A 54,814-nucleotide genomic window follows, 5' to 3' on the forward strand; every position below is an offset into this window, starting at 1 on the left:
GATCTTCGAGTCGCGGTAGTGCCGGGCGACGGGGTACTCGTTCATGAAGCCGTAGCCGCCGTGGATCTGGGTGGCCATGCGCGCGTTGTCCATCGCCGCCTCGGAGGAGATCATCTTGGCGATGGCGGCCTCCTTCTTGAAGGGCTTGCCGGCCAGCATGAGCCGCGCGGCCTCGTAGTAGGCGACGCGCGAGGTGTGCGCCCGCGCCTCCATCCGCGCGATGGCGAAGGCGATCGACTGGAACTCGCCGATCGGCTTGCCGAAGGCGTTGCGCTCCTTGGCGTACTTCACCGACTCGTCGACGCAGCCCTGCGCGGCGCCGGTGGCGACGGCGGCGATGGCGATGCGGCCCTCGTCGAGGATGGAGAGGAAGTTCGCGTAGCCGCGCCCCTCCTCGCCCAGCAGGTTCTCCGCGGGCACGCGCACGTCGGAGAAGCTCAGCGGGTGCGTGTCGGAGGCGTTCCAGCCCACCTTGTTGTACGCGGGCTCCACGGTGAAGCCCGGCGTGCCGCTGGGCACGATGATCGTGGAGATCTGCTTGCGGCCGTCGGGCTTGGTGCCGGTCACCGCGGTCACCGTCACCAGGCTGGTGATGTCGGTGCCGGAGTTGGTGATGAACTGCTTGGAGCCGTTGATGACCCACTGATCGCCGTCGCGCTTGGCGGTGGTCTGGGTGCCGGAGGCGTCCGAGCCGCAGCCGGGCTCGGTGAGCCCGAAGCCGGCGAGGTTCTCGCCCGCGGCCAGGGAGGGCAGGTACTTCTGCTTCTGCTCCTCGGTGCCGAATTTGTAGATCGGCATGGCGCCGAGGCCGACGCCGGCCTCCACCGTCATGGCGACCGACTGGTCGACGCGGCCTAGCTCCTCCAGCGCGAGGGCGAGCGCGAAGTAGTCGCCGCCCATGCCGCCGTACTCCTCGGGGAACGGCAGGCCGAACAGGCCCATCCGACCCATCTGCTTCACGACCTCGTACGGGAAGGAGTGCTCCTCGTCGTGCTTGGCCGAGACGGGCGCGACCACCTGGTTCGCGAAGTCGCGCACCGTGTCCCGCAGGTCGGCGTAGTCCTGGGTCAGTTCCATGTCAGTTCTCTTCCGTTTCGGTAGCCGTGACGCTCGCGAGCACCTGGGCCGCGGTCACCTTGTCTCCTGCGCGCACCGCGATCGAGACCACGCCGTCGTGCGGCGCGATCAGCGGCTGCTCCATCTTCATCGCCTCGATGATCACCAGGGTCTCGCCCTTGGTCACCGTCTGGCCGTCCTCGACCGGGACCGCGACCACGGCGCCCGGCATGGGGCTCACGACGTCGCCGCCGTGGGCGCCGTCGCGGTCCTTCGACGTGGACTTCGCGAGCGGCAGCTCGTACGTGCCGTCCTCGCCACTGACCCAATAGGTTCCGCGGTCGAGCGCGACGGTGACCGGCGTCGAGAAGCCGTCCACCACGAGCCGCTCGCCGATGATCCGGGCCGTGCCCGAGCTGTCGAGCGTGGATCCCTCCGCGGTGCCGCGCACCGTGACCGCGTCGCCGAGCACCGAGACGTGGACCTCCCCGGTCTCCTCCGTGCCGGCGAACCGGACGACGGTGGGCCGCGGGCCCCCGATGCGCCACCCGGTCTCGGTGCCCCACGGCCCCTCCCCGCGGGAGGCGGCGACCGCCGAGACCGCGGCGGCGGCGTACGCGCGGACCGTGGGCTCGGGGCGGGTGTACGTGGGCGCCAGGCGGTCCAGCAGTTCGGTGTCGAGCGCGCCGGAGACCACGTCGGCGTCGGCCAGGACGAACCGGCAGAAGTCGACGTTGGTGCGCAGGCCGGTGAGCTGCGTGCCGGCGAGGGCCTCGTCGAGCCGGCGCAGGGCCTGCTCGCGGTCGTCGGCGTGCACGATCACCTTGGCGAGCATGGGGTCGTAGTCGCTGCCGACGACGCTGCCGGCCTCGATGCCGGTGTCCACCCGGACGGGGCCGCGGCGGTCGCTGCGCGGGTACCGCAGGGCCGTGACGGTGCCGCCGGTGGGCAGGAAGCCGGCCGCCGGGTCCTCCGCGTAGACGCGCGCCTCCACGGCGTGGCCGGTGAGCACGATGTCGTCCTGCGTGAGCGACAGCTCCTCGCCATTGGCGACGCGGATCTGCTGCTCCACCAGGTCGACTCCGGTCACCAGTTCGGTGACGGGGTGCTCGACCTGCAGGCGGGTGTTCATCTCCATGAAGAAGAAGGCGTCGGGCCGCTTGGCCGAGACGATGAACTCGACGGTGCCCACGCCCGTGTACCCGACGGAGCGGGCGGCGTCGCACGCGGCGCGGCCGATCTCGGCGCGCGTGGCCTCGTCGAGCAGGGCCGACGGGGCCTCCTCGATCACCTTCTGATGGCGGCGCTGCAGCGAGCACTCGCGCTCGCCGAGGTGGATCACGTTGCCGTGCTTGTCCGCCAGCACCTGCACCTCGATGTGGCGCGGGGTGTCCACGAAGTGCTCCATGAACAGTGTGTCGTCGCCGAAGGCGGCGGCCGCCTCGCGCCGGGCCGCGGCGACCGCGGCGGGCAGGTCCGCCGGGGTCTCGACCCGGTGCATGCCCTTGCCGCCGCCGCCCGCGCTGGGCTTGATGAGGACGGGGAAGCCGATGCCCTCGGCCGCGTCGATGAGGTCGGCGTCCGTGAGGCCCGGACGGCTGATGCCGGGGACCACGGGAACGTCGCGCTCGACCACCGCGGCGCGGGCGGTGATCTTGTCGCCCATCGTCTCGATGGATTCGACGGGCGGGCCGAGGAATTCGATGCCCGCCTCCGACAGCGCCCGGGCGAAGGCGGCGTTCTCGGAGAGGAAGCCGTAGCCGGGGTGCACCGCGTCGGCGCCGGTGGCACGGGCCGCCTCGACGACCTTGTCGATGCGCAGGTAGCTCTCGGTGGCGGCCGCCGGGCCGAGGCGCACGGCCTCGTCGGCGAGCTTCACGTGCCGGGCGTCGGCGTCCGCGTCGGAGTACACCGCGACGCTGGCGATGCCGAGCGTGCGCAGCGTATCGATGACGCGGCAGGCGATCTCGCCGCGGTTCGCGATCAGGACCTTCTCGATCTTGCTCATGTTCGTCCCTCTCACATCCGGAAGACGCCGTAGGAGACCTCGGCCAGCGGCGCCCGGGACGCCGCCTCCAGCGCCAGGCCGAGGACGGTGCGGGTGTCGGCGGGGTCGATCACGCCGTCGTCCCACAGCCGGGCCGTGGAGTAGTAGGCCTGCGACTGCCGCTCGAACTGATCGCGCACGCCCTGCTTGAACTCCTCCATGCCCTCCTGCTCGCGGCGGACGGAGCCGAGGGTGTCGGCGGCCTGCGGGCCGCCCATCACGGAAATCCTTGCGTTGGGCCACATCCACAGGAAGCGCGGCGAGTAGGCGCGGCCGCACATGGAGTAGTTGCCGGCGCCGAAGGAGCCGCCCACGATCACCGTGAACTTGGGGACACGGGCGCAGGCGACGGCGGTGACCATCTTGGCGCCGTGCTTGGCGATGCCGCCCTCCTCGTACTGGCGCCCGACCATGAAGCCGGTGATGTTCTGGAGGAAGACCAGCGGGATCCGTCGCTTGTCGCAGAGCTCGATGAAGTGCGCGCCCTTCTGGGCGGCCTCGGCGAAGATCACGCCGTTGTTGCCGATGATGCCCACCGGGTGGCCGTGGATCCGCGCGAAGGCGGTCACCATCGTGGTGCCGAAGAGCTCCTTGAACTCGTCGAACTCGCCGTCGTCGACGATGATCTCGATGAGCTTGCGCACGTCGTAGCCGATCTTCGGATCGGTCGGCACCACGTCGTACAGGTCGGTCTGCGGGCGACGGGCGGGCAGCGCGGGCCGGACCTCCCACTGCCGCTCGCCGACGGGACCGAGGCGCCCGACGATCTGCCGGACCTTCTCCAGCGCCTCGTCGTCGGAGTCGACGAGGTGGTCGGTGACGCCGGACTTGGTGGAGTGCATGAGGCCGCCGCCCAGGTCCTCGGCGGAGACGTCCTCGCCCGTGGCGGCCTTCACCAGCGGCGGGCCCGCGAGGAAGATGGTGCCCTGGTCGCGGACGATGATCGTCTCGTCGCTCATGGCCGGCACGTAGGCGCCGCCGGCGGTGGAGCTGCCGAGCACCGCGGCGATCTGCGGGATGCCCGCAGCGCTCATGGTGGCCTGGTTGTAGAAGATCCGGCCGAAGTGCTCGCGGTCGGGGAAGACCTCCTCCTGGTTGAGCAGCATGGCACCGCCCGAGTCCACGAGGTACACGCAGGGCAGCCGGTTCTGCATCGCGATCTCCTGCGCGCGCAGGTGCTTCTTCACGGTGACCGGGTAGTAGGTGCCGCCGGAGACCGTCGCGTCGTTGGCGACGATCATCACCTGCCGTCCGGAGACGGTGCCGATGCCGGCGACGGCGCCCGCGGAGGGGGCCTTGCCGTCGTACATGTCCTCGGCCGCCAGGGGCGCCACCTCGAGGAACGGGCTGCCCGTGTCCAGCAGCCGCCGGATCCGCTCGCGCACCAGCAGCTTGCCGCGGCCCTCGTGCCGGGCGCGTGCCCGCTCACCGCCGCCCTGCGCCACCCTGTCGAGCCGTTCACGCAGCTCGGCGACGTTCGCCTCGTGTTCCTCGCGGAATGTCACGCCCGCTCCTTTGGGTTATTCACCATTAACTGAAAATGAGAATATGTGAGCCCGGCCACCGTGTCCAGTCTTACCCGGGGGTAGCTTCCGCGCGGCGGATTGCGCGGGTTGGTCGGGCTAGACGCCCAGAGCGGCGAGCGCCTTGTCGCGCAGCAGCGCGCGCAGTCGGGGCTGCGGCAGGGCCGGCAGGCTCGGGGCGGCGTTGATCAGGCCGAAGACGGCGTGCACGACGGCGCGGTTGTCCACCGGATCGCCGCCGAGCGCAGTGAGCGCGTCGGCCCACAGCTCCACGTACTGCCGCTGCAGCCGGCGTACCCGGCGCGCCGACTCCGGCGCGAGCGACCACATGTCGCGGTACTGCACGCGGATGAGATCCGGCTCGGAGGCGGCGAAGTCGACGTGGAAGTCGACGAGGTCGCGCAGCGCCTGCCGCGGATCGTCGGCGCGCTCCTCCGCGACCCGGCGGCCACCGTCGTAGAGGTACTCGGAGATCTCCACCAGGAGGGCGGCGAGCACGTCCTGCTTGCCCGCGAAATGGCGGTACATGGCCGGGCCGGAGACGCCCGCGGCCGCGCCGATGTCCTCGAGGCGCACGCCGGCGAAGCCGCGCTCGGCCATGAGCGCCGCCGCCGCGGCGAGCAACTCGCGGCGGCGCGCCGCCTTCGCGCGCTCGCGCGCCGTCCCCGCCTCGAGCCCTGCCGCGCCGGACCGGCGGGTCGTCGGTACCTCCATGGCGGGCCACACTACTCGGCTTGCAGCGCTAACGGCCCCGTGTCATGCTTGTTCCGCAAGGCGCCAATCGTTCGCTGAGGCTCCTTCGCGGAAACAGGCCAGCGACCCCGAACGTCGAGAGACGCCCCGGGTCAGGACAGGCGCATCCGGCTTAAGGGTGCTCCCCGATTGGCTCCCGTTCACGGGTTCACGCCGCGAAGTGCTGAAGGTCTGACGTGGAGGGGCGCACTTTCTCCACCCTCCCTCCCGGCGCGCGGAAACGTCGACCCCTGGAGGTGATGCAATGCCCGACGACAGTCGTAGTCGATCGCTCGGCGCTTCCCGCATCACCGCGGGAAGCCGCTGAGCGCACCATGATCCGGGCCGGAGGCCCCTCCTTCCGACGGTACGCCGTCGGTCGCGTCGTGCCGCCTCCGTCCCACTGACAGATCCACACCCTGCTCCGCCGCGCCCCTCGGGCAGCGGCGCAGTAGCGCGTGCCCGGACGAGGGGAATCACCATGCACGCCACCACGAACATCGACCTGCTCGACATCCTGCTGCGCATCGCGGCGGGCGTCGGCTTCGGCACCCTGATCGGACTCGAGCGCCAGTACCGCGCCCGCATGGCCGGCCTGCGCACCAACGCGCTCGTCTCGGTCGGGTCGGCGCTCTTCGTCGTCCTGTCCGCGTACGGATTCGCGGGCGGCGACCCCACCCGCGTCGCGGCCCAGATCGTCTCGGGCATCGGCTTCCTCGGCGGTGGCGTGATCCTGCGCGACGGCCTCACCGTGCGCGGCCTGAACACCGCCGCCACCCTGTGGTGCTCCGCCGCCGTCGGCGCGCTGTCCGGCTCGGGGATGTACATCCCGGCCGCCATCGGCACCGTCGTGGTGATCGGGGTGAACACCGCCCTGCGCTCGGTCGGCCACGCCGTCGACCGCGCGCCCGACAACGGCAAGGAGGCGCCGAGCCGGTACGAGTTCGTCGCCGTCACACGCGACGAGAACGAGGCGCACGTCCGCGTCATGCTGGTTCAGGCCCTGAGCCGCACCGTCTTCCACCTGCAGTCGATCAGCAGCGTGGACACCGCCGACGGCAAGGTGGAGGTGCGCGCCACCCTCGCCGCCGACGGCCGTGACGACCGCGCGCTGGAGACCGCGATCAGCCAGCTCAGCATGGAGCCGTCGGTCACGGCGGTGCGCTGGGACGCGCTGCCCGAGCGCGAGGAGGCGGATCTGTGAGCACGCTGACCGCTCCCGCGCTCGGCGGCCGCCGGGCCGAGCGTGAGGGCCGCCGCTCCGTCGTCGCCGACGTGCTCGTGATCGCCGGCGCGGCCGCGCTGATCTGGCTGACGATCCGCGTCGGCCAGGGCATGGGCGCGCCGATCGACCTGGCGCACAGCACCGCCCGCGTCGACACCGACCCGTCGAACCTGCCCTACTACGCGCTGCGCTCCCTGCTGCGCATGTTCCTGGCCCTGGCGGCGTCGATCGTCTTCACCTTCGGCTACGCGCTGCTCGCGGCGCGGTCGCGGCGCGCCCGCACGGTGCTGCTGCCGCTGCTGGACGTCCTGCAGTCCGTGCCGATCCTCGGCTTCCTGTCGGTGACCGTCACCGTCTTCCTCGCGCTCTTCCCCGGCTCGACGCTGGGCCTCGAGTGCGCCGCGGTCTTCGCGTTCTTCACCTCGCAGGCCTGGAACATGACCTTCGCCTTCTACCAGAGCCTGATCGGCCAGCCGCGGGAGCTCGGCGAGGCCGCCCGCGACCTGGGACTGTCGCGCTGGCAACGGTTCTGGCGGCTCGATGTGCCCAGCGGCATGATCCCGCTGGTCTGGAACGCCATGATGAGCTTCGGCGGCGGCTGGTTCTTCCTCACCGCCTCGGAGGCCGTCTCCGTGGCGGGCGACGAGTACGCCCTCCCCGGCATCGGCGCCTACGTCGCCACCGCCTCGTCCGACGGTGACCTCGCCCGCGTCGGGTGGGCGATCGCGGCCATGATCGTGGTCATCGTCGCGGTCAACCTGCTGTTCTGGAGCCCCCTGACCGCCTGGGCCGAGCGGTTCCGCCTCGAGGACTCCGCCACCGGCCGCGTGCCGCGCTCGGCCGTGCTGACCCTGCTCCGCCGCTCGCACGTCGCCGACGCGCTGCGCCGCGCCGCGGCCCCGGTGGTGACGGCGCTGGACCGGGTCTTCGGCGTGTTCGGCCGGACCGGGACCGCGGCGCCCGCGGACCCGCGCCGCGCCCGCCTCGGCGACCTGGCGTTCGGCACCGTCGTCCTGGCGGTCCTGGCGTACGGCCTGTGGCGGGCGCTCGAGGTGATCCTGCGCGACGCCGGGCTCGCCGAGGTGGGCCACGTCCTCCTGCTGGGCCTCGCCACGATGGCGCGGGTCGCGGTCGTCATGGTGTTCGCGACCGTCGTCTGGGTGCCGATCGGCGTGATCATCGGCCGCAGCCCCCGGCTGACCCGGGCGCTGCAGCCCGTCGTCCAGGTGTGCGCGAGCTTCCCCGCGAACTTCCTGTTCCCCCTGGTCACCGCGGTCCTCGTGGCGTGGAACATCCCCCTCGACCTGGGCGGCGTCGTCCTCATGGCGCTCGGCACGCAGTGGTACATCCTGTTCAACGTGATCGCCGCGGCCAGCGCGATCCCCGGCGACCTGCTCGAAGCCGCCGACAACATGCGCCTGCCCCGGCTGCTGAGATGGCGGTACGTGCTGCTGCCCGGCGTCTTCGCCGGCTACGTCACGGGCGGGATCACCGCCGCCGGCGGCGCCTGGAACGCCTCGATCGTCGCGGAGGTCGTCTCCTACGACGGCGAGACCCACCACGCCTACGGCCTCGGCGACTACATCGCGCAGGCCACGGCCGCGACCGGACCCGAGCACGCCTCGCACCTCCTGCTCGGCATCGTCGTGATGTGCCTGTTCGTGGTGGGCACCAACGCCGCCCTGTGGCGCCGCCTCTACCGCACCGCCGAGCGCCGCTACTCCCTCTAGTCACCCCTTATTACTAGGAGTCGTTCCATGACCACCACGCTCGCCACCCCGCTGATCCGCCTACAGGGCCTCACCAAGAGCTTCGAGGGCGCCCACGGCGACGCCCTGACCGTGCTCGACGGCATCGATCTCACCGTCGAGCACGGCGAGATCGTCGCGCTGCTCGGCCGGTCCGGCTCGGGCAAGTCCACCCTGCTGCGCATCATGGCCGGGCTGATCCCCGCGACGTCCGGCACCGTCGAATCCGACGGTGCGCCGCTGTCCGGGCCCAACCCCGCCGCCGCGATGGTCTTCCAGTCCTTCGCGCTGATGCCGTGGCTGACCGTCCAGGATAACGTCGAGCTGGGCCTGACCGCCCGGAACGTGCCGCGCGCCGAGCGCCGCGCCCGGGCGCTGGCGGCGATCGACACGATCGGCCTCGACGGCTTCGAGTCCGCGTACCCGAGGGAGCTGTCGGGCGGCATGCGGCAGCGGGTCGGCTTCGCCCGGGCATTGGTGCTCGAACCCGACCTCCTGCTCATGGACGAGCCCTTCTCCGCCCTCGACGTGCTCACCGCCGAGAATCTGCGGGGTGAGCTCGTGGAGCTGTGGGGCCGCGACGACGTCCCCACCCGGGGCGTCTGCATCGTCACGCACAACATCGAGGAGGCCGTGCTGCTCGCCGATCGCGTCGTGGTGCTGGGTTCCAAGCCCGGCCGCATCGTCCACGAGGCGCGCATCGCCCTGCCGCGGCCGCGCACCCGCACCGCGCCGGAGTTCGAGGCGATCGTGGACGAGCTGTACGGGGCCCTGACGGGCCGCGACGCGGAGATCGAGCACGAACCCGACCCCATCGAGGCGACGCCCGTGAGCCGGCCGCTCCCGGACGCCACCGTCGACGGCATCGCCGGCCTCCTCGAACTGGTCGCGGCGCACGGCGCGCACGCGGACCTTCCCGACCTCGCGGCGGACCTCAGCTTCGAACTCGACGACATCATGCCGCTCGTCGATGCGGCGGCCCTGCTCGGCTTCGTCGAGGTCACCGGGAACGACATCGGCCTCACCGACCGCGGCGCGACGTTCGTCCGTGTGCCGCTCACGGAGGCCAAGGAGGTGTTCGCGCGGCAGGCCGCCGAGCGGGCCCCGCTGGTGCGGACCGTGCTGCGGGCGCTGCGGACGGCGCCCGACGGCGCGCTGCGGAGCGGCTTCTTCCTGGACCTGCTGCGGCGGGGGTTCGGCGCCGAGGACGCGGAACGCCAGCTGCGGCTGGCCGTCGACTGGGGCCGCTACGGCGAACTCTACGATTACGACGCCGACGGTGGCCGGATCCGCCTGGACCAGGGATGACGCATCGTCATCTGACAGTTTGTGATCGCATTGTGACCAAGCACACATTCACGCGAACCGCCCCCCTAGAGGTTGTCTCGCCGCAATCATTTCGTTATCGTCGACGGGACGCGGATCACGAAGCGGTCACGATGAGGACATCGTCGGATCACCACGTGGTCCGAAGTGCGGTTTTACGGTTGGAGTAGGCGAGATATGACACGGAGTCGCGAGAACCACGTGCGCTGGCAAGGCGGCACGCAGGTCCTCGATGATGAGTCGATCACCGCGATCATCCCGCTGGATGAGCTCGAGACACGCCTCGAGGAGGCCTACTCCGAGACCTGGACCGATGCGCCGGACGACACCGCGCTGGTCTACCGCCCCTCCAGCTCCGAGGTCACGCAGGACCTCATGATCCCCGAGGTGCTGTTCACCGGGGACACCGAGCTCGACGCGCCCGACCTGGACGAGCTCGAGGACACCGCACTCCTCGGCACGCCGGAGGCCGCCCCCGAGCTGCTCCCCGTGCCCGTCCGCAAGGGCGGCAAGCACCGCGTCCCCACCGCGCCGCACGCCCTCAAGGGCCGCGCCGCGCTGCTCGCTCTCGCCGCGGGCGCCAGCGTCGCCGGCGCCGCCGTGGTCAACGCCACCAGCGGAGACGCCCCGTCGACCTCGCAGCAGCCGATCGTCCCGCCCGCCGCGGGCCCCGAGGCCAACGCCGGCCGCCAGGCGCCCCTGCCCGCCGCGCAGGACACCGAGCAGTTCACCGCCGGTCTGGCCGGCGGCAAGGCCCGCAAGGACGCGGACGACAAGCGCATCATCGACTCGATGCGCCCGAAGGTGACCGCCCCCGTGAACGGCGCCACCCTCACCTCGAACTTCGGCACCCGCTGGGGCGCCATGCACGGCGGCCTCGACCTGGCCGCCCCGCTCGGCACCCCGCTCTTCGCGGCCGCCGACGGCGTGGTCACCGACGCGGGCCCCGCCTCGGGCTTCGGCATCTGGATCAAGATCCGCCTGACCGACGGCACCGTGCTGGTCTACGGCCACATGTACAACGTGAACGTCCAGGCCGGCCAGACCGTCAAGGCGGGCGACCTCATCAGCTGGGTCGGCAACAACGGCTACTCCACCGGCCCGCACCTGCACTTCGAGGTGCACGGCGCCGGCGGCGCGAAGCTGGACCCGCAGGCCTGGCTCGCCGAGCGCGGCGTCCGCGTCTAAGACTCCCCACACGCTGAAAGGCGCCCCGGATCACCGGGGCGCCTTTCGCGTCGTTCGGGGCGCTCCGCCCTAGAGCTTCTCCATCGGCAGGCCGCCGAAGGTCATCAGGGTGACGGTGCCCGACGAGCCGAAGTCGAACGTCGCGCGCTCCATCGGGCCCGCGCCCGTGACCGCGGTGACGGTGCCGAGCCCGAAGGAGTCGTGCGAGACCCGGTCGCCCACGGCGAGCGAGAGCTTGTTGGCGCGGCGCGTGGTCTTGGGAGCACGCTTGGGCGTCCAGCCACCGTCGGCCCCCGAGGACCGGCCCCGGCCGCCGTACTGCCCGCCCCCGTTCTGGCCGCCCCACGACGAGCGGTCCTGCCCGAAGACGCCGCGCGAGCCGCCGAACTGGCTGCGCTTGGGCTCGAGCCGGCGCCAATCGATGAGGTGCTGCGGGATCTCGGCGAGGAAGCGCGACTCCGGGTTCTGCATCGGATCGCCCCAGGTGGCGCGGACCATTGCACGCGAGAGGTAGAGGCGCTCGCGGGCGCGGGTGATGCCCACGTAGGCGAGCCGCCGCTCCTCGGCGAGCTCCGCCTCGTCGCCCAACGCGCGCATGTGCGGGAACTGCCCGTCCTCCCAGCCGGTCACGAAGACCACCGGGAACTCGAGGCCCTTCGCGGTGTGCAGGGTCATCATCGTGACGACGCCCGCCTCGCTGTCGGGCACCTGGTCGGCGTCCGCCACCAGCGAGACCCGCTCGAGGAAGGCTGCCAGGGAGCCGGGCTCGGGCGCCCCCTCGTCGACGACGACGTCGGTGAAGTCCTGCGCGGAGAACTCCCGCGCGACGCTGATGAGCTCCTCGATGTTCTCGAGGCGCGCGCCGTCCTGTGGGTCCGAGGAGCCCTCCAGCTCGGCCCGGTAGCCCGTCTTCTCGACGACGGCCTCGAGCAGATCGCCCAGATCCTGATCCTCGTCGGCTGCGGTGCGCCGCAGGTCGGCCATGAGGCCCGCGAACGTGGCGATCGCGTTGCGCGAGCGCGGGTTCAGCATGGCGACGGTGCCGTCGACCGCGTCCTCGATGGCGGCGGCGAACGTGGAGTTCCGGTTCTCGGCGTGCACGGTGAGGCAGGCCTGCGCCCGATCGCCGATGCCGCGGCGCGGGGTGTTGACGATGCGCTGCAGGCTGACGGTGTCGTTCGGGTTGTCGATCGCGCGCAGGTACGCGACCAGGTCCCGCACCTCCTTGCGCTCGTAGAAGCGGACCCCGCCGACCACCTTGTAGGGCACGCCGTGGCGGATGAAGACCTCCTCCAGCACGCGCGCGGCGGTGTTGGTCCGGTAGAAGACGGCCACGTCGCTGTACTTGACGCCCTTGTCGGCCAGCGCGTCGATCTCGGAGACCACGAAGCTGGCCTCGTCGTGCTCGTTGTCGGCGACGTAGCCGGTGATGAGGTCACCGTCGCCCTGGTCGGTCCAGAGTTTCTTCTCGCGCCGGCCCGCGTTGCGGGAGATGACCGCGTTGGCCGCGGACAGGATGGTCTGGGTGGAGCGGTAATTCTGCTCCAGCAGGATGGTCTCCGCGTTCGGGAAGTCCCGCTCGAACTCCTCGATGTTGCGGATCGTGGCGCCGCGGAAGGCGTAGATCGACTGGTCCGCGTCACCCACGACGCACAGCTCGCTGGGCTCCACGCCGTCGGCGTCGGTCTCCAGGCCCACCAGCTCGCGGACCAGCACGTACTGCGCGTGGTTGGTGTCCTGGTACTCGTCGACCATCACGTGCCGGAAGCGGCGGCGGTAGTACTGGGCGACGTTGGGGTGCGACTGCAGCAGCGCCACCGTCTCCCCGATGAGATCGTCGAAATCGAAGGCGTTCGCGCCGCGCAGGCGGGTCTGGTAGGTGCCGTAGACCTCGGCGACGGTGACCGCGAAGGGCTCCCCCGTCTTCGCCGCGTCCGCGGCGGCCTGCTCCGGATCGATCAGCTCGTTCTTGAGGTTGCTGATGTGGGTGGCGAGCGCCCGCGGCGCGAACTTCTTCGCGTCCAGCCCCATGTCCTTGACGATCATGGTGAGCAGGCGGCGGGAATCGTCCGCGTCGTAGATGGAGAAGTTGGAGTTCATGCCCGGCAGCAGGCCGGCCTGGGCGCGGAGGATACGCACGCACGTGGAGTGGAACGTGGAGACCCACATGATCTTGGCGCGATTGCCGATGATGCCGGCGACGCGCTCCCGCATCTCCGCCGCGGCCTTGTTGGTGAAGGTGATCGCGAGGATCTGGCCGGGGTGCATGTTGCGGGCGGCCAGCAGGTAGGCGATGCGGCGCGTGAGCACCGCCGTCTTACCCGAGCCCGCGCCCGCGACGATGAGCAGCGGAGATCCCTCGTGCAGCACCGCGGCGCGCTGCTGCGGATTCAGCCCCTCGAGCAGTTCCTGGCCGCGTTCCTGCCGCTCCACCTGCGCTTTCGAGCGGGAAAACGGCTGACGCTGGCGGAGTCCGGACTGCTGCGGTGCTGGGCTACTCATCTCCCGTCCAGAGTAGCCGGGGCGACCGACAGGTTTCGCAGCCGCGCCCGAGGGCGGGCAGAGCCGGGGGCCGGGTGCGAACAATCGAAGCGTTCTGCGCGGTTCCGTTGCGGGAACCTCGCAGAACGCTTCGAAAGATGTGCCCTGACTCAGGCTGCGGCGGGAGCAGCCTCCGCGGTGTCGGCGCCGGCCGACTCGTCGGTGCCCGACGCGCCTGCACCAGCGGTGTCGTCGGACGCGGCACCGTCGGACGCGGCGCCGTCGGACGCGGCGGTCTCGTCGGTCGCCCCCTCAGCGGGCGCCTGCTCCGCCGGAGCCTCCGTCGCCGGGGTCCCCGTCGCGGGCGACTCGGCGGCCGGGGTCCCGGTCGCCGGAGTCTCAGCCGGGGTCTCGGTCGGCGTACCGGTGGTCGGCGTACCGGTCGACGGGGCGCCGTCCGCGGGCACCGTCGGAGTCGAGGGCTGCGTGACGCCGCCCGTCGCCGGCCCGGACGCCGCATCGTCGGCGGCGTCCACCACCGAGGTCTCGACCGCGGCCTTCGCCGGCGCATCGGCCAGGACCTTGGCGTCGCCCGCGCCGGCGGTCTTGCTGGTCAGCCCGCCGAGGAAGCCGGTCCCCACGCCCAGCAGGCCCGGGAGGAGGCCGATGGTGAACGGGTTGTCCGAGAACAGGGCGTCGCTGCCGGCGGTCAGCGTGCTCCCCAGCCCGGCCACCGCGGCGTTGATCGCCGCGATCGGGTCGCCCGTGCCGAGCGCCTTCACGACGTTCTCGAGGCCGGCGAAGGCCGTCGACGGAACCATGCGGGTGGCGTTGTACAGGCCCAGCGTCAGGTACAGCAGGGGCTCCGCGGCGCCGTCGAGGCCCTTGCCCAGGGGACCCAGGAACGGGTTGAGCTCGTCGCCGGTCTGGAGCACGGCGCCGCCGAGCTCGAGCAGCGGCGCGGCCAGGATGCCGTGGATGACCTCGTACGAGTCGGCCCACTTGCCGGCCGGGACGCCGGTGAGCAGGGTGCTGAGGATCCGCTGCACGCCGTCGGGCCCGGCGAGGTTGGTGGCGATCCGGGTCAGCGCGTCCGTCCAGATCCCGCCGATCGCGCCGAAGTCGGGCAGCGCGGTCGGCGACGCCGCGAGCGTCGACGCGGACGCGGAGGTGAAGGTGACCTTGTTGCCCGTCGGCAGCGTGAACGGCCCCGCGCTCGCCCAGTCGGATCCGGCGATCCCGCCGATGATCGTCGGGATCAGGTTGATCAGGCTGGGGATCGCGCCGTACTCGCCGAACAGCGCGCCGATCGCCTTCTCGCTGACGGCGGAGGCCGTGCCGAACAGGGAGGTCAGCGCCGCGGCGGGGCCGCCGGTGCTGAGCGCCTTGAGCGCGGCGGTGACGCCGTCGGCGAGGAGCGCCGGCACCTCGACGCCCGCCTGGAGTGGACCGAGCGCGAGCCCCAGGAGCGGCCCCAGTGCGGCCGTCAGACCGTCGCCGATCGGCCCGAGCTGGCCGCCGATCGCGTCCATCACGGGAAGCAGGCTGATCGCTGGCGTGAGGATCGCGCCGGTGATCGTCGTGGCGAAGGTCGTCCACGCGTCGCCGAGTTTCCCCGCGGCCAGGTCCTTCTGGATGCTCTCGAGGTTGGCGAACAGGTTGTTCCCGAGGTAGTCGAAGAAGGCCTTGCCGGCGTCCCCCGCCGCGCCGGCGACGATGCCCGCGGTGGCGAGCTGGTCCTCCACCAGCTTCGTCAGGCCGGTCACCGGGTCCGTGACGAACTTCAGGCCCATCGCCGTGGCCCAGTTCGCGACGGCACTGGCGGCGCCGCCGAGGTCCTGGACGATCGGCGGGAGCGACGGTGCCGTCACGGCGCCCATCGACGTGGCGACGGGGGCGACCGCGATCGCCGCCGCTGCGGCCATGGCGACGGCGGGTGCGGCGTAACGACGGTGGGAGGACCGAGGATCTGCTGCGAGCATGGAGAAACACCCTTCAACTGGAGTGAGCCGGATCACACGCGAACCGGACGAACGGAACATACGCCCACGTCGTGGATTTTCGGACGGCTTTCGAAGAAGCTTTGCGACACCACACGTCCATCTGTCTCAATGCAGTCTGCACGTTTCTGAACGCTGCACGTCACGCGGTGTTTTAGCCGTCGAATGCGGAACCGCTCCCCAGCGGTCGCGGCGCGGCCGGTAGTTCCGCGGCGCTCAGCACTGGAGAGCGGTTCCTTCGCACCGTCAGGCGTCGGCGGAGACCTCCGCGCCCGCCGTGGAGTCGGACGCGCCCTGCTCGACCTCGGCGCCTCCCGCCGTGGCCTGCTCCCCAGCCTCCGCCGGGGCCTCTGTGGTGGGCTCGGAGGGCACCGTCGGCTCCGCCGGAACGGTCGGCTCCGCGGGTGCCGTCGGCTCCGCGGGCTCGNCGGGGGCGGCGGGCTCCGCCGGGGTGGCCGGCTGGGCCGGGGTGGCCGGCTGGGCCGGGGTGACCGCCGCATCGTCGTCGACGACGGTGCCGCCGGCCGCCGGCGTGACGACCGCCGGGACCGACGCATCGACGGCGGCGGACGTCGCGGGCGCGGCGACCGTCTCAGCGGTCGCGACGGCGGGCGCGGTGGCGAGCACCCCTTCCGGCTGTGTCTTGCCGGTCACCCCGTCGACGAAGCCCTTGCCGACGTTGACCAGGGCGGGGATCAGCCCCGGCAGGTACTCGTCCTGCTTGAAGAAGACGTCGAGACCGGCGTTGAAGGTAGCGGCCGCACCGGTCGCCAGCGCCTTGGCCGCAGCAACGGGATCGCCCGAGCCGAGCGCCTTGACCACGTTCTCCATCGTCGCGAAGAACTCGGTACCGAACGTGATGGTCGTCCCGTAGGCCGCGGCGAACATCGAGATCAGCGGGCCCTGGGTTCCGTCGAGCCCCTTACCGAGCGGACCGAGGAACGGCGTGAACTTGGCGACGGTGTCCGTGAAAGTCGCACCCACACCGAGCAAGGGCGAGATCAGCGTCGCGTGCGCGAGCTGGAACGGGGCGACGAACTGCCCCTTGGGAATCGCGTCCGCATACGCCTGCAGCACGCGCGGAATGCCGTTCGCCCCGAAGTACGACTCCCCGAGCCCCTTGAGCACCGTCACCCATGTCTGTGCGAGTTCACCGAGGTCCGGGAACGTAGGCGGAGCCGCCGGCGACGCCGCGAGCGCGGAGGACGTCGCCACGGCGGCGCGGGCGGCCATGGCGTCGGCCTGCGCGGAGGCGGGGAGCTTGGGGATCAGTTCACCGAGCACCGCGGAACCGGCCTTGACCAGGTTGGGAATCAGCCCCGTCGCCGCGTTGGTGACGTTGGCCTCGAGGAACTTCCCGATGCCCGCGACGCCGGACGAGACGGCGGCACCGATCGTGGTGACGTCGCCGGAGAGCATCGCCTTGACGATGGTCTCGCCCGCGGCGAGCACCTCGTACGGCAGGCGCGTGGTGAGCGCGAGCGCGGACTGGCCGAGCGGGATCAGGTACGGGAAGGCCGCGTCCAGCCCCTTGCCGAGCGCCCCCAGCTTCGGGTTGAACTCGCCCGAGATCGGGAACAGGACGGCCATCATGCCGATCATCGCGGTGGTCTCGACCAGGCTGCCGATCGGCCGGTACGCGCCGGCGACGCTGCCGGCCTTGAGTGCCTCGAGCGCCTGCTCGAAGGACTTCTGCACGCCGCCGCCGTACTCGCCGGCGAGGCTGGCCTGGACCTGCTTGAAGGCCTCCTGCAGCGTGTTCGCCAGGAAGGTCACGTCGCCCCAGCCCCACGTGGGAGCCGCCGCCGCAGCGGCGACGGGGCCGGCGGCGCGGGGCAGGAACTCGGCGACGGAGCCGGCGACCTGCGTCTGCAGGTTCACCAGCTTCGCGGGGTTCACCAGGACGGTGGAGGCGGGCGCGGTGACGGCGCCGACGGAGGCGGTGATCGGCGCGACGGCGATCGCGGCGGCGGTCACCATGGCGAGGGAGGCGCCGGCGTAGCGGCGCGGGACGGATCGACGGACGACGGCTTGCATTTCAGGCAGCACCCTTCGGCTGGAGTGAGTCCGGTCACAGGAGATGCGGACCAGCGCACCCTACAACCCACGCCGTGGATTTACGTCCGAATTTCGGAAACTCTGCGACATCAGGCGTTGATGTGTCGCATCGATGAATCGACGCTGTGGGTAAACCGCAGGTCACGTCTCGTCAGACGGGGCGGCGAGGGATCAGCGGGCGGCCGACGCCGGGACCAGCAGGCCGACGGGCCCGCTGCCGACGCACGCGACCAGCCCCGGCGTCTCCGCGCGCGCGACGAGGCCGTCGCCGGTGCCGGTCACCCGGGCGTAGACGGTGTGCGCGCCCCTGCGAACGGGCACCCGGACCGGCGTGGCGCCGCGCTGCTGCTGCAGCACGACCACCCCGTCGGACGAGGCGAGGTAGTTGAATTCCACGACCCAGTCCCAGAACGCGAGCGGCCCCTCGTAGGCCAGGGTCGCGGGGGCGGTGTCGTCGACGCGGGTGCCGCACGGGAACGGTCCGAGCGGCAGGCTCCGGACGCGGGTGACCCGGCCGGGCCGGAAGCGTCCCTGCTGATCGACGACTGTCGTCTCCCCCGCGTGCTCGGCGAACCGCGGGTGCGCGGGCTGCGTGGCGAGGATCCGCGAGAGCCTGTTGTTCGGGGCGGCGAGCCGCGCCAGGATGTCGCCGTGGACCTCCTGGTCGAGCACCTCGCGATCCGCGTACGCGGCCGCCCCCTCGCGCAGGTTCTGCAGGTAGGGGCCGGTCGGATTGTCGTGCCACAGGGGCGCGAACCGGACGGCGGAGGCGGTGCCGCTGAGCGCGAAGGCGATCACCACCAGCATCCGGAGCCGCCGGTCGCTCGTGAATCCGGCGACTTTCGACCTCAGGAGGCCGAATCTGGCCTCGTGACCCCGGATTCGGCCGGTTTCACAACGCAGCACGATCGCGGCGGCCAGGGTGAGCACCCACGCGAAGTCGGCGAAGTAGCGCAGCGACAGCGGCAGCAACGCCGACGTGTACTCGGAGCTGCGCAGGAAGAAGACCGTCGACGAGGCGCCCAGGAAGTAGGCGCCGGCCGCGCCCCAGGCGGCGAGCCCGCGCGGCGCCCGCCACCAGGTCACGGCGAGGATCGCGGCGATCGCGACCAGCCCCACGACGGTGATCGTCACGTCGGTGACCACCAGCGGCGGCCCGGGGTTCTCGCGCCGCCACGTCCACGGCCCGCCCACCGCGGCCGGCGCGAGCACCGCGTTCACCGACCGCCACAGCACGCGCGCCGTGAACCCGACGGTGTGCGTGCCCGGCCGCGACGCCGTGACCGAGAGCCACAGCACTACCCATGCCACGACGACCAGCGCGAACGCCGCCCACAGCCGGCGGCCGCGGCGCAGCACCGTCCGGACCGGTCGACGGTGCCCGCGCACGTACGGCAGCAGGCAGGCCGCCGCGAGCGCGACGAACGGGATGACCAGCGCCTTCTCGAAGAAGAGCAGCGAGACCAGCAGCGCCGCCACCGCGTACGCGCCGGAACGCCGGCGGCCGCGCAGGTACCGCACCGTCTCCGCGACGACCACCGCGAGCCCGATCTGCAGCGGCAGCGCGTTGAGCGCCGACGCCCACCACGCCGTCGCCGTCAGCGTGAGCGGGCTGAACAGCAGGAAGACGAACGGCACCAGCACCACCGGGCGACGCCCGGCGACGATCACCAGCGTGCGCAGCGTGAGCACCGACGCGACCACCTGCAGCACCAGGATCGATGCTGCGGCCGCGGGCCAGCTCAGCGGCGCGACCCTGGTGGTCACCGCGGCCGCGAACAGCGTGCCGGGCATGAAGTGGCCGTCGTAGTCGACGAACCAGGCGCCGAGGTCGGTCAGCGGGCGCGACGCCCGGCCGATGAAGGCCACGTCGTCCCAGTAGAAGTTCCCGCGCGCGAGCACGTACCCGCGGACCGCGAGCTGCCCGACGATGAGCAACGCCGCGCCGATCCACAGCACGCGCCGCGAGGCGGGCAGGGCGGATGGGCTGGCGACGGACACGGTGCTCGATGGTAGATCCCGCGGCTGTGGAAAACTTGAACCCATGAGCACACCGGACGACACCGGCGCCGAGACGCCGCTCGCCGACGAGGAGATCCAGGCCCTGCGCGAGGAGATCGACCGCCTCGACGCCGAGATCCTGGCCGCGATCAAGCGCCGCAGCGAGGTCTCGCAGATCATCGGCCGCACGCGCATGGCGTCCGGCGGCACGCGTCTGGTGCACTCGCGCGAGATGAAGGTGCTCGAGCGGTTCTCCGAGCTCGGCCGCGAGGGCCACACCCTCGCGATGCTCCTGCTGCGCCTCGGCCGGGGCCCGCTCGGCCGGTAGCCGTCAGGCCCGGCCGACCCCTGCGAAGAAGTCCAGCAGGCTGTCGGGCGCGTCGCCGCCGAGCATCATCGTCGCCATCTCGTCCGCGTCCGCCGCGGACTGCTCGGCACGGACGAACATCTCGCTCTCGTAGGCGGTGAGGGCGGCGTCGAGGTCGCCGGGGTTCTCGACGATGTGCCGGGCCAGCTCGGCACCGTCGAACAGCGCGATGTTGGCGCCCTCCCCGGCCGGCGGGCTGACGTGCGCGGCGTCGCCGACCAGCGTGACGCCGGGGACGCGGTCCCACCGCAGCCCGACGGGCAGCGTGTAGAGCCGCCGCGGGACGAGCGGGGTGTCCGATTCGCCGATGAGGCGGGTCAGCTCCTCCGACCAGCCCGGGTACTCGACGAGCACGCGCTCGGCGGCCGACGAGTCCGTCCAGTCGATCGCGTCGACCCACTCCTCGGGCACGTGCAGCTGCGCATAGGTGTGGACGATGTCGCCCGCCTCCGCGTGCGTGCTGATCCCGCGGCCCGGCGCGAGCGCGAACATCGCGCCCTCCCCCACGAGCTCGGCGACGCCGGGGTGGCGGCGCCGGACGTCGTGCAGGTAGGTCTCGACGTACGTGGTGCCGTAGTACGACGGTGCCGCGTCCGTCACCAGGGCGCGCACCTTGGACCAGGCACCGTCGGCCCCGACCAGCAGGGCGGTCTCGACGACGGTGCCGTCGGCGAAGGTCAGCTCGTGCCGACCGCCGTCGAGCGCGCGCACCGCGACGACCTTGGCGCCCCAGCGGATGGCGTCGGCCGGCAGGGAGTCGATGAGCAGCTGTCGCAGCTCTCCGCGGAGGACCTCGGGCCGGCCGCCGTCGCCGTCGTCCGGGAGGTCGAGGAGGAGGGTGCCGTCGCGGCCGACGGCGCGGGTCGCCTCGCCGCCCTCGTGGATCAGCGCGCGGAACGGCGCGGTGAGGCCGGCCGCCGCGATCGCGGCCTGGCCGTCGGCCTCGTGGATGTCGAGCTGGCCGCCCTGCGTGCGCGACATGGGCGTCGGTTCGGCCTCGTAGACCACGGCGGTGATGCCGTGGACGTGCAGGACGCGGGCCAGGGCGAGGCCGCCGAGCCCGGCGCCGATGATCGTGATGGGTGTCTGCATGGTGCTCCCCTTCCGTTGGAACAATGTTCCATACGAGTTTGGAACATCGTTCCAGTCGTGTCAAGATGGAGTCGTGCCACCCCGCAGCCGCCGCACCGACGCCCTCTCCCGCGACCGCATCGTCGACGCCGCGATCGGCCTGCTCGACGAGAGCGGCGCCGACGCGCTGACCTTCCGCGCCCTCGCGACCACCCTGAACACGGGCAGCGGGGCGATCTACCACCACGTCGCGGGCAAGGGCGAGCTCCTCGCCGCCGCGACCGACGCCGTCCTGCGGCCGATCCTCGCCGCGCCCACGGACGGCCGCGACCCCCGGGAGACGATCCGCGCCCTTGCGCTCACCCTGTTCGACACGATCGACGCGCACCCGTGGCTCGCCGCCCAGGTGATGGCCGATCCGGGCCGGCCGGCGAACCTGCTGCTCAGCGAGCGGATCGGCGGCGCCGTGCTGGCGATGGGCACGCCGGACGAATCGCTGTTCGACGCCGCCACGGCGATCGTCGGCTACGTCCTCGGCGCGGCGGCGCAGAACGCCGCCAACGCCCGGTCGGATCTCGCGCGCAGCGGGCCCAGTCGCGAGGCGCTGCTGGGCGACGTCGCCTCCCGCATCGGGCAGCTGGACCCGGACGAGTTCCCGTACCTGCACCGCATCGCCGCCACCATGGCCGACCACGACGACCGCGCCCAGTTCCTCGCCGGGCTGGACCTGCTCCTCGCGGGCGTCGACGCCCTGTAGCGGCCGCACCACACCGGTCGCGATCCGTCAAGGATCACGTTCACGGTGCCATCGAACCCCAGGTCGGAAGGCCTTTCTCCGTCAGACTGGCGGGCATGCCCAGCCCCGACCACTATCTCGTGTGCGCCAGCCAGCGCAGCGGGAGCACCCTCCTCGTGGAGTCGCTCGCGGCCACCGGCGTCGCCGGGCGGCCACAGGAGTTCTTCCAGTACTACCCGTCCTCGTCGCTGTCGCCGCAGCCGCGCGAGTGGTTCGCCGGCGTCGACGATCCGTCGCTGCTCGACCTGCTCGACCCCATCGACCCCGGCACCGTCGACCCGCGCGGCCCCGCGCAGTGGCGCGCCGACGTGCTGCGCGAGGGCCGCACGCCCAACGGCGTCTGGGGCGGCAAGCTGATGTGGAACCAGACGCCCGTCCTCGTGACCCGCACCCGCACCGCGTCGGGCTCGGTCCGGACCGCCATCCGATCCCTGTTCGACGGTGCCGACCCCCTCTACGTGCACGTGCACCGGCCCGACGTGGTCGCCCAGGCCGTGTCCATGTGGCGCGCCGTGCAGACCCGGGTGTGGCGCGACGACCCCGATCACGACCGCGAGCGCGACGAGCGCGCGGTGTACCGCGCCGACGGGATCGCGCACCTGGCCTGGATCCTGCGCGAGCAGGAGCGGTCGTGGCGGGCGTGGTTCGCGTTCGAGGGCATCACGCCGCTCGAGATCGACTTCCACGAGCTGATCGCCGACCCGCAGAAGACGACGGCGCGCGTGTTGGACGCGCTCGGGCAGGACCCGCACCTCGCTCCCCCGCCGCCGCTCAAGCCCCAGTCGAACGACCGCTCCAAGGAGTGGGCGGAGCGCTACCGCGCCGACGCCGCCGAGAACGGATACCCCCAATGAGCACCGTGACGCCCGAACCGATCGCCGCCGTCGACGAGCTGCGCGTCCTCGAGGCCGAGGCGGTGCACATCATCCGCGAGGTGGCCGCCGAGCTGGAGCGGCCGGTCCTGCTGTTCTCGGGCGGCAAGGACTCCATCGTGCTGCTCCGCCTGGCGGAGAAGGCCTTCCGGCCCTCGCCGCTGCCCTTCCCGATCCTGCACGTGGACACGGGACACAACTTCCCGGAGGTGATCGACTTCCGCGACCGCCGCGTGGCCCCGACCGCGGAGAACCCCGACGGGATCGAGCTCATCGTCGCCTCGGTGCAGGAGTCGATCGACAGTGGCCGGGTCGCCGAGTCGACGGAGTCCTCCGGCTCGCGGAACCGGCTGCAGACCCGCACGCTGCTGGACGCGCTGGAGGCCGGGAACTTCGACGCCGCGTTCGGCGGCGCCCGGCGCGACGAGGAGCGCGCCCGCGCGAAGGAGCGGGTGTTCAGCTTCCGCAACGAGTTCGGCCAGTGGGACCCGCGGGCGCAGCGCCCCGAGCCCTGGTCGCTGTACAACGGGCGGATCCGCCGCGGCGAGTCCGTCCGGGTGTTCCCCCTGTCCAACTGGACCGAGCTCGACATCTGGCGCTACATCGAGCTCGAGGGCCTCGAGCTGCCGCCGATCTACTACGCGAGCGAGCGGGAGGTCTTCGAGCGCGACGGGATCCTGCTGGCCGTCTCGGAGTTCACGCAGCCGCGCTCCGGCGAGGCGGTGAACCGGGAGTGGGTGCGCTACCGCACCGTCGGCGACCTGACCATCACCGGCGCGGTCCGCAGCCGCGCCACCGAGATCCACGACGTGATCGCGGAGATCTCCGCCGCCACCGTCTCCGAGCGCGGCGAGACCCGCGCCGACGACCGCACGTCCGCCGCCGCCATGGAGGACCGGAAGAAAGAGGGCTACTTCTGATGACGGACGTCCTGGCACCATCGACCACGCGCCAGCTGCTGCGCCTCGCCACGGCGGGCTCGGTCGACGACGGCAAGTCGACGCTCATCGGCCGCCTGCTGCACGACACCGGCAGCCTGCCCACCGACCATCTGGACGCCGTCACCGACGGCGACGAGGTGGACCTCGCGGCGCTCTCCGACGGACTCCGGGCCGAGCGCGAGCAGGGCATCACCATCGACGTGGCCTACCGCTTCTTCTCCACCGAATCGCGCAGCTACGTGCTCGCCGACACCCCCGGCCACGAGCGCTACACCCGCAACATGTTCACCGGCGCCTCCAACGCGCACGTCGCGATCCTGCTGGTGGACGCCCGCAAGGGGGTGCTGCGCCAGACCCGCCGGCACGCGCGCATCGCGACGCTCCTCGGCGTCCCGCACGTCATCGCCGCGGTGAACAAGATCGACCTCGTCGACTTCTCCGCGGAGCGGTTCGCGGAGGTCGACGCGGAGCTCGCCGAACTCGCGGTGCGGCTCGGCCTGGACGCGATCCCCGCGATCCCGCTGGCCGCCAAGCTCGGCGACAACGTCGTCCACCGCTCGGCGCACACCCCCTGGTACGACGGCCCCACGCTGCTCGAACACCTCGAGGCCGTGCCCCTGCGCGCACCGTCGGCGGTCGCGACGGAGCTGCGCCTGCCGGTCCAGTGGGTCTCCCGGCCCACCGCCGAGCGGCGCCGACGGTACGCCGGACGCGTCGCCGCCGGCACGCTGACCGTGGGCGACGAGGTGCTGGTGCTGCCGTCCGGGAGCAGGTCGACGGTGACCGCGCTCGACACCCTGGACGACGACCGCGCGACGGCCGTCGCGCCGCTGTCGGTCTCCGTCGAGCTGGCCGACGACATCGACGTGGGCCGCGGCGACGTCCTCGTCTCCGGTGCCGAGGGCGCGCACCTGCCGGTGAACGCGCGCGAGCTGGAGGTCACCGTCTGCTGGCTCGCGGAGAAGCCGCTGCGCGCGGGCGACCGCGTCGCGCTCAAGCACGCCACGGCGACGGTCCGCGCGACCGTCCAGTCGCTAGAGCGGCGCCTGGACCCGGAGACGCTCATCGAGCAGGTGGGGCCGAGCGAGCTCGCGCTCAACGACATCGGGACCGTGACGCTGCGGACCTCGTCGGTGGTGGTGGCCGACCCGTACGCGCAGAACCGGGACACCGGCGCGCTGATCCTCATCGACGAGGCGAGCAACGACACCGTCGGCGCGGGCACGATCACCGAGGCCCGCGAGGTGGTCCCCGGGCAGGCCACGCGCAACGACATCCGCTGGCACCCCAGCTCGCTGGGCCGCGCGGAACGCTGGGCGAAGACCGGCCAGCGCGGCGCCACGGTGTGGTTCACGGGCCTGCCCGCGTCGGGTAAGTCGACGGTGGCCGTCGCCCTGGAGCGGGCGCTGGTCTCGCGGGGCCGCGTCGCCTACCTCATCGACGGCGACAACATCCGCCACGGCATCTCCGACGACCTGGGCTTCTCCCCCGGCGACCGCGCGGAGAACATCCGCCGCGTGGGGCACCTGACGCGCCTGTTCGCGGACGCCGGCGTGATCTCGATCGCGTCGCTGGTCTCGCCGCTGCGGTCGGACCGGGAGATCGCCCGGGAGCTGAACGTGGCGGCGGAGATCGACTTCCTCGAGGTGCACGTCTCCACGCCCGTGAGCGAGTGCCGCAAGCGCGACCCGAAGGGCCTCTACGCCCGTGCGGACCGCGGCGAACTGCGCGGCCTCACCGGCGTCGACGGGCCGTACGAGAAGCCCGAGGACCCGGACCTACGGTTCGACACCACCGGCGCCGACACCGACGAGCTCGCGCAGCGGGTGATCGCGCTGCTCGTGGAGCGGGGAATACTCGAGGCGTGAGCTGCTGCACGCCCGAGGGCCCGGACCTGCCGCCGCACGCCGGCGCGGTGCCGGGCGGCGGCGCGAAGGGCGGCGGCGCGCACCCGATCGCGCAGGCCCGGATCCCCGCCGGCGCGTTCGCCATGGGCGACGCGCACGGCGACGGCTACCGCGCTGACGGCGAGCTCCCCGTGCACCGGGTCGTGCTGCCGGGCTTCGCGATCGACGCGACGACGGTGACGGTCGCCGCGTTCGCGGCCTTCGCCGACGCGACCGGGTACGTGACCGATGCCGAGCGGTTCGGCGCGTCCGCGGTCTTCGACGCGAGCGCAGCGGACCCGTCGGCCGGGGTGCCGGTCCCGGGCACGCCGTGGTGGCTGACGGTGCCGGGCGCGACCTTCCGCGCGCCGGGCGGGCCGGGCACCGTCGCCCTGGACGACCATCCCGTCGTGCACGTCTCGCACGCGGACGCGCTGGCCTACTGCGCGTGGGCGGGGCGGGCCCTGCCGACGGAGGCGCAGTGGGAGTACGCGGCACGCGGCGGCCTGGACGGCGCGCGGTACCCGTGGGGCGACGAGCACCCGGTGCCGGGGCGGGACTGCAACGTCTTCGTCGGCGCCTTCCCCGAGCCCGACGGTCCCGTCGGGACGGTGCCGGCCGCGGCGTACGCGCCGAACGGCTACGGCCTGCACCAGGCGGTGGGGAACGTGTGGGAGTGGTGCGCCGACCGGTTCTCGGCGCGCTACTACCGTGCGTCACCGGAGGTTTCGCCGACGGGGCCCGACCGCGGCACCGCCCGCGTGCTGCGCGGCGGCAGCCACCTGTGCCACGACTCCTACTGCTACCGCTACCGCACGTCGGCCCGCAGCCACAACACCCCGAGCTCGACAGCGAGCAACATCGGATTCCGCACCGTGTCCGATTCTGATATCGTGATCCCCTAGATCCGATATACACCGGAGGTGCGACATGTCCGTATCGCTACCTGAGTTCCGCGACGCTCCACTCAAGCTGACGTCCCTGCGCGCGCCCGAAGGGCTCTTCGACCGGGCGCGGGAGGAGTTGGGCTACGCCTCAAATCAAGACATGGTGGTCAGCCTCGTCGAGCTGGCGCTCAAGCAGAAGCTCCAGCGGGACATGATCAAGCGGATCGCTTCGAACCCGGACGGTCCCTACGCCGCACTGGCGGATCCTGAGTTCCTCAAGGAGGTGAGGCGGTGACACTCCCCTTCGACGAGCGACCGGTTCCCCACATCGTCGACAACTCCGTATGGTCGAGGATCCAGATCGGCCAGATCCGCGGGACCGCCCTGGAATCATTCACGGTCGGCGGGAACTTCCTCGCGGCATGCGCGCCGCAGCTCCTCGAAGCGCTCTACTCCACACGTTCTCCTCGCGAGTGGGAGTCCGAATACGCCACGAACTGGGAGTTCCTCGACGTGCTGCATCCTGGCGCCGAAACTCACGCCGTCTCCGTCGAGCTGCAGCGCCGACTCTGGCACTCCGGCAAGGTACGCGCGGCCGGCCCCGTCGACACGATGATCGCGGCGATCGCGATCCGTCACGACGCCGTGGTGGTGCATCGCGACAGCGACTACGAGCGGATCGCGGAGGTCGCGCCGGAGTTCCGGCAGGTGCGGGTGTAGGTCAGGCGTTCGCGGCGCCCGCGCGGGCCCGTCCGACCGACGCGCGCAGGTTCACCTCGGACGGGGTCAGCTCGCGGCGCGCTCCTTGCGAGCGGCGCGAGGGCAGCGGCGTCTCGTCGGCGCCGGGCTGCGCGCGGCCGGCGAAGAAGGCGGCCATGAAGGCCTCGGCGATCGCGGTGCCCTCGGACTCCGACGGCAGCACGTCGCCGGTCTCCTCGCGCCAGTTCGCGAGCACGCCGGCCAGGCGGCGGGCCACCCACTGGTAGGCGGGCTCGTCGACCACGTTGTGCCGCTCGTACGGGTCCACGACCAGGTCGTACAGCTCCCGACGGGGCCGCGGCGCGGCCGTCTCGTACGGGTCGAGCGAGGCGGCGGAGGAGCTGTCCGCGATGTCGAGCGGCAGCAACAGCGCGGGCCGGTCGGCGTAGTTCTCGATGTAGCTGAACTGCTTGGTGCGCACGGCGCGGATCGGGTCGTAGGCGTCGTGGTAGGTCTTCTGCGTGAACAGCCCGGCGCGCACCTGCTCGCCCGTCGGCTCGAGGAGCTCCGCCGCGTGGGTCTCGCCGTCGACGTCCTCCGGCAGGGGCAGGCCGAGCAGGTCGAGCACCGTCGGCGTCAGGTCGACGCCCGAGAACAGGTCGTCGTAGACGCGGGGCGCGAGCCCGAGGGAGCGGGGCGGCCGCGCGATGAAGGCGACGCCGGTGCCCTCGCCGTAGAGGGTGGACTTCGCGCGCGGGAAGGCGAGGCCGTGGTCGGTGATGAACAGGATCCAGGTGTTCTCGGCCAGCCCCAGTTCGTCGACGGTGTCGAGCAGTCGCCCGACGGCGGCGTCGGCCTGCGTGATGCTGCCGTGCAGCCCGGCGAGGTCGTCGCGGACCTGCGCGGTGTCGGGCAGGAAGCCGGGCACGCCGATGGCGTCCGGGTCCGCGGGCTCGTACTGGTCGGCGGGGTACGGGCGGTGCGTCTCGAAGAAGCCGGCGGTGAGGAAGAAGGGCTCCTCGTGCGTGGCGGCGTCGGCCAGCCACTCCTGTGACCGCGCCACCACGTAGTCGCACAGCGAGTCGGAGACGTCGGCGGTATCGAAACCGAGCCGGGCGGGGTCGGCGCTCTCGTGCTGCATGCCGAACAGGGCGCTGCGGTAGCCCGCCTCGCCGAGCAGCGACGGCAGCGTGCGCACGTGGTCGCGGTACTCGAAGCCGTGGTGCGCCAACCCGACGAGGCCGTTGCGGTGCGGGTGCATGCCGGTGAACAGCGAGCCGCGCGCGGGCGAGCAGAGCGGCGCCGTCGCGTGCGCGTCGGTGAACCGGATGCCCTCGGCGGCGAGGCGGTCCAGGTTCGGACTGACCACGCCCTCGGCGCCGTAGCAGGTGAGGTGGCGGCCGAGGTCGTGCCAGTGCACCAGGATCACGTTCTCCCGGGTGCCGTTACCCGCCTGCTTCTCCACCACACCTCGACGTTGCCACAGCTCACCCCGCCGCGGCGAGCTTTGCGATCACCGCGAACCCAATTGAACGATGTTTTGGAGAGGAAACCCGCAGGTCAGATTCTCCAGAACGTCGTTCAATCGGGGAGGGGGTGTCACTGGAGGGCGATGTAGCGGGTCTCCAGGTACTCCTCGATGCCCTCGCTGCCGCCCTCGCGGCCGAAGCCGGAGGCCTTGACGCCGCCGAAGGGGCCGGCGGGGTCGGAGATGACGCCGCGGTTCACGCCGACCATGCCGGCCTCGATCCGGTCGGCGACGCGCAGCGCGCGGTCCAGGTCCTTGGTGAAGATGTACGCCGCCAGGCCGTACTCGGTGGCGTTCGCGGCGGCGACGCCCGCGTCCTCGTCGGCGAAGGCGACGACGGGCGCGACGGGGCCGAAGACCTCCTCGGTGAGGATCCGGGCGTCGGCGGGGACGTCGGCGAGCACCGTCGGCGGGAAGAAGTGGCCGGGCCCCTCGGGCGCGACCCCGCCGAGCCGCAGCGACGCGCCCTTGGCGACCGCGTCCTGCACCAGCTCGGAGACGGTGGCTTGCTGATCCGCCGAGACGAGCGGCCCGATCGTCACGCCCTCGTCGGTCCCGCGGCCCAGCACGTACTTCGCCATCCCGTCGACGAGCTTGGTGGTGAACTCCTCGACCACGGACTCGTGCACGTGGAAGCGGTTGGCGGCGGTGCACGCCTCGCCGCCGTTGCGCAGCTTGGCGAGGAGGGCCTGCGCGACGGCGTGGTCGACGTCGGCATCGTCGAAGACGACGAACGGCGCGTTGCCGCCCAGCTCCATCGACGTGCGCAGGATCCCCGGCGCCGACTGGGCGACGAGCGCGGCGCCCACCTCCGTCGAGCCGGTGAAGGTGAGCTTGCGCAGTCGCGGGTCGGCGAGCAGCGGTCCCGTGAGCGCGCCGGACTTCGACGTGGGCAGCACGGAGATCACGCCGTCCGGGACGCCGGCCTCCTTCAGCACCTCGGCGAGCAGCAGCATCGTCAGCGGCGTGAGGCCCGCGGGCTTGACCACCATCGTCGCGCCGGCGGCGAGCGCGGGCCCGATCTTGCGGGTGCCCATCGCCAGGGGGAAGTTCCACGGGGTGATCGCCAGGCACGGCCCGACGGGGGCCTTGCTCACCAGGATCCGCCCGGTGCCGGCGGGCGCGGGCGTGTAGCGGCCGGCGATGCGCACGGCCTCCTCGGAGAACCAGCGGAAGAACTCGGCGCCGTACTTGAGCTCGTTGGCCGATTCGGGGAGGGCCTTGCCCATCTCCAGCGTCATCAGGAGCGCGAAGTCGTCGGCGCGGGCGTGCAGCCCCTCGTAGGCGGCGCGGAGGATCTCGGCGCGCTCGCGGGCGGGCGTGGCGGCCCAGGCCGGGCCGGCGGCGACGGCGGCGTCGAGGGCGGCGGCGCCGTCCTCGGGCGTGGCGTCGGCGACCTCGACCAGCACCTCCTCGGTGGCCGGGTCGTGCACCGGAAAGGTTGCGCCCGAACTCGAATCGCGGAACGCCCCGTTCACGAAGATCCCGGTGGGGATGCGGTCGAGGAGGTCACGGACGCGCTGCTCGGTTGCCATACCGCCACCCTAGCGCCGCGCCGAGGGCGCGCGCAGGGCCTTGTCCCGGCGCCCGCTGTGACCTCGTCCGTGAACCGCCCGCGCGGGCGCTCCGGACACTAGGCTGACGCCATGAGCGACAGCGACATCACCGCGTCCACCGCCTGGCGGAACCTCCTCGATCACCACCGCGAGATCGCCGGGACCACGCTGCGGGAGCTGTTCGCCGCCGACCCCGACCGCGGCTCCGAGTTCGTCTTCCGGGTGGGCGACCTCTACATCGATTACTCCAAGCACCGCGTCACACGCGAGACGCTCGGCCTGCTGACCGCTCTCGCCGACGAGGCCGGGGTCGCAGCCCGGCGCGATGCCATGTTCGCGGGCGAGCACATCAACGCCACCGAGGACCGCGCCGTGCTGCACACCGCGCTGCGCGCACCGTCGAGCCTGGACCTGCGGGTCGACGGGCAGGACGTGACCGGCGACGTGCACGACGTGCTCGACAAGATGGGCGCCTTCAGCGACGAGGTGCGCTCCAAGCGCTGGCGCGGCGCGACGGGCGAGCCCATCACCGACGTGGTGAACATCGGCATCGGCGGCAGCGACCTGGGCCCCGCGATGGTCTACAAGGCCCTGCGCGCGTACGTGCAGCGCGGCATCACCTGCCACTTCGTCTCCAACGTCGACCCGGCGGACGTCTCGGCCACGCTCGCGCACCTGAACCCCGCGACCACGCTGTTCATCGTCGCCTCGAAGACCTTCTCCACGCAGGAGACGCTCACCAACGCGCACGCCGCGAAGCGCTGGCTGCTCGAGGGCCTCGGCGTCGGCGAGGAGGCCGTCGCGAAGCACTTCGTCGCCGTCTCCACCAACGCGGAGCGGGTCGCGGCCTTCGGCATCGACACCGCGAACATGTTCGGCTTCTGGGACTGGGTCGGCGGCCGCTACTCCGTGGACTCCGCGATCGGCCTGTCCGTGATGATCGCCGTCGGCCCCGAGCGGTTCGCCGAGTTCCTGGCCGGATTCCGCACCGTCGACGAGCATTTCGCGACCGCGCCCGCGGAGGCGAACGCGCCGCTCATGCTCGGGCTGATCGGGCTCTGGTACTCGGACTTCTTCGGCGCGCAGTCCCGCGCGGTGCTCCCCTACGCGCAGGACCTGGCCCGGTTCCCCGCCTACCTGCAGCAGCTCACGATGGAGTCGAACGGCAAGTCGGTGCGGGTGGACGGCACGCCCGTCACCGTCGACACCGGCGAGATCTTCTGGGGCGAGCCGGGCACCAACGGCCAGCACGCCTTCTTCCAGCTGCTGCACCAGGGCACGCGGCTCGTGCCGGCGGACTTCCTCGGCTTCGCGCAGTCCACCGACGACCTGCCGACCACGGACGGCGTCGGCACCATGCAGGACCTGCTGATGAGCAACCTGTTCGCGCAGACCAAGGTGCTCGCCTTCGGCAAGACGGCGGAGGAGATCGCCGCGGAGGGCACCGATCCGGCCGTGGTGCCGCACAAGGTGATGCCCGGCAACCGGCCCACCACCACGATCCTCGCGCCCAAGCTCACCCCGTCCGTCGTGGGCCAGCTCATCGCGCTCTACGAGCACCAGGTGTTCACCGAGGCCGCGGTCTGGGGCATCAACGCCTTCGACCAGTGGGGCGTCGAGCTGGGCAAGGTGCAGGCCAACGCCCTACTGCCGGTCATCGCGTCCGACGGTGCCCCCGCCGCCGACCTCGACTCGTCGACCGATGCGCAGGTGCGCTGGTACCGCGCGCAGCGCGGCCGCACCGTCTAGGCCGCAGGACTAGGGCCGCTCGGTCGCCGCGCGCTCGCGCCAGGGGTTGGTCAGTCGCGCGGCGGCCTCGGCCAGCGCCTCGGCGACGGTCGCGATCCGGGCCTCGTCTGCCTGCTCCGTCGGGACGGCGACGCCCAGGGCCAGCGGCGGGTCGCCCGGCGACCAGGCGGGCAGCGCGACGGCGACGCCGGTGAGGCCCAGCGTGCCGCTGCCGGGGTCGAGGGCGTAGCCGCGCTCGCGAATGCGCGCCAGCTCGGCGCGGAGCGCGGCGCCGGTGATCTCGGTGCCGTCGACGGCGCTGCGCGCGGGCACGGCGGTCGCGAGGATCGCGTCGAGCTCGTCGGCGGGCAGTCCGGCGAGGAGCGCCTTGCCGGACGCGGTGAAGACCGCGGGCAGCCGGGAGCCGAGCGGCGTGCCGAACCGGTACGGCACCCGGCCCTCGTGCCGCGCGAGGTAGAGGGCGTGGGCCCCGTCGAGCATGGTGATCTGGACCAGCTCGCGGTGCAGCACGGGCGACGCGGAGATCACCGGGAAGAACTCGCGGACCTGGTTGAACTGCAGCGCGTACGCGCCGCCGATCTCCGCAGTGCGGCGGCCCAGGGAGAAGCCTCCGGGCACGCGGCGGATCATGTCGCCGTCCTCGAGGGCCTGGCAGAGGTTGGCGCACGAGGACTTGGCGATGCCGAGGCCGCGGGCCAGGTCGCTGAGGCTCAGGGCCGGGCTCTCGGACTCGGCGAGCAGCGCGAGGATGCCGATCGCGCGGGTCACCGCGGGCGCCGGGGCCCGCGTCCCCTCCGGCGAGGCCATCAGTAGAACTCCACCGTGTCGACGACGTTCGCCATCAGCGCACCGTCGAGCAGGGCGGTCGCGTTGCGGGCGAAGAGGCGGGCGATGCGCGTGCCCTCCTGCCGGCTGAGCGCCGCGGTGTGCGGGCTGGCGAGCACGCGGGGGTGGCCCCAGAGCGGGCTCTCCTGTGGCAGCGGCTCGGTCGCGAAGACGTCGAGGGCGGCGAAGCCGACCCGCCCGTCGTCCAGCGCGGCGAGCAGTGCGTCCTCGTCGATGACGGTGCCGCGGCCCACGTTGGTGAGCAGGGTGCCGGGGCGCAGGCCCGCGAGCAGCTCGGCGCCGATGAGCTTCTCGGTGGCGGCGGTCCCGGGCAGGGTCACGACGATGGCGTCGGCCTGCGCGGCCGCCTGGGCGAGGTCGTCGAGCGGGATCACGCGGTCGACGTTCTCCACGGGGCGGCCGCTGCGGGAGGTGCCCCAGACCGTCGATCCGCAGGCCTTGAACCGGGCGGCGGTCGCGGCACCGATGCCGCCGAGGCCCACGATGAGCACCGTCATCTCGTCGAGGTGGCGCATCGCCCAGCGCTCGGCGGGCCAGTGCCGGGCGGCCTGGTCGGCCTCGAGGCGGCGCAGGTCCTTGGCGCCCGCGAGGATCCCGAACAGGGCGAACTCGGCCAGCGTCGACCCGTGCACCCCGGCGCTGGTGGTGAAGGCGACGCGCTCCAGCTCGGCAGGTGTCAGGCCCGCGGCGCGGACCTGGGCGCCGCCGCCGGCCGCGGTCGCGTGCACCCAGCGCAGCGACGGGTTCGCGCGGACGGTCGCGGCCAGCCGCGCGGGCTGCACGTCGGGGATGCCGAACAGGGCGTCGGCGCCGTCGAGCAGCGCGGTGAAGGCCTCCTCCTGCGCGGGGGTGCGGGCGAAGGCGGGGTCGCCCTCCCAGTCGGCGTCCCACCGGGCGGGCCGGTTCAGCGTGTGGTCGCGCAGCAGCTCGACGCGCGGCTCGAGCCGCTCGATGAGCAGGCAGTCGTCCTCGGGCAGGTCGACGGCGAGGGCGGCGCGGAGCGTGGAGGTCATGGGGCAAGTCTAGTCAATCGGCCAACATATTGAACGCGATTCGCTAGGTTGGACGAATGACGGAGGTTTCGGACCCCCTCAGCGGGGTGACGGTCGGCGTGATCGGACTCGGCGCCATGGGCGCCCCCATGGCGCGACACCTGGCCCGCGGGCACGGGGGCGTGCACATCACCGCCCGGCGCCCGCGCCCCGACCTCGTCGCCGACGGTGCCGTCCAGCACGACGACGCCGCGTCGCTCGCCGCCGTCGCCGACGTCGTGCTCCTCATGCTGCCAGATCTGCCCGAGGTGGAGGAGGTGCTCGCGGGCGGGCTGCTCGCGGGCGACCGCCCCCTCCTACTGCTCATCGGGTCCACGTCCTCCGCGCCCGGGGTCCGCACCCTCGCCGAGCGCCTGGACCGCGAGACCGCGGGCCGGGTCCGCGTCGTCGACACCCCCGTCTCGGGCGGCGACGACGGCGCGATCGCCGGCACCCTGTCGATCATGATGGGCGGCGCCGAGGAGGACTGCGCCCTCGCCGCGGCGGTGCTGGCGCCCTGCGGCACCCCGGTGCGGCTCGGGCCGCTCGGGGCGGGGCAGGTCGCGAAGGCCTGCAATCAGCTGGTGGTCGCCGCGACGATCGCCGCCCTGGGCGAGGCGACGGTGCTGGCCGACCGGTCGGGCATCGACCTGGGCACGATGTGGGACCTGCTCGGCGGGGGCTACGCCGCCTCGCGCCTGCTGGACACGCGCAAGGAGAAGCTGGTCACCGGCGACGACGCCCCGTCGGGGATGGCGAAGTACCTGCTCAAGGACCTGAAGTCGGGCGCGGAGGTCGCGGCCGCCACCGGTACGGAGGCGGCGCTGCTGCCCGCCCTGCTGGCCGAGTTCGAGGAGATCGTCGCCGCCGGGCTGGGCGAGCGCGACATGTCCGTCACCCGGCGGTTCGTGGCCGAGCGTCGGGCACCGGAGTAGGGGCTCACGGCTCCTTGGGGATCTGCCAGGTGCCGTTGGCGTTGCAGCTGAGCACGAAGCCCTGGCTGCGCTCGAGCGCGAGCTTGCCGACGGCGTATCCGGCGCAGCTCTCGCCGATGCTGCCGCGGGCGTAGTCGCTGATGTCCGGGTCGGCGTGGGCGGGGGCCGCGGCGACGATGAGGGCGACTCCGGCTGCGGAGGCGATCGTGGCTGTCTTGATGAATGTGCGCATTTCGCACCACCTTTCGTCCCTGCTAACGCTAGGAACTGCGGTGTCACGGCACATCCGGGCCGGGCCCCCACGTTTCGGGGAGGCGCCTCAGGGGTGGGCCCCTAGTCCTTCCGGGGGATCCGGTCGGGGCTCAGATCAGGCGGCGGGTGAGCTCGTCCGGGGCGTGCCGCAGCACGGCGCCGAGCGGGGTCCACGGCCACGACGGGACGGCCGCCTCCTTCGGCTCGCGGTCGATGGCCTTGACGAGGGCCTTGACCCCGTCGTCGAGCGACGACTTCATGGACGTCTTCACGCCCTTGTTGATGTCGGTCTCGATGAAGCCGGGCTTGATGACGGTGACCGTGATATCGCTGCCCGCGAACTCGGCCTGCAGCCCCTCCCCCAGGGCCGTGAGGCCGGCCTTGCTGGCGGAGTAGGCGGCCTGCGCCTTCGGCATGCCGCGCTGCCCGGCGATGGAACTGATGAGCACGAGGTGGCCGCGGCCCTGCGCGCGGAAGATCTCGAGCACCGCCTCGGCCTGCACGAGAGCGCCGGTGAGGTTGGTCTGCACGGTCTCCAGATTGGCGTACGCCTTGCCGGTGCCGAGCGGCGCGCCCTTGCCGATGCCGGCGTTGACGATCGCGCGGTCGAGGCCGCCGAGCCGCTCGACCACGTCGCCGATGGCGACGGGCACGGCGTCGAAGTCCGTGACGTCGAGCCGGCCGATCTCCACCGCGCCCGCCTTGGGGCAGGAGCTGAGCTCGGCGCGCAGGGCCTCCAGCCGATCGAGGCGCCGCGCGAGGAGACCTACGTCCTCGCCACGCTCCGCATACGTCCGAGCCATGCCTTCGCCGAGACCGGAGCTGGCTCCGGTGATGAGGATCCGCATTCCCCCACCCTATCCACGCCGTGGGCGTCCGCGCCGGTGCCGGCGTGCGCGTCGCCGCCGTGCGCGCCGGAGTGCGCCCCGCCGCGGGCGAGCGCGGGGCCGCCGAGGCCGGTGCGCGCGAACAGCTGGATCAGCGGGCCGACGCCCACCGCGTAGAGCACGGTGCCGATGCCGAGGGTGCCGCCGAGGAGGAAGCCGACGATCACGACCAGCACCTCCATCGACGTGCGCACCACGCGCACCGAGCCGCCGGTGCGGGCGACGAGCCCCGTCATCAGGCCGTCGCGCGGGCCCGGTCCCATGCCCGCGCCGATGTAGAGCACCGTCGCGAAGGCGTTGAGCACGATGCCGCCGAGCATCATCGGGACCGCGACGACCAGCGCGGGGTTCTCCGGGAACAGGGGCGCCATGGTGTCGAAGGCGACGCCGATGACGATCACGTTGGCGACGGTGCCGAAGCCCGGCTTCTGCCGGATCGGGATCCACGCGAGCAGCACGAGCGCGCCGACGACGATCGACGTCACCCCCACCGACAGGCCGATCTTCTCCGCGAGCCCCTGGTGCAGCACGTCCCACGGCATGTTGCCGAGGCCCGCGCGCAGGATCGCGACCATCGCCGTCCCGTACAGCCACAGGCCCACGAACAGCTTCACGAGTCGAATCATCATGACACCCACCCTGGCGCCAAGTGGCATGACAATCCATAGCCAGTTCTGAAATACTGGCCTCATGTTCCCGTCAACTGGCACTGTCGGCGCGGCCGCCCTGGTCCGCCAGCTCGGCTCCTGGAAGGCCGACGGTCCGCGCCCGGCCTACCTCGCGCTCGCCGAGGCGCTGCGCCTGCTGGTCCTGGACGGGCGGGTCCCCGTCGGGACCGCGCTGCCGAGCGAGCGCGCCCTGGCCGCGCACCTCGAGGTCAGCCGCACGACGGTGACCACCGCCTACGCCGAGCTCCGCGACAGCGGGCACCTCCAGTCCCGGCAGGGCGCGCGCAGCGTCCTCTCGCTGCCGCACGCCGTGCCCGCCGAGCCCGCGGACACCGGCCCCGAGGCCGACCTGATCCGGCTGAACATCGCGGCACCGTCGGCCCCCGACCAGATCGTGCACGACGGCTACCGGCACGCGCTCGAATGCGCGCCGCCCTACCTCGCGGGGATCGGCCTCTACCCCGGCGGCGTGCGGGCGCTCAAGGAGGCGATCGCGCGGCGGTACACCGACCGCGGCCTGCCCACCTCGGAGGAGCAGATCCTGGTGACCTCCGGCGCGCAGCACGCGCTGCGCGTCGTGCTGGACACGCTGGTCCATCCGGGCGACCGCGTCGTCATCGAGCAGCCGACGCACCACGGCACGATCCTCGCGCTGCGCCGGCACAACGCGCGGCCCGTCGCCGTGGGGCTGCACCCGGAGCACGGCTGGGACCTCGACCAGCTCGAGGCCGTCGTGAAGCAGCAGAATCCGCGGATCATCTTCACCATCCCCGACTTCCACAACCCGACGGGGCTGCTGCTCGACGAGGCCGGGCGGCGGCGGCTCGGCGAGATCTCCGCCCGCTACCGCGTGCCCGTGGTGGTCGACGAGACGATGGCGGAGCTCGCACTCGACGTTCCCGCTCCCCCGCCGGTCGCCGCGTTCGCGCCGCGCGGCGCCCGGATCATCACGCTCGGGTCCGCGAGCAAGACCATCTGGGCGGGCCTGCGGGTGGGCTGGATCCGCACCGAGACCTCCCCCGATTCGCTCACCGCCGCCCGCTACGACATGGACCTCGCGGGCGCCGTCTTCGAGCAGCTCGCCGCCGGCTACGCCCTCGACCACCTCGCCGACTTCCTCCCCGGGCGGCTCGACTCGCTGCGGGCGGCGCGGGCGGTCGCGCTGGACGCGGTCGCCGAACACCTTCCCGGGGCGACGGTCTCCCCCGGCGTCGGCGGGCTGTGCCTGTGGGTGACGCTGCCGCGGCCCGTCGGGACCGCCACCGCCGCGGCCGCCGCGGGGCTCGGGGTGCGCATCGCCGCCGGCTCCGCCTTCGGGGTCGACGGTGCCCTCGAGCGCAACATCCGCATCCCCTTCTCGCTGCCGCCGGACCAGCTCGCCCAGGCCATCGAGCTGGTGGGCACCGCGTACCGTCGGGCGACGGGGGGCGCGACGATGCCGGACCTCGAGGGCCAACTCGTCGTGTGAAGTGGACCACTCCCGGGAATCGTCGGGACCGCGGTCCGGTTGAACGCCTCAGAACCGACGACCTCCGCTGGAAGGGACCCCACCATGGGACAGAACAACACCGCACGTGACCTCGGGCTCCTCGCCCTGCGTACCGCCGTCGGCGGCGCCCTCGCGTACCACGGCTCGCAGAAGCTGTTCGGATGGTTCGGCGGCCACGGCCTGGAGGCCACCGGCCAGGGCTTCGAGTCCATGGGCTTCGCGCCCGGCAAGCCCAACGCCGCCCTCGCCGGCGCGGGCGAGCTGGCCGGTGCCGCCCTCGCACTCGGCGCCGCGACCCCGCTGGCCGCGGCCGGCGGCGTGGGCGCGATGCTGGTCGCCGCCGAGGTCCACCGCCCGCAGGGCTTCGCCGCGCAGAGCGGCGGCAACGAGTACCCGATCACCCTCGGCGTCGCCGCTGCCGCGCTGGCCCTCACCGGGCCCGGCAAGTACTCCGTCGACCACCTGCTGGGCGACCGCCTGAACAAGCCGTGGCTCGCGGCCGTCGCCCTGGGCGGCGCCGTCGCCGGCGGCGCGGTCACCATCGCCCGCCGCAACGCCGCGCTCGCGCAGGCCGAGGCCGTTTCCCAGGAGATCGAGGACGAGGCCGCCGAGGGCGACTTCCTGCTCGGCGACTACGACCCGGAGACGGGCACGAACGACGGCGCGGACAAGCTCATCAAGTAGTCCCCGCCGCCGCGGCACTCACCGGCCGCGAGAGAGCGAATGCCGCCGGACCCCTCACCCAGGGTCCGGCGGCATCGTCGTCTGTGCGCGGGCACGCAGCTCAGAATCTCCAGTTCTACGGGACCACACGTGTTCCAGCGCACGTGCGACGCCGCAGAAGGCGACATCGTGAGGAGCCCGGCCTCAGCGGAACAGCCCGGCCCCTAGGAAGTCGTCCGCACCCCGCACTCCGGGGACGGCGAAGAAGTAGCCGCCGCCGAAAGGCGTCACGTAGTCGGTGAGCGGCTCGTCGATCAGGCGCTTCTGCACCTCCTCGAACTGCGCCTCGACGTCCTGCTGGAAGCACAGGAAGACGTGGCCGCACGCCATGTTGCCGTTCATGTCCAGACCCAGGTCGTAGTTGTACGACCGCCGCACCAGGCGCTGCTTCTCCGTCTTCTCGCCCTCGCGCGGGTTCGCGAGGCGGATGTGCGAGTCCATCGGGATCACGTCGCCCTCGGGGTCGGCGGCGAAGTCGGGCTCGTCGGTCTCGGCGGCGCCGTCCAGCGGGGCGCCGGAGTCGCGGCGCCGGCCGAACATGCCCTCCTGCTCGGCGATCGAAACGCGGTCCCAGAACTCGACCATCATCCGGATCAGCCGCACCACGAAGTACGTGCCGCCGGTCGCCCACGCGGGCTCGCCGCCGCCGGTCACCCAGATCAGCTCCTCCGCCTGCGAGCCGACGGGGTTGGCGCTGCCGTCCTTGAAGCCCATGAGGTTGCGCGCCGCGCCCTCGGGCCGCGGCGGTGCACCGTAGCCCTGCATCTTCCACCGCAGCTGCATCGCGCCGCGGGTGTGCTTGGCGATGTCGCGCAGCGCATGGTGCACGGTGTCGGGGTTGTTGGCGCAGAACTGCAGCACCAGGTCGCCGTGCATCTGTGCGGCGTCCGGCTGGTCGTTGGGGAACACCGTCATCGGCTTGAGCTTCGCGGGCTTCTTCGCGCCCAGCCCGAACCGGTCGTCGAAGAGCGACGAGCCCACCCCGAGCGTGATCGTCAGCCCGTCGGCGGGGACCACGGGCCCGAGCACCGCGCTGTCCGCGGGCGGCTTGCCCACGCCCAGGTTCGCCGGGGTGCCGCCCGCGGTGAGGAACCGCGCCCGCTCGGTGATGGTCCGCAGCAGCTTCTCCAGGCCCGCGCGATCGGTGATCACGTCGAAGGCCGCGACCATGAGCGCCGCCTGCTTCTCCGCCGGGGCGGGCGTCAGGATGCCGGACTGGTGCTCGCCCTCGAACGGGTAGGAATCGCGCACCGTCGGGCCCGAGGACTGCGCCGCGTCGCTGCGCGCACCCCCGGCCAGCACGCCGCCGACGGCGGCCACACCCACGGCGCCGACCGCCGCGCCCTGCAGGAACTTCCGCCGGCCGGTGCCGGTCGTCGTCTCATCGCTCATGCTTGGGGATCTCCAGGAGGTTGGGCACGGCGGACAGGGTCTCGAGGGCCTGCCCGACGGTGCCGTTGATCTTCTGCCGCAACGCCAGCGGCGGAGCCTCGAGCGGCGGGTAAGTGCCGTCGGGCCGCTTGACGGCGTCGAGGGCCTTGGTGATGTCGTCCAGCTCGCGGCGCGCCGTGGGCAGCAGGTCGGGCACGCGGGGCGCGAGCAGCGGCTCGAGCACGCGGAGCACGGCGCGGGTGGCCTCGACGTCGGCGGCGGTCGCGGCGTAGCCGGCGTGCGCGCCCTGGTCGCTGACGCCGGTGAGGTGGTCGCGCAGCGCGTCCTCGAGGATCTCCTGCGCGCGCTTGGTGAGAGTGATCGGGTCGCCGGCGATGTCGTCGGTGCGCAGGTCGGTGCGGACCTTCGCGAGCCCCTCGAGAGTCTTGTCGACCTGCGCCGTCAGCGCGGCCGACGGTTCCCCGGTCCACAGTCCGTACTCGATGCGCCGGATGCCGGAGAACTCCGGATCGCGGACCCCGTCGGCGAAACCGTCGGGCAGGCCCGCGACGGCCGTCCCGGCCTCGCCGAAGCTGTTGTACGAGGCGCCGACCTTCTCCCACGCGGTCATGGCGTCGAGCCACGCCGCCTTGGCGCCCGCGGTGTCGCCGCCGCCGAGCGCGGCCTTGACGCGATTCAGGGCGGACTCGACGGCGGGGAGCACCGTCAGCACGTAGTCCTGGTACTTCGCGTTCGCGCCGTCGAGGTCGTCCTTGGTCACGCGCGCGACGGCCTTCGGAGCCGCACCGCCGCCGGTCACGGTGAACTGCTCGGAGCGTGTCTCCTTCTGCCCTGCGAGGTAGCAGACGAACCGGTAGCTCCCGCCCCCGAGCGTCGCCGACAGGTCGGCGGTGGTGGCCGGGCCGAGAGTCTCGATCTCGCCGACGACGGCGTCGCCGCTGTCGACCAGGGTGATCTCGCCCGACTTGCCGGACTTGTTGGTGACGGTGATGCGCTGCTGCCCGGCCGAGGCGCCGCTGAACCCCTGGGCGCAGTCCGCCTCGGTGACGGTCACCGCGCCCGCGGCGGCGGGCTTGGCCGGCAGGATCGCGATGATCAGGCCCGCGACGAGCAGCGGCACCAGCACGACGACCGCGGCCGCGAGGCCGGTGCGCGTCCCGGCGAGGCGCGCGGCCCAGGCCTCGAAGCGGCCCTTCTCCTCGGGGGTCGCCGGGGCGGGCTTCGTGCCGAGGAAGATCCCCAGCACGACCACCAGGTAGGCGAGCCACGCGACGACCTGCAGCACCGTCATCTTCGGCGCGAGGTTGGTGATGCCGCCGATGAGTGCCACCCACCACGAGTCGGTGCTGATGCTGCCGGACAGATCGAAGGCGATCCAGGTGCGGCCGGGCAGGACGCCGGCGTTCTGCAGGTCGCCGAGGCCGTAGGCGAGGACGCCCGCGGCCACGACGATGAGCAGGATGGCGGTGTACCGGAAGAACGTGGCGAGGTTGAGCCGCACGGCCTGCCGGTAGAGCAGCACGCAGATGCCGAACGCGACCGCGAGGCCGAGCGCCGCGCCGACGGCGGGGCCCACCGCGTCGCCCGACGCGCGGGCCGCGGTCCACAGGAACAGCGTGGTCTCGAGCCCCTCGCGCGCGACGGCGAAGAACGCGGTGAGCACGAGCGCACCCGCGCCGAGCACCATCGCGGTCTCGACGTCGGCCCGCAGCCCCTTCGACAGCGACGCCGCGGTGCGCCGCATCCAGAAGATCATCATCGTCACGAGCAGCACGGCGAGCACGCTCAGCGTGCCCGCGACGACCTCCCGCGCGGTCGCCGACAGCTCCGACGTCGTGAACGTCAGGATCGCCCCGAAACTCACCGACAACGAGGCCGCGCCCAGCGCGCCCAACCACACCGGCACCCGCGAACCGCCCGACTTCTTCACGGCGGCGAGCAGGATGCTCACGATCAGTCCCGCTTCCAGGCCTTCACGCAGGCCGATGAGGAAGTTCGGGACGGCATCACCCCAGTTCATGCCTAGAAGGTAAGGCACGCCTTCAATCGACTATGCAGCGATGCCTAACCTCAGGGCGGTTTGGGCTCATTTCAGCAGTTTCGACATCCGCCGGTCCGCCAGCACCTTCCCGCCCGTCTGGCAGGTGGCGCAGTACTGGAAGGAGCGGTCGGCGAAGGAGACCTCGCGCACGGTGTCGCCGCACACGGGGCACGGGCTGCCGGTGCGGGCGTGCACCTTCATCCCGGAGCGCTTCTCCGCCTTGAGCGTGGCGACGTGCTGCCCGACGGACCGCTCGACCGCGTCCTCCAGCTCGGACCGCATGGCGGCGTACAGGGCGTCCGCCTGCTGCGCATCCAGGGATTTCGCCGCCGCGAACGGCGAGAGCTTCGCGGTGTGCAGGATCTCGTCGGAGTAGGCGTTGCCGATGCCGGCGATCGTGCGCTGATCGCGGAGCAGCGTCTTGAGCTGGGCGCGCGAGCCGCCGAGGATCGCGCCGAACTCGTCGCGGGTCACGGCCAGCGCGTCGGGGCCGAGCGTCGCGACCATCTCGATCTCCTGCGGGTCGTGCACGATCCACACCGCGAGCCGCTTCTGCGTGCCCGCCTCGGTGAGGTCGAAGCCCTCGCCCTCGGGCCCGACGTGCACGCGCAGCGCGATCGGCGACTTCCCGCCGGGTTTGAGCGGCGTCGGGGAGAGCTTCTCGGACCAGCGCAGCCACCCGGCGCGGGAGAGGTGCACGACGAGGGCGAGGGCCTCGTCGCCCTTCCGCGCATCGAGGATGAAGTACTTGCCGATCCGGCGCGTGCCGGTGGCGGTGGCCCCGACCAGGTCGTGCGGGCCCGGCGCATAGGTCTTGAGCACGGACAGCGCCGCCACGTCGACCCGCCGGACCTGCGTGCCGACGGCCTTGGCGCCCACGTAGTCCGCGATCGCGGTGATCTCGGGAAGCTCCGGCATGGCTCCAATCTAGTGTGGGGGTATGACCTTCTTCGGCCGATCCGAGCATGGCGCCCTGTCCGACATCGAGCTCGCGGCCGAGATCGCCGACGGTGCCGGGCGGATCCTGCAGTCCATCCGGCACGGCTCCCTGCTCGACGACGGGGTGCTGGGCGACACCGGCGACCGCCTCGCGCAGGCCTGGATCGCCCGTGTCCTGCGCCGGCACCGGCCGAACGACGCGGTGCTCTCGGAGGAGGCCCCGGACTCCACGGAGCGACTCTCGGCCGAGCGGGTGTGGGTCATCGACCCGCTGGACGGGACCCGCGACTACGCGGCGCACCGCCCCGACTACGCGGTGCACGTCGCGCTCACGCAGGGCGGGCAGCCGGTGCACAGCGCGGTCTCGCTGCCCGCGATGGACCGGGTGTTCCGCTCCGACACCGTCACCGCGCCGACGGGTGCGCTGACGGGCAATCTCGCCCTCTCGCGCAGCCGCGCGACGCCCGGCATGTTCCGGGTCGCGGACTCATTGGGCCTCACGCCCGTCTCGCTCGGCTCCGCCGGGGTGAAGACGATGGCCGTCGTGACCGGGCAGGTCGACGTGTACCTGCACGCCGGCGGCCAGTACGAGTGGGACTCCTGCGCGCCCGTCGGCGTCGCGCGGGCCGCGGGCCTGCACTGCTCGCGCCTCGACGGCAGCGAGCTGACCTACAACAACCCCGACCCCTACCTCCCCGACCTCGTGGTCTGCCGGCCCGAGCTGGCGGAGAAGGTCCTCGACGCGCTGAACTGAGCGCATGAGCGGGTGGACGGGGTCGGTGCACCTCGGCGTCGGGGCGCTGGCCTACGACGGCGCCGTCGGCACGACGGGGCGGCACCGGCACGCGGCGTGCCAGCTCCTCTCCCTCCGGTCCGGGACGGTCACCGTCACCGTCCAGCCGCCCGACGGTCCGCCGCGCACCCGGGAAGGCGTGACCGCCTTCGTGATCCCGGCGGGCACCGTGCACGCGATCGGCCCGGTCTCGCCGGACGCGGCGGGGCTCACCGTCTACCTCGATCCCGACGCGGTACCGGCTGCCCTCCCCGAGGCGCCGACGGAGGCGGAGCTGCGGGCGCTGGCGACGGCACGGGACGGGCTGCGGCCCGTCCACCCGTACGTCCGCTCGGCGCTGGATGTGGTGGCGCGGCGGCGTTCCGAGGCCCTGTCGCTGACCGCCGTCGCGGCGGAGATCGGGGTGTCGGCCTCGCATCTGAGCCGGCTGTGGCGCCGCGACCTGGGACTGGCCTTCCCCGCATGGGTCCGCTGGTCGCGCCTGCGTGCGATGGCCGAGAAGGTGCGGGACGGCGCGTCCATCACGGACGCCGCGCACGCCGCGGGTTTCGCCGACGGGGCGCACGCCAGCCGGGTGTGCCGGGAGATGTTCGGCCTGTCGCCGCAGCAGCTGCTGGCCGCCCTCGGCTGATCCGATCGATCCGTTCAAGCCCGGCGGCCGGTCCCGCGGCGAGGCTGGACGACATGAAGAACCTTCTCCGCTACGGCTATCCGCTGCTCATGCTCGTCGGCGTGAACGGCGCGATCATCGCGCTCGCCGGCTCGGGCGCCCCGAAGCTCGCGCTCATCGGCGTGGTCCTGGCCGCGATCGCGCTGTCCTTCGCCGCCGAACGCGCCATCCCCTACGAGCGGGCGTGGAACCGCTCGCACGACGACGCGAGCCGCGATGTGGCGCACGTGCTGGTCAACGAGTCGCTGATGCTGGCCTCGCTCGCGGTGATCCCGCTGGTCGCGGCGCTCCGCGGCCCGGGGTCGTGGTGGCCGCACGCGCTGCCCTTCTGGGCGCAGGCGCTGCTCGCGGTGCTGGTCGCCGACCTCGGGATCACCGTGGTGCACATGGCGAGTCACCGGTACGGCTGGCTGTGGCGGCTGCACGCCGTGCACCACAGCGTGACGCGCTGCTACGGGCTCAACGGGCTGATGAAGCACCCGCTGCACCAGACACTGGAGACGATCGGCGGCGTCGCACCGCTGCTGGTCCTCGGCATGCCCGTGCCGGTCGCATCGGCGCTCGCGGCGATGGTCGCGGTGCAGCTGCTGCTGCAGCACTCCAACGCCGACTACCGCGTCGGGCCGCTGCGGTCCGTGCTGGCGCTCAACGAGGGGCACCGGTTCCACCACCAGCGCGAGGCCGGGGCGGGCGACGTGGACTTCGGCCTGTTCACCCTGCTCTGGGACCACCTTTTCGGCACGTACGTCCTCGACCGACGCCGTCGCTTCACCAGTGCCGACCTCGGCATGGCGGCCAAGCCCGAGTACCCCACCGGCTACCGCGCGCAGCTCGTCGCGCCGTTCACCGCGGCGGGCGGCTGCGGGGAGATGACCCCGCTGCCGCGCCGGACGGTGCGCGACCGGCTTCAGTCCGCGGGCCGGCGGAGCAGGTAGACGTCCATGATCCAGCCGTGCTTCTCGCGGGCCTCAGCGCGGGTGCGGGCGATCAGGTCGCCCACCTCGCCGACGGGGCCGTCGACGAGGATCTCGTCGGGCGTGCCCAGATAGGCGCCCCAGTAGATGTGGTCCGTCGGCTCGGCGGTCTCGCGGAAGGTGCAGTCCGCGTCGAGCATCACGACGGTGTTGCGGCCGTCGTCGTCGTGCAGGCGGCGGCCGGTGGTGATGTGGATCGGCTCGCCCACCCGGTTGAGCAGGATCGCGTGCGCGGCGGTCAGGGCCTGCACGCTGGTGATGCCGGGGATCACCCTCGGTGCCAGCGGCAGCGTCCGGCCGACGCGCTCCAGGACCCGCAGCGTCGAGTCGTACAGCGACGGGTCGCCCCACACCAGGAAGCCGGCGTTCCCGTCCTCGGGAACGTTCTCGGCGATCGCCGCGGCCAGCGCGGCGGCCCGGGCGTCGTGCCACGCGCCGACGTTGGCGGCGTAGGCACCGTCGGGCCGCGAGGCGCCGCGCTCGGCGGACCGGTCCCGCGGCGGGTCGGGCACGAGCACGACGGGGGTGTCGGGCGCGTGCCGGTCCACGATCTCCTGCCGGATCCCGGTGAGCGTGCCCGCATTCGGCTTGTCGAGGACGAACAGGGCGTCGGCGGCGCGCATCGCGTCGATCGCGCCCACGGTGACGTGCCCGGGGTCGCCGGCGCCGATGCCGATGACCAGAGCTGTGCGGGTCACGCGATCGGCTCGCTGTACATGTTGAGCGTCGCGGTGAGCAGGTCGATCCGGTTCTGCTTGAGGGTGGCGTTGTCCGGGTCGATCACGCAGTACGACGCGGTGCCCTCGTGCACGGCGAGCAGCGCGTAGCCGAGCGCCTCGGGCTTGGTGACGCGACGGCCGGCGGCCTCCAGCACGTGCATCACGGTGGGGATCATGTTCGCCAGGAGCATCTGCTGCGCGTCGCGGACCGTCTGGTTGAGCTCGGGCGTGCGGGTGCACAGCGCCACGAAGTCGCCGTTCACGCGCTGCCAGCGCTCGTTGACGGGGATCGCGCGGACGGCCATCTCGATGAGCTTGCCGTAGTCGGCGCCCTGCACGGCGTAGGTGTCGACCACCTTCGCCATGATGTCCATGATCCACTGGACGTGGTAGCGCCAGACCTCGATGAACAGCTCCTCGAGGCTGGTGAAGTTCGAGTAGAACGCGCCGCGGGTGAACCCCGCCGCCTCGCACACCATCTTCACGTTCGTGGCGCCGTAGCCGTTCTGGGCGAAGACGAAGTAGGCGGCGCGGATGAGCTTGCGCCGGGTGCGCGCCCGGCCCTTCGGATCGTCGTCCGTCAGGAGCGCCGCGGTCATCCCGCCGTCCCGGCGGGACAGAATGTGCTGCGCTGTGTCATCGGCTCAGTGTACCCGTCGGTAGCCTCGGCTTCAGCGGTACTTCAGCGACCGCCAACCGCGAGGTCCTAGCGTTGTGGACATCACGTCGTAGGAGGTCCGCAATGCCCGATTCACCGCCCGCATCCGCATCCGGCGCGGCCCGGATCGCCGGGCTCGTCCTCGCCGTGGCGGGCGCCGTCGGCCTCGTGATCGCGGCCTTCCTCGACTGGTATCGGGTGACCGCGAGGCCACCCGAGGGCGCATCGGCCGCGGCGTTCGCCCTACTCGAGGCCCGGGTCAGCGGGATCGGCGCGGTCACCATGCCCGCGTTCGGCGACGTCGACGTCTCGTCCTCCGTACCGAACGACGTCGCGTGGGGCGGATGGGTCGCCATCGGGCTCGCCGTGGCCGTCGTGCTCCTGGCGGCGGTAGCGGCCCTCGGGCCCGCCGGGCAGCGACGCCTCGGCGCCGCGGGGGCCGTCGTCGTCGGCGTGGCTGGGATCGCCCTCGGCGTGTACGCGGCGGTCGTCCCCGTCGGCACGCAGACGATGACGGTCGAGGACCTGAGCCTGCAGGTCGACACGAAGGCGGGCGTCGGCCCCTACGCTGTGATCGTCGCCGCCGTGATCTCGACGCTCGGCGCCCTCGCGCTGCTCCTCGCCCGACGGTCCGCCCCCGCCACCGTCGCGCACCCCGCGCCGCAGGCACCGCAGTTCCCGGCGTCGCCCTTCGGTCCCGCCGCCCAGACGTCCGGCGGTCCGATGACCGGCGCTCAGCAGCCCGGCGGCCAGATCCCGGGCGCACGGCTTCCCGGCGCCCCGCTGCCGGCCGCGCCGATTCCTCCCCACGACGCGTCGCTGGCACCGTCGAACCCGCAGTACCCGCCCGCGGATGCGGGCTGGGCACGCCCCGTCGCGCCGCCGATGCCGGCGCACACGCCTCCCCCGCTCCCCTCCCCGGTGCCCGACGAGCAGACCCGGACCGCCGTGGCGCCCGTGGCGCAACGCCGCCCGCAGCCGGACTGGGACCGGAACTGGCCCGGCACGGTTCCGCCGAAGCCGGGGCCGGTCACCCCGTCGGAGCAGCACACGCAGGTCGTGAAGCGGCCGCCGCGCCCGGTGAAGGTCTCGCCGAAGCCCGAGACCGAGGCGATCCCGCGCCGCGACCCGCGCTTCGACAGCCCCACGCAGCCCTGATCAGCCGGCGTCGCCCTCGAGCTCGGCGACGCGGGCGCGCAGTCGGTCGATCTCGGTCTGCAGCTCGGCCTCGCGCTCCGCGGCGACCTTCTGGTACGCCGCCCCGAGCTGCTTGATGTAGTCGCGGTCGAAGCGCGGGATGATGCTGCGCTGGCAGTTCCAGTCGAAGGCCTCGACGGCGATCTCGATGACCCGGCGGTCCGCAGTCTCGCGCACCGTGCCGCGGCCGAAGACCTTGAGCCGCACGCGCCGCGGGTAGTCGACGAAGAACATAGCCAGCCGGTCGTCGTCGGCGAGGTTGCCGAGGGTGACGAACTGGTTGTTGCCGGGGATGTCGATGAAGCCGAGCCGCCCGGTCGTGGGGTCGTGCTGCACGAAGCCCGCCGGGCCGCTGCGGTACTGCAGGTAGGGCCAGCCCTGCGGGGTCACGGTGGCGAGGCAGAACTGGTCGGCGCGGGTGATCATGAGCAGCTCGCGGTCGGTGAGGGCCTGCGGCCCGTCGTCGCCCCGTTCGAGCTGACGGCCGTATGCCACGTAGCTGCCGTTGCGGCGCTGGCGTTCCAGGGCGTCGTCGCCGAAGACCAGGTGGTGGTAGTGATTGTTCGGCACGGCTTCACGGTAGCGCGCACCGCTAGGATGGCTCCTCGTGGCGGACGAGATCGTGATCTACACCGACGGCGCGTGCTTGGGGAATCCCGGGCCGGGAGGCTGGGGCGCGGTGCTGCGCTTCGGCGAGCACCAGAAGGAGCTGTACGGCGCCGAGAAGGACACGACGAACAACCGCATGGAGCTGATGGGCGCCATCTCCGCGCTCGAGGCGATCACCCGGCCGATGCCCGTGGTGCTCTACACCGACAGCTCGTACGTGAAGAACGGCATCACCAAGTGGATCGCCGGCTGGAAGCGCAACGGCTGGAAGACTTCCGCGAAGCAGCCGGTGAAGAACGCCGAGCTGTGGCAGCGCCTGGAGCAGGCCGCCGCGCAGTACGAGATCGACTGGCGCTGGGTGAAGGGGCACGCGGGTAACGAGGGCAACGAGCTCGCCGACCAGCTGGCCTCGCGCGGCGCCCAGGAGGCGCGGGACGCCTAGTCGCGCTCCGAACGTCGAGTTCTGCGACGCCGGACAGGTCCCTGCGCACCTCGAGGTCCCGAGAACTCGACGTTGGGAAGCAGGCGACGCTTCGTGGGTCGTTGCGCGGGGCGCAGCCTCGGCGGCGCATCGGCCGTGCGGGCGCGGACCCGCGTGCCCGGGGCGGCGGCCGGCGTCGCGCCCGGGTCGGCGAACCGGCGGGTCCACTTCGTGCCGTTCCACCAGCGCATCCGCGCGGCGTCCTCGGGATCGGGGTACCAGCCGGCGGGGGCGACGGGCGGCGGCAGGTCGGCCCGGCGCGGTAGCGACAGGCCCGCGGGGACGCGGGCGGCCGGGAGCTTGAGGACGGGCACGCGACCGGCGGCGGAGGACTTGCGCCGGGTCCGCACCGACGGGGCCACACTCACCCTGACCGGCCCGACGTCGGTACTCGCGCGAATCGCCATGCCCCGATCATGCGCCGGTCAGGCCGCGCTCAGCTCCAGAATCGCGATCTCCGGCGGCGCGGCCACGCGCACGGGCGGCCCCCACGCGCCGGCGCCGCGGCTGGTGTAGACGGGCATCCCGTCGACGGACTCCAGCCCCTGCAGCGCCGGCTGCTGCAGCCGGACGAAGTACCGGAAGGGCCAGATCTGGCCGCCGTGCGTGTGCCCCGCGACCTGCAGATCCGCGTCGCGCTTCGCGAACTCGCGGCCCTGCAGCGGCTCGTGCGCGATGGCCACCGTGAAGTCGGCGGGATCGACGCCGGCGAAGGCCGCGTCGTAGTCCACCTCGTGCGGGGCCTTGCCCGTCCGGTCGTTGGCGCCCACGATGGTCACCGTCGCGCCGCCCCGCTCGAGCCGCGCCGACCCGTTGGTCAGCGGGGTGACGCCGACGTCGCGCCACCGCTGCACCCAGTTCACGACGTCACCCGCGTAGTACTCGTGATTGCCGGTCACGGCGAAGACGCCGAGCGGGGCGCGCAGGTCGCGCAGCGGCGTCAGGTCGTCGCCGATCTGGGCGACGGTGCCGTCGATGAGGTCACCGGCCATCAGCACCACGTCGGGCCGCTCGGCGTTGGCCCGGTCGACGACGCCCTGCACGAACCCGCGGCTGCGCACCGGGCCGGCGTGGATGTCCGTGATGAGCGCGACCTTGAGCGGGCCGAACGCGGCGGGCATCGACGCGAGCCGGATCTGGGTGTGCGTCACGCGCGGCGTCGCCGCCTCGACCAACCCGTACAGCGTCGCGGCGACGGCGCCGACCACGCCCACGCGGGCGACGACGCGACGGAGCGGCGCACCGTCGAACCCGGGGCGGACGAGCCGCACCAGCCGGGTGAGGACCCACAGCACACCGAGGACGAGCAGGGTGAGGAGCAGGTAGAAGACCGTCGCGAGCCAGGTGAGGCCCGCGGCGCTGATCCAGCGGACGCGGTCGGGGGCGATCACGCCCGCGCCCGCGAGCAGGCCGACCGCGCTGCACGCCGTGAGGACCACCGCCACGGCGACGGCGACGTTCCCGGCGCCGCGCGCCGGCCGGGTCGCCCACCGCCGGACCACGCGACGCTGCACGAGAGCCAGCGAGCCCAGCGTGACGACCAGTAGTACTGAGATCCCGATCGGCACGCGGCCATCCCCCCTCGTGATGCTGCAAACTCGGACATCCGAATGTACCCGGCGGGCTCCGCGTGGCTACACTCGTGCCGCACGCCCTCGTAGCTCAGTCGGATAGAGCGGATCTCTCCTAAAGATCAGGTCGCAGGTTCGATTCCTGTCGGGGGCACTCTGACCAGCAGAAACACCGCGCCAAACAGGCGCGGAGAGCGCGAACTCTGCGCTTATTCAACGGAAACGCCGGCCGCTCGATCTAGCGCGTCGGCGACCTCGCGGTGCATCGTGTTCCGCTGCATGTACGTGTCCTGAGTCATCGACGGCCGCGCGTGTCCGAGCTGGTCAGCGGCGATTCTGGCCGAAAGCCCGGCGTCGTCCACGGCGGTCGCGACGGTCTTGCGGAGGCTGTACAGCGTCACGTCGTCGCCGAGTCCCAGGTACCGCCGGGAGTCCCGGAATCGGCCCGCCACGTTCACCGGATCGCGGAGCGTCCCCACTGCCGAGGGGAACAGCCAGCCGAATTGGGCGCCCTCGCGCTCGAGCCGCGCGCGCAGCATCGCCACGGCGAACCGGGGCAACGGCAGCGGCCGCCCGGACCCGGCCTTCGTGCCGGCCTCCCAGACGAGCCCTTGCCCCTTCGCGCGGTAGATGTGGCCTTCCAGCACCACGGTGGCGTCGTCGAGGTCGATGTCGGACCAGCGGAGCGCCAGCAGCTCGCCCGTGCGGGCACCGGTCGCCGCGGCGAGGACGATCACGTCGGCGAGATCCCAGCGGCGGCAGCGGTGCGATGTGCGCACGCGCTTGAGCAGCCGCGGCAGGTCTGCACCGTCGACCGCCCGTGAGCCCTTCGTCTGCTTCGCCTTGCGCCGGGACTTGCGGACCGCCCCGAGCTCGTTGACCGGGTTCGTCCCGATCGCTCCAGCCAGCACGGCGTCCTGCATCACGGCCCGCAGCTGCATCCGGGCCTGCTTCTCGCGGACGGCACCGTGGTCGCTGGCGATGCCGCGGAGGATGTCGAGGGCGAGGCCGGCGGTCAGCTCGCCGACGCGGACCTCGGCGGTTCGGCGCTTGAGGATGCCGGCGGCGTCGCGGTAGGTGTCGATGGTGCGGGGCGCGTAGTCGCCACTCTCGGCGATCCGCTCGAGGTAGGCGTCGAGCAGCGCCGGGACGAGCGTGCCCGTCGTGATCGTGCCCGTGCTGGCGTTGCCGATGCGGTCGAGGTGGTCGAGGAGCGCCTTCTCGGCGGCCGCGCCGTACTCGTCGACCTGTCCGTCGGGCGTGCGGCGTTCGACGGGGCGCGTGACGCCGTCGGTGCCGCGGTATCGGCAGTACGCACGCCACTTCCCGGGGGCGAGCTGCGTCCGGGTGATCTTGCCGTGCGCGCCGATCCGCAGCGGCGGCCTACCCGCCATCCCCGAACCTTCCCGCGTCGCGCCCCCTGCTGGCGGAGCCCAACGACTTCTGATACTCCGAGACCAGCTCTTCACGCTCCGCCCGAAGCTCTGCGAGCTGCGCTCGCTCCGCCTCGATGTCACCCGTCACGGGCAGCCTGCTGAATCCCGGGCCGAGGTTCGTGTACCCACGCTCAAGATCGCGAATTCGTGCGTCCTGCTGGCCGATCAGGTCGTCGAGCTGGACCAGCCGCAGCGGGATGCGCATGGTGTCGTCGGTCCACATCATGTCTCCGTCAGACCAAGTCCCCTCGGGCATCGGGGGCATGACCTCGAGAGCGCCGACCGTCGCTCCGGCACCCAGAAACCACCGCAGACCTTTGAGGCCCTTCATCGTGTGCCCCGGTACAACTTCCGTGTCCGCCAGAACATTCGGGAACAGCAGCGCCAGCGGAGGCATGTCGAGCGCTACTGCGATTGCCGCCAGCTCAGGCAGCGTCGCGTCACGAGTTCCCGCCTCGATCTTGCCGAGCGCGACCCGATGAACAGGCGTACCCAGCTCACGGGTCCGCTCGGAGACCTTGACCGCACTGAGCCCCAATCGCTCGCGCCGCACTGTGATCGCCTGACCCACCACCTGACCCCAACTGTCGCTCATCTCAACAGGGTTGCACACATATCGCGACAGCTCATGCTACTGTTCGAAACAGCGACACACTCTGTCGCATATCACGACAGGAGCAGACCGTGACCACACCAACCACCACCGCCACCGTGTGGCTGACCCGCGCCGAACTGGCCGCTCGCTGGAAGATCCCCGTGCAGACCCTCGCCGGCTGGGCGGCCTCCGGGAAGTCCGGGCCGCAGTACGGACCGGCGTTCACCAAGCTGGGCCGCCACGTCCGGTACCGCCTCGCCGACATCGAAGCGTGGGAAGCCGCGCAGGAGCAGGCGCCCACCGAGCCCCACGGTGGTGATGCAGCGTGAGCACCGACGATCCGACGTACAGCGAAGCCCTCGAAGCCGCGGCGAAGCGAGCCGGGCTGCTCATCGGCCGCAGGACCATCGCCGGGCACGTCACCCTGGTGTGGTGCGACCGCTTGGGCGCGGCCTGCCCCGAGCCCGCCGACATGCGGGACCGGCCCCGCCACCGGCACCGCGAGATCCGGCGCCTGCCCGCCCGCGTCGCCATCTACTGGATGGACAACTGCCCCGACGCCGTCGAGGCCGCGAAGCGCAACGGCCTGGCGACCGGCGGGCGCACCGAAGCCGCTCCCGGATCCAGCGGCCCGATCGTCGGCGACGTCGACCAGGTGATCGGCCGAGCCGAGACGGACGGTTCCCGATGACGCCCGCGATGCTGCTCGCCTTCATGGGCGTGCTGGCCGTGGCCGCGGAGATCGCGGACCGGATGCCTGTGCCCGCCGACAAGTATCGCCGCATCGAGGACTTCGCCGACTGCGGTCTCGGTGCCGACGAGTACCGCGGGCCGCGCCGCTACACCCGGCCCAGCGAGACCCATGACATGAGGAAGGGCACGGACTCCTGCACCGCCAAGCGCAAGCCCGTGCCCTCCGACCAGCTCACCCACCAGGAGAACCAGTGACCACCAGCGTAACCGACCCGTTCCCACGCGCCACTCGGCGTGATCACCTTGCCCGGGTGCTCGACGAGTTCGCCGGCGTGGCGATCCGCACCGCGGAGCCCGGCACCGTCGACGTGCCGCACGACCCCGGCACGCTCGACGCGCTCGGCGTGTGCGCGGCCGAGTACACCGCGGCCGCGCGGGACCTCGCCGCGGTCCTCGGCTGTGAACCTCTCGAAGCGAGCCACCTGCTCGACGCGCTCGCGGTCGCGTTCACGACGATCGAGGTCGCCGAGTGATGGACCACGTGCCTGACCTGTGCTTCGCGGCCGTCCCGCACGTCGAGCGTTCTCGGCTGCTGATCGTCTCGTCGTACGTCGACGATCCCGCGGGAGAGGTGTTCGTCGCGCTGACGGACCGCTCAGCCGACCCGCACGCCGCCACCGACCACCTCGTCAGCCTCCGCGCCGCCGATGCCCTCACCATCGCCGACGGGATCCGCTCCGCCGTCACCGAGGTCACCGCCGCCGTCGCCGCCCGCCGCAGGAGGTCCGCATGATCTCCCCGCGAGTCTGCACCCCGTGGTGCGTCGACGGCACCGGCCACCAGAACGGCGCCGTCGGCCGCAGCGACCAGACGTGCGTTAGCGGCTCGACGACGGTGGAGCTGCACCTCGAGGAGCCCGAGCCGCAGCGCGACGGCCGAACGTGGTTCGCCCCGCACCTATCCACCAGCGCCGTCGCCAGGTTCAACGAGTACGCCGTCGTGTCGTTGTACCTCGACGTGCTCGACGACCGGCACGGCGAGATCGACCGCGAGCTCCGCCTGACCGCGTCGGAGGCGCGCCAGCTTGCCGCCGGCCTCGCCCGGGCCGCGGACCTCATCGACCACCAGCACACCGAGACCAACGGAGCCGCAGCATGACCGAGTTCGACCCGCGTAACCCGCCCGCCGAGTTCTTCATCGCGGACGAGAAGGGCCTACCCATCGGGCACATCGACGTGGACAAGCTCCAGTCCGACGCCACACTCCTCATGTACGACCTCGCCGAGACAGCCGGCGATGACGAGGCCACGGACCGTGTCGCCGAGAAGTGGGTGACCGCAACCGATCCGCAGTACTACTCGTATCTCGCGGCTGCGGCGCTGTCGCTGACGGTGCGGCACGTCCTCGCGCCGAGCCTGGACGTGGCCCAGCGGGCGGGGATCGACCTCCGCGCTGGTCTCCGTCGGGCCGCCGCATAT

Annotated in this window: 53 protein-coding genes, 1 tRNA gene and 1 riboswitch (2 of these 55 only partly in view); of the genes, 29 read left to right on the top strand and 25 right to left on the bottom strand. The window is 72.4% G+C overall.

The genetic code is table 11. The features are described 5' to 3' along the window. From ACM9LD_RS10495 to ACM9LD_RS10510, 4 genes are all read right to left on the bottom strand, one after another. Positions 1–1,077: the 5' portion of an acyl-CoA dehydrogenase family protein gene (locus tag ACM9LD_RS10495; RefSeq protein ID WP_415676608.1), read on the bottom strand. Its footprint begins 72 nt before the window's first position; 1,077 of the gene's 1,149 nt are visible here — the first part of the coding sequence; its start codon is at positions 1,075–1,077; its stop codon lies off the left edge, out of view. A gap of 1 nt (position 1,078) precedes the next feature. After that, the gene (locus tag ACM9LD_RS10500) at positions 1,079–3,064 is read right to left on the bottom strand and encodes an ATP-binding protein (RefSeq protein WP_415676609.1); all 1,986 of its coding nucleotides are present in this window, start codon (positions 3,062–3,064) and stop codon (positions 1,079–1,081) included. An 11-nt stretch (positions 3,065–3,075) separates the two neighbouring features. After that, positions 3,076–4,608 carry an acyl-CoA carboxylase subunit beta gene (locus tag ACM9LD_RS10505; protein ID WP_415676610.1) on the bottom strand — a complete coding sequence of 511 codons (1,533 nt, stop codon included), beginning with the start codon at positions 4,606–4,608 and terminating at the stop codon, positions 3,076–3,078. A 117-nt stretch (positions 4,609–4,725) separates the two neighbouring features. After that, positions 4,726–5,340, bottom strand: a complete 615-nt coding sequence (locus tag ACM9LD_RS10510; protein WP_224649486.1) for a TetR/AcrR family transcriptional regulator — start codon at positions 5,338–5,340, stop codon at positions 4,726–4,728. Between the two features lie 59 nt (positions 5,341–5,399). Further along, positions 5,400–5,568, top strand: a riboswitch (M-box (ykoK) riboswitch). A 271-nt stretch (positions 5,569–5,839) separates the two neighbouring features. Here ACM9LD_RS10510 and ACM9LD_RS10515 point away from each other — a divergent pair. The 4 genes from ACM9LD_RS10515 to ACM9LD_RS10530 all read left to right on the top strand — a co-directional run bounded on the left by ACM9LD_RS10515 (position 5,840) and on the right by ACM9LD_RS10530 (position 10,845). Beyond that, positions 5,840–6,562, top strand: coding sequence for an MgtC/SapB family protein (locus ACM9LD_RS10515; protein WP_415676611.1), 723 nt, complete (start codon positions 5,840–5,842; stop codon positions 6,560–6,562). Beyond that, on the top strand, positions 6,559–8,313 hold the full coding sequence (locus ACM9LD_RS10520) for an ABC transporter permease (protein ID WP_462933951.1): 1,755 nt from the start codon (positions 6,559–6,561) through the stop codon (positions 8,311–8,313). Before ACM9LD_RS10515 ends, ACM9LD_RS10520 begins: the two co-directional genes overlap by 4 nt. A 27-nt stretch (positions 8,314–8,340) precedes the next feature. Then, positions 8,341–9,639: an ABC transporter ATP-binding protein gene (locus tag ACM9LD_RS10525; protein WP_415676612.1), complete on the top strand. Its 1,299-nt coding sequence runs from the start codon at positions 8,341–8,343 to the stop codon at positions 9,637–9,639. A gap of 195 nt (positions 9,640–9,834) precedes the next feature. Continuing rightward, positions 9,835–10,845, top strand: a complete 1,011-nt coding sequence (locus ACM9LD_RS10530) for a M23 family metallopeptidase (RefSeq protein ID WP_415676613.1) — start codon at positions 9,835–9,837, stop codon at positions 10,843–10,845. 69 nt (positions 10,846–10,914) lie between these two features. On the opposite strand, the gene pcrA is transcribed toward ACM9LD_RS10530, so the two are convergent. The 3 genes from pcrA to ACM9LD_RS10545 all read right to left on the bottom strand — a co-directional run bounded on the left by pcrA (position 10,915) and on the right by ACM9LD_RS10545 (position 19,385). After that, positions 10,915–13,347: a DNA helicase PcrA gene (pcrA, locus tag ACM9LD_RS10535; RefSeq protein ID WP_415676614.1), complete on the bottom strand. Its 2,433-nt coding sequence runs from the start codon at positions 13,345–13,347 to the stop codon at positions 10,915–10,917. A gap of 149 nt (positions 13,348–13,496) precedes the next feature. Next, entirely contained in the window at positions 13,497–15,308 is a 1,812-nt protein-coding gene (locus ACM9LD_RS10540; RefSeq protein ID WP_415676615.1) for a hypothetical protein, read from the bottom strand. A gap of 2,247 nt (positions 15,309–17,555) precedes the next feature. Continuing rightward, positions 17,556–19,385 (bottom strand): hypothetical protein, encoded by a 1,830-nt coding sequence (locus tag ACM9LD_RS10545; protein ID WP_415676616.1) that lies wholly within the window; start codon positions 19,383–19,385, stop codon positions 17,556–17,558. A 43-nt stretch (positions 19,386–19,428) separates the two neighbouring features. Here ACM9LD_RS10545 and ACM9LD_RS10550 point away from each other — a divergent pair, with 43 nt between their 5' ends. After that, positions 19,429–19,713, top strand: a complete 285-nt coding sequence (locus ACM9LD_RS10550; RefSeq protein WP_068524189.1) for a chorismate mutase — start codon at positions 19,429–19,431, stop codon at positions 19,711–19,713. Positions 19,714–19,716: 3 nt separating this feature from the next. Here the strand turns inward: ACM9LD_RS10550 and ACM9LD_RS10555 are convergent, their stop codons facing one another. After that, a complete protein-coding gene (locus ACM9LD_RS10555; protein ID WP_415676617.1) occupies positions 19,717–20,844 on the bottom strand; it encodes an FAD-dependent oxidoreductase in 1,128 nt (375 codons plus the stop codon). Between the two features lie 73 nt (positions 20,845–20,917). Between ACM9LD_RS10555 and ACM9LD_RS10560 the strand changes: the two genes are divergently transcribed. From ACM9LD_RS10560 to ACM9LD_RS10590, 7 genes are all read left to right on the top strand, one after another. Further along, a complete protein-coding gene (locus ACM9LD_RS10560; protein ID WP_415676618.1) occupies positions 20,918–21,580 on the top strand; it encodes a TetR/AcrR family transcriptional regulator in 663 nt (220 codons plus the stop codon). A gap of 95 nt (positions 21,581–21,675) precedes the next feature. Then, entirely contained in the window at positions 21,676–22,473 is a 798-nt protein-coding gene (stf0, locus tag ACM9LD_RS10565) for a trehalose 2-sulfotransferase (protein ID WP_415676619.1), read from the top strand. Next, positions 22,470–23,411, top strand: a complete 942-nt coding sequence (gene cysD / locus ACM9LD_RS10570; protein ID WP_415676620.1) for a sulfate adenylyltransferase subunit CysD — start codon at positions 22,470–22,472, stop codon at positions 23,409–23,411. Before stf0 ends, cysD begins: the two co-directional genes overlap by 4 nt. After that, positions 23,411–25,300, top strand: coding sequence for an adenylyl-sulfate kinase (cysC, locus tag ACM9LD_RS10575; RefSeq protein ID WP_415676621.1), 1,890 nt, complete (start codon positions 23,411–23,413; stop codon positions 25,298–25,300). Before cysD ends, cysC begins: the two co-directional genes overlap by 1 nt. Further along, positions 25,297–26,223, top strand: coding sequence for a formylglycine-generating enzyme family protein (locus ACM9LD_RS10580; protein WP_415676622.1), 927 nt, complete (start codon positions 25,297–25,299; stop codon positions 26,221–26,223). The genes cysC and ACM9LD_RS10580 overlap by 4 nt, the downstream gene beginning before the upstream one ends. 25 nt (positions 26,224–26,248) lie before the next feature. Next, a complete protein-coding gene (locus ACM9LD_RS10585) occupies positions 26,249–26,500 on the top strand; it encodes a hypothetical protein (protein ID WP_068524183.1) in 252 nt (83 codons plus the stop codon). Continuing rightward, the gene (locus ACM9LD_RS10590) at positions 26,497–26,925 is read left to right on the top strand and encodes a PIN domain-containing protein (RefSeq protein WP_415676623.1); all 429 of its coding nucleotides are present in this window, start codon (positions 26,497–26,499) and stop codon (positions 26,923–26,925) included. Before ACM9LD_RS10585 ends, ACM9LD_RS10590 begins: the two co-directional genes overlap by 4 nt. A gap of 1 nt (position 26,926) precedes the next feature. On the opposite strand, the gene ACM9LD_RS10595 is transcribed toward ACM9LD_RS10590, so the two are convergent. Together ACM9LD_RS10595 and ACM9LD_RS10600 are read right to left on the bottom strand one after the other, a co-directional pair. Next, positions 26,927–28,369 (bottom strand): sulfatase family protein, encoded by a 1,443-nt coding sequence (locus tag ACM9LD_RS10595; protein ID WP_415676723.1) that lies wholly within the window; start codon positions 28,367–28,369, stop codon positions 26,927–26,929. A gap of 134 nt (positions 28,370–28,503) precedes the next feature. Next, positions 28,504–29,967, bottom strand: a complete 1,464-nt coding sequence (locus ACM9LD_RS10600; RefSeq protein WP_415676624.1) for an NAD-dependent succinate-semialdehyde dehydrogenase — start codon at positions 29,965–29,967, stop codon at positions 28,504–28,506. Between the two features lie 111 nt (positions 29,968–30,078). Between ACM9LD_RS10600 and pgi the strand changes: the two genes are divergently transcribed. After that, the gene (gene pgi, locus ACM9LD_RS10605) at positions 30,079–31,737 is read left to right on the top strand and encodes a glucose-6-phosphate isomerase (protein WP_415676625.1); all 1,659 of its coding nucleotides are present in this window, start codon (positions 30,079–30,081) and stop codon (positions 31,735–31,737) included. Between the two features lie 9 nt (positions 31,738–31,746). Here the strand turns inward: pgi and ACM9LD_RS10610 are convergent, their stop codons facing one another. After that, positions 31,747–32,544: an IclR family transcriptional regulator gene (locus ACM9LD_RS10610; protein WP_415676626.1), complete on the bottom strand. Its 798-nt coding sequence runs from the start codon at positions 32,542–32,544 to the stop codon at positions 31,747–31,749. Next, the gene (locus ACM9LD_RS10615; protein WP_415676627.1) at positions 32,544–33,596 is read right to left on the bottom strand and encodes a D-2-hydroxyacid dehydrogenase; all 1,053 of its coding nucleotides are present in this window, start codon (positions 33,594–33,596) and stop codon (positions 32,544–32,546) included. Before ACM9LD_RS10615 ends, ACM9LD_RS10610 begins: the two co-directional genes overlap by 1 nt. Positions 33,597–33,652: 56 nt before the next feature. Here ACM9LD_RS10615 and ACM9LD_RS10620 point away from each other — a divergent pair, with 56 nt between their 5' ends. Next, positions 33,653–34,549 (top strand): NAD(P)-dependent oxidoreductase, encoded by an 897-nt coding sequence (locus tag ACM9LD_RS10620; RefSeq protein ID WP_415676628.1) that lies wholly within the window; start codon positions 33,653–33,655, stop codon positions 34,547–34,549. Between the two features lie 4 nt (positions 34,550–34,553). Here the strand turns inward: ACM9LD_RS10620 and ACM9LD_RS10625 are convergent, their stop codons facing one another. The 3 genes from ACM9LD_RS10625 to yczE form a co-directional block, all read right to left on the bottom strand. Next, positions 34,554–34,781, bottom strand: a complete 228-nt coding sequence (locus ACM9LD_RS10625) for a hypothetical protein (protein ID WP_068524176.1) — start codon at positions 34,779–34,781, stop codon at positions 34,554–34,556. 130 nt (positions 34,782–34,911) lie between these two features. Then, positions 34,912–35,649: an SDR family oxidoreductase gene (locus ACM9LD_RS10630; protein ID WP_415676629.1), complete on the bottom strand. Its 738-nt coding sequence runs from the start codon at positions 35,647–35,649 to the stop codon at positions 34,912–34,914. Beyond that, positions 35,568–36,317 (bottom strand): membrane protein YczE, encoded by a 750-nt coding sequence (yczE, locus tag ACM9LD_RS10635; RefSeq protein WP_415676630.1) that lies wholly within the window; start codon positions 36,315–36,317, stop codon positions 35,568–35,570. The genes ACM9LD_RS10630 and yczE overlap by 82 nt, the downstream gene beginning before the upstream one ends. A gap of 61 nt (positions 36,318–36,378) precedes the next feature. Here yczE and yczR point away from each other — a divergent pair, with 61 nt between their 5' ends. Both yczR and ACM9LD_RS10645 read left to right on the top strand, forming a co-directional pair. Further along, a complete protein-coding gene (gene yczR / locus ACM9LD_RS10640) occupies positions 36,379–37,824 on the top strand; it encodes a MocR-like transcription factor YczR (RefSeq protein ID WP_415676631.1) in 1,446 nt (481 codons plus the stop codon). Positions 37,825–37,908: 84 nt separating this feature from the next. Continuing rightward, the gene (locus ACM9LD_RS10645) at positions 37,909–38,529 is read left to right on the top strand and encodes a DoxX family protein (RefSeq protein ID WP_415676632.1); all 621 of its coding nucleotides are present in this window, start codon (positions 37,909–37,911) and stop codon (positions 38,527–38,529) included. A 183-nt stretch (positions 38,530–38,712) separates the two neighbouring features. On the opposite strand, the gene efeB is transcribed toward ACM9LD_RS10645, so the two are convergent. The 3 genes from efeB to ACM9LD_RS10660 all read right to left on the bottom strand — a co-directional run bounded on the left by efeB (position 38,713) and on the right by ACM9LD_RS10660 (position 42,919). Further along, positions 38,713–39,960, bottom strand: a complete 1,248-nt coding sequence (gene efeB / locus ACM9LD_RS10650) for an iron uptake transporter deferrochelatase/peroxidase subunit (protein ID WP_415676633.1) — start codon at positions 39,958–39,960, stop codon at positions 38,713–38,715. Further along, complete coding sequence (gene efeU, locus ACM9LD_RS10655; protein ID WP_415676634.1) at positions 39,950–41,980, bottom strand: iron uptake transporter permease EfeU; 2,031 nt, start codon at positions 41,978–41,980, stop codon at positions 39,950–39,952. The genes efeB and efeU overlap by 11 nt, the downstream gene beginning before the upstream one ends. Before the next feature lie 66 nt (positions 41,981–42,046). Then, a complete protein-coding gene (locus ACM9LD_RS10660; RefSeq protein ID WP_415676635.1) occupies positions 42,047–42,919 on the bottom strand; it encodes a DNA-formamidopyrimidine glycosylase family protein in 873 nt (290 codons plus the stop codon). Between the two features lie 22 nt (positions 42,920–42,941). Here ACM9LD_RS10660 and ACM9LD_RS10665 point away from each other — a divergent pair, with 22 nt between their 5' ends. From ACM9LD_RS10665 to ACM9LD_RS10675, 3 genes are read left to right on the top strand one after another with little or no spacing between them, the layout of a single operon-like run. After that, positions 42,942–43,694: a 3'(2'),5'-bisphosphate nucleotidase CysQ gene (locus tag ACM9LD_RS10665; protein ID WP_415676636.1), complete on the top strand. Its 753-nt coding sequence runs from the start codon at positions 42,942–42,944 to the stop codon at positions 43,692–43,694. 4 nt (positions 43,695–43,698) lie between these two features. Further along, positions 43,699–44,364 carry a helix-turn-helix transcriptional regulator gene (locus ACM9LD_RS10670; protein ID WP_415676637.1) on the top strand — a complete coding sequence of 222 codons (666 nt, stop codon included), beginning with the start codon at positions 43,699–43,701 and terminating at the stop codon, positions 44,362–44,364. A 53-nt stretch (positions 44,365–44,417) separates the two neighbouring features. After that, complete coding sequence (locus tag ACM9LD_RS10675) at positions 44,418–45,338, top strand: sterol desaturase family protein (RefSeq protein WP_415676638.1); 921 nt, start codon at positions 44,418–44,420, stop codon at positions 45,336–45,338. Here ACM9LD_RS10675 and cobF read toward each other — a convergent pair. Then, positions 45,311–46,075: a precorrin-6A synthase (deacetylating) gene (cobF, locus tag ACM9LD_RS10680; protein ID WP_415676639.1), complete on the bottom strand. Its 765-nt coding sequence runs from the start codon at positions 46,073–46,075 to the stop codon at positions 45,311–45,313. The genes ACM9LD_RS10675 and cobF overlap by 28 nt on opposite strands. Beyond that, a complete protein-coding gene (locus tag ACM9LD_RS10685; protein WP_415676640.1) occupies positions 46,072–46,695 on the bottom strand; it encodes a TetR/AcrR family transcriptional regulator in 624 nt (207 codons plus the stop codon). The genes cobF and ACM9LD_RS10685 overlap by 4 nt, the downstream gene beginning before the upstream one ends. 143 nt (positions 46,696–46,838) lie before the next feature. On the opposite strand from ACM9LD_RS10685, the gene ACM9LD_RS10690 reads away from it, so the two are divergent. Continuing rightward, positions 46,839–47,912, top strand: coding sequence for a hypothetical protein (locus tag ACM9LD_RS10690; RefSeq protein WP_415676641.1), 1,074 nt, complete (start codon positions 46,839–46,841; stop codon positions 47,910–47,912). Here the strand turns inward: ACM9LD_RS10690 and ACM9LD_RS10695 are convergent, their stop codons facing one another. Then, on the bottom strand, positions 47,913–48,521 hold the full coding sequence (locus ACM9LD_RS10695) for a pyridoxamine 5'-phosphate oxidase family protein (protein ID WP_415676642.1): 609 nt from the start codon (positions 48,519–48,521) through the stop codon (positions 47,913–47,915). It lies immediately after the preceding gene. Positions 48,522–48,558: 37 nt separating this feature from the next. Between ACM9LD_RS10695 and rnhA the strand changes: the two genes are divergently transcribed. Beyond that, positions 48,559–49,002: a ribonuclease HI gene (gene rnhA, locus ACM9LD_RS10700; RefSeq protein ID WP_224648900.1), complete on the top strand. Its 444-nt coding sequence runs from the start codon at positions 48,559–48,561 to the stop codon at positions 49,000–49,002. Here rnhA and ACM9LD_RS10705 read toward each other — a convergent pair. Both ACM9LD_RS10705 and ACM9LD_RS10710 read right to left on the bottom strand, forming a co-directional pair. Then, positions 48,999–49,448 (bottom strand): DUF2510 domain-containing protein, encoded by a 450-nt coding sequence (locus ACM9LD_RS10705; RefSeq protein ID WP_415676643.1) that lies wholly within the window; start codon positions 49,446–49,448, stop codon positions 48,999–49,001. The genes rnhA and ACM9LD_RS10705 overlap by 4 nt on opposite strands. Positions 49,449–49,466: 18 nt before the next feature. After that, entirely contained in the window at positions 49,467–50,609 is a 1,143-nt protein-coding gene (locus ACM9LD_RS10710; protein WP_415676644.1) for a metallophosphoesterase, read from the bottom strand. 83 nt (positions 50,610–50,692) lie between these two features. Between ACM9LD_RS10710 and ACM9LD_RS10715 the strand changes: the two genes are divergently transcribed. After that, positions 50,693–50,766: transfer RNA gene (locus tag ACM9LD_RS10715), tRNA-Arg, on the top strand. A gap of 55 nt (positions 50,767–50,821) precedes the next feature. Here the strand turns inward: ACM9LD_RS10715 and ACM9LD_RS10720 are convergent. After that, positions 50,822–52,006 (bottom strand): site-specific integrase, encoded by a 1,185-nt coding sequence (locus ACM9LD_RS10720; RefSeq protein WP_415676645.1) that lies wholly within the window; start codon positions 52,004–52,006, stop codon positions 50,822–50,824. After that, positions 51,996–52,643 carry a helix-turn-helix domain-containing protein gene (locus tag ACM9LD_RS10725; RefSeq protein ID WP_415676646.1) on the bottom strand — a complete coding sequence of 216 codons (648 nt, stop codon included), beginning with the start codon at positions 52,641–52,643 and terminating at the stop codon, positions 51,996–51,998. The genes ACM9LD_RS10720 and ACM9LD_RS10725 overlap by 11 nt, the downstream gene beginning before the upstream one ends. An 89-nt stretch (positions 52,644–52,732) precedes the next feature. Between ACM9LD_RS10725 and ACM9LD_RS10730 the strand changes: the two genes are divergently transcribed. The 7 genes in view from ACM9LD_RS10730 to ACM9LD_RS10760 are tightly spaced (each overlapping or abutting the next) and all read left to right on the top strand, a layout consistent with a single transcriptional unit that may run on beyond the window. Then, a complete protein-coding gene (locus ACM9LD_RS10730; RefSeq protein WP_415676647.1) occupies positions 52,733–52,972 on the top strand; it encodes a helix-turn-helix transcriptional regulator in 240 nt (79 codons plus the stop codon). Beyond that, positions 52,969–53,334 (top strand): hypothetical protein, encoded by a 366-nt coding sequence (locus ACM9LD_RS10735; protein WP_415676648.1) that lies wholly within the window; start codon positions 52,969–52,971, stop codon positions 53,332–53,334. The genes ACM9LD_RS10730 and ACM9LD_RS10735 overlap by 4 nt, the downstream gene beginning before the upstream one ends. Beyond that, complete coding sequence (locus tag ACM9LD_RS10740) at positions 53,331–53,591, top strand: hypothetical protein (RefSeq protein WP_415676649.1); 261 nt, start codon at positions 53,331–53,333, stop codon at positions 53,589–53,591. Before ACM9LD_RS10735 ends, ACM9LD_RS10740 begins: the two co-directional genes overlap by 4 nt. Then, complete coding sequence (locus ACM9LD_RS10745; protein ID WP_415676650.1) at positions 53,588–53,869, top strand: hypothetical protein; 282 nt, start codon at positions 53,588–53,590, stop codon at positions 53,867–53,869. Before ACM9LD_RS10740 ends, ACM9LD_RS10745 begins: the two co-directional genes overlap by 4 nt. Next, positions 53,869–54,129 carry a hypothetical protein gene (locus tag ACM9LD_RS10750; protein WP_415676651.1) on the top strand — a complete coding sequence of 87 codons (261 nt, stop codon included), beginning with the start codon at positions 53,869–53,871 and terminating at the stop codon, positions 54,127–54,129. The genes ACM9LD_RS10745 and ACM9LD_RS10750 overlap by 1 nt, the downstream gene beginning before the upstream one ends. Beyond that, positions 54,126–54,494: a DUF6907 domain-containing protein gene (locus tag ACM9LD_RS10755; RefSeq protein ID WP_415676652.1), complete on the top strand. Its 369-nt coding sequence runs from the start codon at positions 54,126–54,128 to the stop codon at positions 54,492–54,494. Before ACM9LD_RS10750 ends, ACM9LD_RS10755 begins: the two co-directional genes overlap by 4 nt. Then, on the top strand, positions 54,491–54,814 hold the 5' portion of the coding sequence (locus ACM9LD_RS10760; RefSeq protein WP_415676653.1) for a hypothetical protein. Its footprint extends 30 nt past the window's final position; 324 of the gene's 354 nt are visible here — the first part of the coding sequence; it begins with the start codon at positions 54,491–54,493; the stop codon falls past the right edge of the window. The genes ACM9LD_RS10755 and ACM9LD_RS10760 overlap by 4 nt, the downstream gene beginning before the upstream one ends.

Origin of the sequence: Tsukamurella hominis, assembly GCF_965137015.1 — a bacterium.
In the GTDB taxonomy this organism is placed as follows: Bacteria; Actinomycetota; Actinomycetes; order Mycobacteriales; family Mycobacteriaceae; genus Tsukamurella; species Tsukamurella hominis.

What these genes read in the sequence shown, in the direction of transcription:
- ACM9LD_RS10540 (WP_415676615.1), bottom strand. Translation starts at nt 15,308, where the DNA reads ATGCTCGCAGCAGATCCTCGGTCCTCCCACCGTCGTTACGCCGCACCC.
- ACM9LD_RS10660 (WP_415676635.1), bottom strand. Translation starts at nt 42,919, where the DNA reads ATGCCGGAGCTTCCCGAGATCACCGCGATCGCGGACTACGTGGGCGCC.
- cysD (WP_415676620.1), top strand. Translation starts at nt 22,470, where the DNA reads ATGAGCACCGTGACGCCCGAACCGATCGCCGCCGTCGACGAGCTGCGC.
- ACM9LD_RS10550 (WP_068524189.1), top strand. Translation starts at nt 19,429, where the DNA reads ATGAGCACACCGGACGACACCGGCGCCGAGACGCCGCTCGCCGACGAG.
- ACM9LD_RS10670 (WP_415676637.1), top strand. Translation starts at nt 43,699, where the DNA reads ATGAGCGGGTGGACGGGGTCGGTGCACCTCGGCGTCGGGGCGCTGGCC.
- ACM9LD_RS10705 (WP_415676643.1), bottom strand. Translation starts at nt 49,448, where the DNA reads ATGGCGATTCGCGCGAGTACCGACGTCGGGCCGGTCAGGGTGAGTGTG.
- ACM9LD_RS10645 (WP_415676632.1), top strand. Translation starts at nt 37,909, where the DNA reads ATGGGACAGAACAACACCGCACGTGACCTCGGGCTCCTCGCCCTGCGT.
- ACM9LD_RS10755 (WP_415676652.1), top strand. Translation starts at nt 54,126, where the DNA reads ATGATCTCCCCGCGAGTCTGCACCCCGTGGTGCGTCGACGGCACCGGC.
- ACM9LD_RS10515 (WP_415676611.1), top strand. Translation starts at nt 5,840, where the DNA reads ATGCACGCCACCACGAACATCGACCTGCTCGACATCCTGCTGCGCATC.
- ACM9LD_RS10625 (WP_068524176.1), bottom strand. Translation starts at nt 34,781, where the DNA reads ATGCGCACATTCATCAAGACAGCCACGATCGCCTCCGCAGCCGGAGTC.
- stf0 (WP_415676619.1), top strand. Translation starts at nt 21,676, where the DNA reads ATGCCCAGCCCCGACCACTATCTCGTGTGCGCCAGCCAGCGCAGCGGG.
- ACM9LD_RS10675 (WP_415676638.1), top strand. Translation starts at nt 44,418, where the DNA reads ATGAAGAACCTTCTCCGCTACGGCTATCCGCTGCTCATGCTCGTCGGC.
- ACM9LD_RS10510 (WP_224649486.1), bottom strand. Translation starts at nt 5,340, where the DNA reads ATGGAGGTACCGACGACCCGCCGGTCCGGCGCGGCAGGGCTCGAGGCG.
- yczR (WP_415676631.1), top strand. Translation starts at nt 36,379, where the DNA reads ATGTTCCCGTCAACTGGCACTGTCGGCGCGGCCGCCCTGGTCCGCCAG.
- pcrA (WP_415676614.1), bottom strand. Translation starts at nt 13,347, where the DNA reads ATGAGTAGCCCAGCACCGCAGCAGTCCGGACTCCGCCAGCGTCAGCCG.
- ACM9LD_RS10740 (WP_415676649.1), top strand. Translation starts at nt 53,331, where the DNA reads ATGACGCCCGCGATGCTGCTCGCCTTCATGGGCGTGCTGGCCGTGGCC.
- ACM9LD_RS10720 (WP_415676645.1), bottom strand. Translation starts at nt 52,006, where the DNA reads ATGGCGGGTAGGCCGCCGCTGCGGATCGGCGCGCACGGCAAGATCACC.
- ACM9LD_RS10530 (WP_415676613.1), top strand. Translation starts at nt 9,835, where the DNA reads ATGACACGGAGTCGCGAGAACCACGTGCGCTGGCAAGGCGGCACGCAG.
- ACM9LD_RS10620 (WP_415676628.1), top strand. Translation starts at nt 33,653, where the DNA reads ATGACGGAGGTTTCGGACCCCCTCAGCGGGGTGACGGTCGGCGTGATC.
- ACM9LD_RS10610 (WP_415676626.1), bottom strand. Translation starts at nt 32,544, where the DNA reads ATGGCCTCGCCGGAGGGGACGCGGGCCCCGGCGCCCGCGGTGACCCGC.
- ACM9LD_RS10500 (WP_415676609.1), bottom strand. Translation starts at nt 3,064, where the DNA reads ATGAGCAAGATCGAGAAGGTCCTGATCGCGAACCGCGGCGAGATCGCC.
- ACM9LD_RS10685 (WP_415676640.1), bottom strand. Translation starts at nt 46,695, where the DNA reads ATGACCGCGGCGCTCCTGACGGACGACGATCCGAAGGGCCGGGCGCGC.
- efeU (WP_415676634.1), bottom strand. Translation starts at nt 41,980, where the DNA reads ATGAACTGGGGTGATGCCGTCCCGAACTTCCTCATCGGCCTGCGTGAA.
- yczE (WP_415676630.1), bottom strand. Translation starts at nt 36,317, where the DNA reads ATGATGATTCGACTCGTGAAGCTGTTCGTGGGCCTGTGGCTGTACGGG.
- ACM9LD_RS10725 (WP_415676646.1), bottom strand. Translation starts at nt 52,643, where the DNA reads ATGAGCGACAGTTGGGGTCAGGTGGTGGGTCAGGCGATCACAGTGCGG.
- ACM9LD_RS10690 (WP_415676641.1), top strand. Translation starts at nt 46,839, where the DNA reads ATGCCCGATTCACCGCCCGCATCCGCATCCGGCGCGGCCCGGATCGCC.
- ACM9LD_RS10600 (WP_415676624.1), bottom strand. Translation starts at nt 29,967, where the DNA reads ATGGCAACCGAGCAGCGCGTCCGTGACCTCCTCGACCGCATCCCCACC.
- ACM9LD_RS10750 (WP_415676651.1), top strand. Translation starts at nt 53,869, where the DNA reads ATGGACCACGTGCCTGACCTGTGCTTCGCGGCCGTCCCGCACGTCGAG.
- pgi (WP_415676625.1), top strand. Translation starts at nt 30,079, where the DNA reads ATGAGCGACAGCGACATCACCGCGTCCACCGCCTGGCGGAACCTCCTC.
- ACM9LD_RS10525 (WP_415676612.1), top strand. Translation starts at nt 8,341, where the DNA reads ATGACCACCACGCTCGCCACCCCGCTGATCCGCCTACAGGGCCTCACC.
- ACM9LD_RS10615 (WP_415676627.1), bottom strand. Translation starts at nt 33,596, where the DNA reads ATGACCTCCACGCTCCGCGCCGCCCTCGCCGTCGACCTGCCCGAGGAC.
- ACM9LD_RS10585 (WP_068524183.1), top strand. Translation starts at nt 26,249, where the DNA reads ATGTCCGTATCGCTACCTGAGTTCCGCGACGCTCCACTCAAGCTGACG.
- efeB (WP_415676633.1), bottom strand. Translation starts at nt 39,960, where the DNA reads ATGAGCGATGAGACGACGACCGGCACCGGCCGGCGGAAGTTCCTGCAG.
- ACM9LD_RS10630 (WP_415676629.1), bottom strand. Translation starts at nt 35,649, where the DNA reads ATGCGGATCCTCATCACCGGAGCCAGCTCCGGTCTCGGCGAAGGCATG.
- ACM9LD_RS10555 (WP_415676617.1), bottom strand. Translation starts at nt 20,844, where the DNA reads ATGCAGACACCCATCACGATCATCGGCGCCGGGCTCGGCGGCCTCGCC.
- cysC (WP_415676621.1), top strand. Translation starts at nt 23,411, where the DNA reads ATGACGGACGTCCTGGCACCATCGACCACGCGCCAGCTGCTGCGCCTC.
- ACM9LD_RS10665 (WP_415676636.1), top strand. Translation starts at nt 42,942, where the DNA reads ATGACCTTCTTCGGCCGATCCGAGCATGGCGCCCTGTCCGACATCGAG.